Origin of the sequence: Leuconostoc gelidum subsp. gelidum KCTC 3527, assembly GCF_000166715.1 — a bacterium.
Classification (GTDB): Bacteria; Bacillota; Bacilli; order Lactobacillales; family Lactobacillaceae; genus Leuconostoc; species Leuconostoc gelidum.
This window is the reverse complement of record NZ_AEMI01000002.1, coordinates 1-57,671: the sequence shown is the minus strand read 5'-3', so window position 1 is coordinate 57,671 and position 57,671 is coordinate 1. Positions and strand designations below refer to the sequence as shown.

The 57,671-nt window shown below is 36.7% G+C and carries 57 protein-coding genes (1 of these 57 running past the window's edge); 55 read left to right on the top strand and 2 right to left on the bottom strand.

Features of this window, described 5'->3' with window-relative positions; translation table 11 throughout:
- The 23 genes from rlmD to uvrA all read left to right on the top strand — a co-directional run.
- On the top strand, positions 1–286 hold the end of the coding sequence (gene rlmD, locus EUI_RS0100535) for a 23S rRNA (uracil(1939)-C(5))-methyltransferase RlmD (RefSeq protein WP_010015342.1). The gene continues 1,091 nt to the left of window position 1, outside the view; the window shows 286 of its 1,377 coding nt (coding positions 1,092–1,377); the start codon falls outside the window, past its left edge; its stop codon occupies positions 284–286.
- Between the two features lie 112 nt (positions 287–398).
- Positions 399–1,724 carry a UDP-N-acetylmuramoyl-tripeptide--D-alanyl-D-alanine ligase gene (locus tag EUI_RS0100530; RefSeq protein WP_010015340.1) on the top strand — a complete coding sequence of 442 codons (1,326 nt, stop codon included), beginning with the start codon at positions 399–401 and terminating at the stop codon, positions 1,722–1,724.
- A gap of 27 nt (positions 1,725–1,751) precedes the next feature.
- Complete coding sequence (locus tag EUI_RS0100525) at positions 1,752–2,921, top strand: serine hydrolase domain-containing protein (RefSeq protein WP_010015339.1); 1,170 nt, start codon at positions 1,752–1,754, stop codon at positions 2,919–2,921.
- 42 nt (positions 2,922–2,963) lie between these two features.
- Complete coding sequence (locus EUI_RS0100520; protein WP_010015338.1) at positions 2,964–4,592, top strand: DEAD/DEAH box helicase; 1,629 nt, start codon at positions 2,964–2,966, stop codon at positions 4,590–4,592.
- Positions 4,593–4,738: 146 nt separating this feature from the next.
- Positions 4,739–5,929, top strand: coding sequence for a bifunctional folylpolyglutamate synthase/dihydrofolate synthase (locus EUI_RS0100515; RefSeq protein ID WP_010015337.1), 1,191 nt, complete (start codon positions 4,739–4,741; stop codon positions 5,927–5,929).
- Positions 5,917–7,317, top strand: a complete 1,401-nt coding sequence (locus tag EUI_RS0100510) for an MFS transporter (RefSeq protein WP_010015336.1) — start codon at positions 5,917–5,919, stop codon at positions 7,315–7,317. The genes EUI_RS0100515 and EUI_RS0100510 overlap by 13 nt, the downstream gene beginning before the upstream one ends.
- Before the next feature lie 27 nt (positions 7,318–7,344).
- Complete coding sequence (locus EUI_RS0100505; RefSeq protein ID WP_010015334.1) at positions 7,345–7,956, top strand: JAB domain-containing protein; 612 nt, start codon at positions 7,345–7,347, stop codon at positions 7,954–7,956.
- Positions 7,957–8,065: 109 nt separating this feature from the next.
- On the top strand, positions 8,066–9,283 hold the full coding sequence (tgt, locus tag EUI_RS0100500; RefSeq protein WP_010015332.1) for a tRNA guanosine(34) transglycosylase Tgt: 1,218 nt from the start codon (positions 8,066–8,068) through the stop codon (positions 9,281–9,283).
- Between the two features lie 84 nt (positions 9,284–9,367).
- The gene (yajC, locus tag EUI_RS0100495; protein WP_010015331.1) at positions 9,368–9,724 is read left to right on the top strand and encodes a preprotein translocase subunit YajC; all 357 of its coding nucleotides are present in this window, start codon (positions 9,368–9,370) and stop codon (positions 9,722–9,724) included.
- A 53-nt stretch (positions 9,725–9,777) separates the two neighbouring features.
- Positions 9,778–10,515: an alpha/beta fold hydrolase gene (locus tag EUI_RS0100490; RefSeq protein WP_010015330.1), complete on the top strand. Its 738-nt coding sequence runs from the start codon at positions 9,778–9,780 to the stop codon at positions 10,513–10,515.
- Positions 10,502–13,054, top strand: coding sequence for a bifunctional lysylphosphatidylglycerol flippase/synthetase MprF (mprF, locus tag EUI_RS0100485; protein ID WP_010015329.1), 2,553 nt, complete (start codon positions 10,502–10,504; stop codon positions 13,052–13,054). The genes EUI_RS0100490 and mprF overlap by 14 nt, the downstream gene beginning before the upstream one ends.
- A gap of 73 nt (positions 13,055–13,127) precedes the next feature.
- On the top strand, positions 13,128–13,778 hold the full coding sequence (locus tag EUI_RS0100480) for a YfbR-like 5'-deoxynucleotidase (RefSeq protein ID WP_010015326.1): 651 nt from the start codon (positions 13,128–13,130) through the stop codon (positions 13,776–13,778).
- 65 nt (positions 13,779–13,843) lie between these two features.
- On the top strand, positions 13,844–14,344 hold the full coding sequence (locus EUI_RS0100475; protein ID WP_010015324.1) for an NUDIX domain-containing protein: 501 nt from the start codon (positions 13,844–13,846) through the stop codon (positions 14,342–14,344).
- Between the two features lie 33 nt (positions 14,345–14,377).
- Positions 14,378–16,360 carry an ABC transporter ATP-binding protein/permease gene (locus tag EUI_RS0100470; protein ID WP_010015323.1) on the top strand — a complete coding sequence of 661 codons (1,983 nt, stop codon included), beginning with the start codon at positions 14,378–14,380 and terminating at the stop codon, positions 16,358–16,360.
- Positions 16,361–16,547: 187 nt separating this feature from the next.
- A complete protein-coding gene (locus EUI_RS0100465; RefSeq protein ID WP_010015322.1) occupies positions 16,548–18,263 on the top strand; it encodes an ABC transporter ATP-binding protein in 1,716 nt (571 codons plus the stop codon).
- Positions 18,264–18,269: 6 nt separating this feature from the next.
- The gene (locus EUI_RS0100460) at positions 18,270–20,051 is read left to right on the top strand and encodes an ABC transporter ATP-binding protein (RefSeq protein WP_010015321.1); all 1,782 of its coding nucleotides are present in this window, start codon (positions 18,270–18,272) and stop codon (positions 20,049–20,051) included.
- A gap of 147 nt (positions 20,052–20,198) precedes the next feature.
- Positions 20,199–21,428 (top strand): glycosyltransferase family 4 protein, encoded by a 1,230-nt coding sequence (locus EUI_RS0100455; protein ID WP_010015320.1) that lies wholly within the window; start codon positions 20,199–20,201, stop codon positions 21,426–21,428.
- A complete protein-coding gene (locus EUI_RS0100450; RefSeq protein ID WP_010015319.1) occupies positions 21,429–22,436 on the top strand; it encodes an LTA glycolipid anchor biosynthesis glycosyltransferase, IagA/BgsA family in 1,008 nt (335 codons plus the stop codon).
- Positions 22,437–22,461: 25 nt separating this feature from the next.
- On the top strand, positions 22,462–23,493 hold the full coding sequence (locus EUI_RS0100445; protein WP_010015318.1) for a lysylphosphatidylglycerol synthase transmembrane domain-containing protein: 1,032 nt from the start codon (positions 22,462–22,464) through the stop codon (positions 23,491–23,493).
- Position 23,494: 1 nt separating this feature from the next.
- Positions 23,495–23,758: a YkuJ family protein gene (locus tag EUI_RS0100440; protein ID WP_010015317.1), complete on the top strand. Its 264-nt coding sequence runs from the start codon at positions 23,495–23,497 to the stop codon at positions 23,756–23,758.
- Positions 23,759–23,832: 74 nt separating this feature from the next.
- A complete protein-coding gene (locus tag EUI_RS0100435) occupies positions 23,833–25,998 on the top strand; it encodes an LTA synthase family protein (RefSeq protein WP_010015315.1) in 2,166 nt (721 codons plus the stop codon).
- A gap of 69 nt (positions 25,999–26,067) precedes the next feature.
- On the top strand, positions 26,068–28,074 hold the full coding sequence (uvrB, locus tag EUI_RS0100430) for an excinuclease ABC subunit UvrB (protein ID WP_010015313.1): 2,007 nt from the start codon (positions 26,068–26,070) through the stop codon (positions 28,072–28,074).
- Positions 28,075–28,196: 122 nt separating this feature from the next.
- Entirely contained in the window at positions 28,197–31,067 is a 2,871-nt protein-coding gene (gene uvrA / locus EUI_RS0100425) for an excinuclease ABC subunit UvrA (protein WP_010015311.1), read from the top strand.
- Positions 31,068–31,129: 62 nt separating this feature from the next.
- Here uvrA and EUI_RS10530 read toward each other — a convergent pair whose 3' ends face one another.
- A complete protein-coding gene (locus EUI_RS10530) occupies positions 31,130–31,252 on the bottom strand; it encodes a putative metal homeostasis protein (RefSeq protein ID WP_010015310.1) in 123 nt (40 codons plus the stop codon).
- A 267-nt stretch (positions 31,253–31,519) separates the two neighbouring features.
- On the opposite strand from EUI_RS10530, the gene EUI_RS0100415 reads away from it, so the two are divergent.
- The 27 genes from EUI_RS0100415 to EUI_RS0100285 all read left to right on the top strand — a co-directional run bounded on the left by EUI_RS0100415 (position 31,520) and on the right by EUI_RS0100285 (position 54,797).
- Positions 31,520–32,494 carry a gluconeogenesis factor YvcK family protein gene (locus EUI_RS0100415; protein ID WP_014947678.1) on the top strand — a complete coding sequence of 325 codons (975 nt, stop codon included), beginning with the start codon at positions 31,520–31,522 and terminating at the stop codon, positions 32,492–32,494.
- Entirely contained in the window at positions 32,494–33,438 is a 945-nt protein-coding gene (gene whiA / locus EUI_RS0100410) for a DNA-binding protein WhiA (protein ID WP_010015308.1), read from the top strand. Before EUI_RS0100415 ends, whiA begins: the two co-directional genes overlap by 1 nt.
- 117 nt (positions 33,439–33,555) lie before the next feature.
- Complete coding sequence (locus tag EUI_RS0100405; protein WP_010015307.1) at positions 33,556–34,158, top strand: ATP-dependent Clp protease proteolytic subunit; 603 nt, start codon at positions 33,556–33,558, stop codon at positions 34,156–34,158.
- A gap of 199 nt (positions 34,159–34,357) precedes the next feature.
- Positions 34,358–35,353: a D-2-hydroxyacid dehydrogenase gene (locus tag EUI_RS0100400; RefSeq protein WP_010015305.1), complete on the top strand. Its 996-nt coding sequence runs from the start codon at positions 34,358–34,360 to the stop codon at positions 35,351–35,353.
- 85 nt (positions 35,354–35,438) lie between these two features.
- The gene (locus tag EUI_RS0100395; protein ID WP_010015303.1) at positions 35,439–36,677 is read left to right on the top strand and encodes a PTS transporter subunit IIC; all 1,239 of its coding nucleotides are present in this window, start codon (positions 35,439–35,441) and stop codon (positions 36,675–36,677) included.
- A gap of 139 nt (positions 36,678–36,816) precedes the next feature.
- Positions 36,817–37,353, top strand: coding sequence for a YqeG family HAD IIIA-type phosphatase (locus EUI_RS0100390; protein ID WP_010015302.1), 537 nt, complete (start codon positions 36,817–36,819; stop codon positions 37,351–37,353).
- Positions 37,343–38,491 carry a ribosome biogenesis GTPase YqeH gene (yqeH, locus tag EUI_RS0100385; protein WP_010015300.1) on the top strand — a complete coding sequence of 383 codons (1,149 nt, stop codon included), beginning with the start codon at positions 37,343–37,345 and terminating at the stop codon, positions 38,489–38,491. The genes EUI_RS0100390 and yqeH overlap by 11 nt, the downstream gene beginning before the upstream one ends.
- Complete coding sequence (yhbY, locus tag EUI_RS0100380; RefSeq protein WP_010015299.1) at positions 38,491–38,805, top strand: ribosome assembly RNA-binding protein YhbY; 315 nt, start codon at positions 38,491–38,493, stop codon at positions 38,803–38,805. The genes yqeH and yhbY overlap by 1 nt, the downstream gene beginning before the upstream one ends.
- 18 nt (positions 38,806–38,823) lie before the next feature.
- Positions 38,824–39,462: a nicotinate-nucleotide adenylyltransferase gene (locus EUI_RS0100375; RefSeq protein ID WP_010015298.1), complete on the top strand. Its 639-nt coding sequence runs from the start codon at positions 38,824–38,826 to the stop codon at positions 39,460–39,462.
- Positions 39,455–40,036 carry a bis(5'-nucleosyl)-tetraphosphatase (symmetrical) YqeK gene (yqeK, locus tag EUI_RS0100370; protein WP_010015296.1) on the top strand — a complete coding sequence of 194 codons (582 nt, stop codon included), beginning with the start codon at positions 39,455–39,457 and terminating at the stop codon, positions 40,034–40,036. Before EUI_RS0100375 ends, yqeK begins: the two co-directional genes overlap by 8 nt.
- Positions 40,037–40,072: 36 nt before the next feature.
- On the top strand, positions 40,073–40,444 hold the full coding sequence (gene rsfS / locus EUI_RS0100365; protein WP_010015295.1) for a ribosome silencing factor: 372 nt from the start codon (positions 40,073–40,075) through the stop codon (positions 40,442–40,444).
- A gap of 53 nt (positions 40,445–40,497) precedes the next feature.
- Positions 40,498–41,256: a class I SAM-dependent DNA methyltransferase gene (locus tag EUI_RS0100360; RefSeq protein ID WP_029508481.1), complete on the top strand. Its 759-nt coding sequence runs from the start codon at positions 40,498–40,500 to the stop codon at positions 41,254–41,256.
- Positions 41,253–42,431, top strand: a complete 1,179-nt coding sequence (locus tag EUI_RS0100355) for a nucleotidyltransferase (RefSeq protein ID WP_010015292.1) — start codon at positions 41,253–41,255, stop codon at positions 42,429–42,431. The genes EUI_RS0100360 and EUI_RS0100355 overlap by 4 nt, the downstream gene beginning before the upstream one ends.
- 65 nt (positions 42,432–42,496) lie before the next feature.
- Positions 42,497–43,042 (top strand): DUF177 domain-containing protein, encoded by a 546-nt coding sequence (locus tag EUI_RS0100350; RefSeq protein WP_010015290.1) that lies wholly within the window; start codon positions 42,497–42,499, stop codon positions 43,040–43,042.
- A gap of 96 nt (positions 43,043–43,138) precedes the next feature.
- Positions 43,139–43,828: a response regulator transcription factor gene (locus EUI_RS0100345; protein WP_010015289.1), complete on the top strand. Its 690-nt coding sequence runs from the start codon at positions 43,139–43,141 to the stop codon at positions 43,826–43,828.
- Positions 43,829–43,837: 9 nt separating this feature from the next.
- Entirely contained in the window at positions 43,838–44,944 is a 1,107-nt protein-coding gene (locus EUI_RS0100340; RefSeq protein ID WP_010015288.1) for a sensor histidine kinase, read from the top strand.
- Complete coding sequence (locus EUI_RS0100335; RefSeq protein WP_010015287.1) at positions 44,922–45,194, top strand: acylphosphatase; 273 nt, start codon at positions 44,922–44,924, stop codon at positions 45,192–45,194. The genes EUI_RS0100340 and EUI_RS0100335 overlap by 23 nt, the downstream gene beginning before the upstream one ends.
- Positions 45,195–45,245: 51 nt before the next feature.
- Positions 45,246–46,163, top strand: coding sequence for a membrane protein insertase YidC (gene yidC, locus EUI_RS0100330; protein ID WP_010015286.1), 918 nt, complete (start codon positions 45,246–45,248; stop codon positions 46,161–46,163).
- Positions 46,164–46,233: 70 nt separating this feature from the next.
- A complete protein-coding gene (locus EUI_RS0100325) occupies positions 46,234–47,007 on the top strand; it encodes a TrmH family RNA methyltransferase (protein WP_010015284.1) in 774 nt (257 codons plus the stop codon).
- 146 nt (positions 47,008–47,153) lie between these two features.
- Positions 47,154–47,390 (top strand): preprotein translocase subunit SecG, encoded by a 237-nt coding sequence (gene secG / locus EUI_RS0100320; protein ID WP_010015283.1) that lies wholly within the window; start codon positions 47,154–47,156, stop codon positions 47,388–47,390.
- Positions 47,391–47,463: 73 nt separating this feature from the next.
- Positions 47,464–49,788, top strand: a complete 2,325-nt coding sequence (gene rnr / locus EUI_RS0100315; protein ID WP_010015282.1) for a ribonuclease R — start codon at positions 47,464–47,466, stop codon at positions 49,786–49,788.
- Between the two features lie 90 nt (positions 49,789–49,878).
- Positions 49,879–50,343 carry an SsrA-binding protein SmpB gene (gene smpB, locus EUI_RS0100310; RefSeq protein WP_010015280.1) on the top strand — a complete coding sequence of 155 codons (465 nt, stop codon included), beginning with the start codon at positions 49,879–49,881 and terminating at the stop codon, positions 50,341–50,343.
- Positions 50,344–50,442: 99 nt separating this feature from the next.
- On the top strand, positions 50,443–51,999 hold the full coding sequence (gene rny / locus EUI_RS0100305) for a ribonuclease Y (RefSeq protein ID WP_010015279.1): 1,557 nt from the start codon (positions 50,443–50,445) through the stop codon (positions 51,997–51,999).
- A gap of 107 nt (positions 52,000–52,106) precedes the next feature.
- Positions 52,107–52,520 carry a DUF948 domain-containing protein gene (locus tag EUI_RS0100300; protein ID WP_010015278.1) on the top strand — a complete coding sequence of 138 codons (414 nt, stop codon included), beginning with the start codon at positions 52,107–52,109 and terminating at the stop codon, positions 52,518–52,520.
- Positions 52,521–53,111: a hypothetical protein gene (locus EUI_RS0100295; RefSeq protein WP_010015277.1), complete on the top strand. Its 591-nt coding sequence runs from the start codon at positions 52,521–52,523 to the stop codon at positions 53,109–53,111. It abuts the gene before it with no gap.
- 214 nt (positions 53,112–53,325) lie between these two features.
- The gene (locus tag EUI_RS0100290; protein WP_010015276.1) at positions 53,326–53,676 is read left to right on the top strand and encodes a hypothetical protein; all 351 of its coding nucleotides are present in this window, start codon (positions 53,326–53,328) and stop codon (positions 53,674–53,676) included.
- A gap of 47 nt (positions 53,677–53,723) precedes the next feature.
- Complete coding sequence (locus EUI_RS0100285) at positions 53,724–54,797, top strand: hypothetical protein (RefSeq protein WP_010015275.1); 1,074 nt, start codon at positions 53,724–53,726, stop codon at positions 54,795–54,797.
- Positions 54,798–54,884: 87 nt separating this feature from the next.
- Here EUI_RS0100285 and EUI_RS0100280 read toward each other — a convergent pair whose 3' ends face one another.
- Positions 54,885–55,208 carry a hypothetical protein gene (locus EUI_RS0100280; RefSeq protein ID WP_010015273.1) on the bottom strand — a complete coding sequence of 108 codons (324 nt, stop codon included), beginning with the start codon at positions 55,206–55,208 and terminating at the stop codon, positions 54,885–54,887.
- Between the two features lie 254 nt (positions 55,209–55,462).
- Between EUI_RS0100280 and gmk the strand changes: the two genes are divergently transcribed.
- The 5 genes from gmk to EUI_RS09955 all read left to right on the top strand — a co-directional run.
- Positions 55,463–56,059 (top strand): guanylate kinase, encoded by a 597-nt coding sequence (gene gmk, locus EUI_RS0100275; RefSeq protein ID WP_010015271.1) that lies wholly within the window; start codon positions 55,463–55,465, stop codon positions 56,057–56,059.
- Between the two features lie 11 nt (positions 56,060–56,070).
- A complete protein-coding gene (rpoZ, locus tag EUI_RS0100270) occupies positions 56,071–56,283 on the top strand; it encodes a DNA-directed RNA polymerase subunit omega (RefSeq protein WP_010015270.1) in 213 nt (70 codons plus the stop codon).
- A 117-nt stretch (positions 56,284–56,400) separates the two neighbouring features.
- On the top strand, positions 56,401–56,910 hold the full coding sequence (locus tag EUI_RS0100265) for a peptidylprolyl isomerase (RefSeq protein WP_010015269.1): 510 nt from the start codon (positions 56,401–56,403) through the stop codon (positions 56,908–56,910).
- A gap of 42 nt (positions 56,911–56,952) precedes the next feature.
- Complete coding sequence (locus EUI_RS0100260; protein WP_010015267.1) at positions 56,953–57,333, top strand: CvfD/Ygs/GSP13 family RNA-binding post-transcriptional regulator; 381 nt, start codon at positions 56,953–56,955, stop codon at positions 57,331–57,333.
- 10 nt (positions 57,334–57,343) lie between these two features.
- On the top strand, positions 57,344–57,671 hold a 328-nt coding region (locus EUI_RS09955), incomplete at its 3' end, for a hypothetical protein (protein WP_010015265.1).

Genomic DNA, 57,671 nt, shown 5'->3' with positions numbered 1-57,671 from the left:
TGATGCACCAAAACAGTTTGCAAAATGGCAGTCGGAACGTTTGCAACCAAACGTTGTGTTTGTCGATCCACCACGGCGAGGATTAACTCGTGAATTAATTCAAGCAACAACCAAAATGGGACCGGATAAATTTGTCTATATTAGTTGTAATTCGGTAACGTTAGTGCGTGATGCGACTGAGATTATTCAAAATGGGTACCATATTGATGGTCCTATTGTCCCAGTTGATCAATTTCCGCAAACATCTCATATTGAGAGCATTACAATATTCAAGAAAAATTCTTGAGGTAATGACTATAAAGAAAAAAATTATTTGTTAGCAGATACACGACTACTAACGATCAATGAATAATTTATTGTTAACTAGATCCACAAGATACTTTTATTTTGGAGAACAAATGAACTATGAAATTACAGAAGTTGGCAACATATTAAAAGCGCCAACACAGGGAACTGGGCTAATAACCGGTGTAGCGTTTAACTCTCAACAGGTAACGACAGGTGACTTATTTGTCGCATTGGTTATGGATAATGATGGACACAACTATATTCAAAATGCACTAGACAATGGCGCTGTCGCAGTATTAGTTGACAATAAACATGTCATAAATACGGAAATACCGGCAATTATAGTCGATGACACACTAATCGCATTACAACAGTTGGGAGAACATCAGCGCAACCAAATTAACCCGACAGTCATTGCCATCACTGGTTCTAATGGTAAAACCACAACAAAAGATATGCTGTTTTCAATTATGGCGACAACATACCGAACATTTAAGACACCAGAAAACTTCAATAATGAAATAGGCGTACCAATGACACTACTCATGATGTCAGAAGACACGGAAGTTTTAGTGGTTGAGTTAGGGATGGATCGTCCAGGACAGTTAGCCATTTTGTCTCGTTTAGTCAAACCAGATGTCGCTGTGATTACTATGATTGGTGAAGCACATATTGAATTTTTTAAAACACGTGCTAATATTGCACGTGCAAAGTTAGAAATTGTTAGTGGCTTGAAAAGTGATGGGGTATTATTCATTCCATTTGACGAGCCGTTACTGACAGAGGCAATAGTGCAACAAAAAGTCATTCTGTTTGGACAAGGCGTAAACAACATAAAAGCGTTTTCAGATCACACAATGTTTGTTTATCAAAATACTCAGTTTGCAATTCCTTTAATTGGTGGGTATAATATTATGAATGCGCTCGCAGCAATTTCAGCGGGTATCTTATTACATATTGACTTAAAAAAAGTCGCAAAAGCGCTACAAACATTTGATTTGACTAAAAATCGCACAGAAAGGCTCGTTACAGCTCGTGGTGTCGTTTTGATTAGTGATGTGTACAATTCAAATCCAACGGCAGTGGCAGCAGTTTTGGCGACATTGAAAGCAATACCAGCACCACACAAATATGTGGTGCTGGGTGATATGTTAGAATTAGGTGATCAAGCAAATAAATTGCATGCTAATTTAGGACAAAAGGTATTGGATTCAGGTGTTGACGGTATTTATTTAGTTGGTCCATTATTGAATAAAAATATGGCGCCAATTATACAAGCACATATTGATTCAGTAGATTTTCATCAATATGAAACAGATCAACTAGACCGATTATGTTTAGATTTACAAGATCTAGGCGAAAAAGGGGATGTGATTTTGTTAAAGGCAAGTCATGGCATACATCTTGAAATCGTTGTTAACGCATTAATGAAATAAGTTTTTTATTGGATTGGGGATGCAATAATGAAACGTACACAGCATTATCGCATGAAAAATCAACTATGGAGACGTGTTTTTGTAGTCATATTAATTGTCATTATTTTGTGTATCTGCAGCTTATATTTGGTACAACATAAGCCAGCGAATTTGAAACCCGAGCCAAAAGCAGTGAGACACACAGATAAAGCAGCATCTGAGAGTGTCATCAAAAACTTAAACCAAAATGTTCTTTTGAAAAACAACAATTTGGCGGTTAGTTTTAATACACAATTAAGGGATTCAGGTTTTATTGGTACGGCTTTGGTGGTTCAGCATAATCATGTAATTTTACAACAAGGTTTTGGCTATGCTGATAAAAAGAAAAATCGATTGAATGATGCACAATCGCTGTACCAAATTGCGTCAATTCAAAAAGGCTTTACTGCGACCTTAATTATGCAACAGATTCATGCAGGAAAATTGCACCTTAATACGTTATTGAGTCAATATTATCCAAACATACCTGATGCTAATAAAGTGACAATCAAAGAAATGCTTACAATGACCAGCGGGCTAACAGAAAAAATGGATGCTAAGGTATTTACTACGGAGGCTGAAAATGTTGCTTTTGATGCTGAACATACAACAGTTTTAAGTTCGCCCAAGTGGTCATATCAAGCAATTAATTATCGCTTATTGTCTGGTATTCTGATGCAAATTACACATAAAAGTTATTCGGATTTGTTCAATGAAACTTTCAACAAAAAGTATCATTTGGAAGTGTCAGATTATAAAGATTTTATGACAAATCAACATCGTACAATTGGTTATAAAAATGCCGATTATAGCCAATTAGCACCAGAAAATCCATTATCTTACGCTTTTGAAACTGGTACTGGAAATATGGCTATGTCTGCTGGGAATTTGTATACTTTTTATCGTTTGTTAACTGATCATGTGATGCTAAATGAAAATTCATTGAACATGATGTGGCAGCATCCCATAACTAGTCGCTATGCAGCTGGCATGTATCATTATGATGAGTACAATACTGGACATGGTTTTAAAGTAGGGTTTGAGCCAACAATCATACTGACAAAAAATGGTCAAGATGCTGTGATCTTGATGAGTAACGAAAATGCAATAGGGAAAAGCTGGCAACCGTTAGCTAAGCAATTGTTTGCACAAATGACAGCAATCAAAATTATAAAATAGTTTTGACCGCTTACGCGCCAAAGAGCGCAGAGGAGAAAAATTTTGAAGTTTAGTGAATTAGGTTTATCACAAGATATTTTAGATGCGATTACAACGCATGGTTACGTGGAAGCAACACCAATACAAGAAAAGACAATTCCGTTAACACTTGCCGGTAAAGATGTTATCGGGCAAGCACAAACAGGAACTGGTAAAACAGCTGCTTTTGGTTTGCCAATATTGGAACATATTGATTTAGATAATAAAAACATTCAAGCATTGATTGTATCACCAACACGTGAATTGGCTATTCAAACAGCTGAAGAATTAAAAAAATTAGGCCATGATAAGCATGTCGACGTTCAAGTCGTTTTTGGTGGTGCAGATATTCGCCGTCAAATTCAAAATTTAAAGTCACACCCACAAATTTTAGTTGGCACACCCGGTCGTTTGCTTGATCATATCAACCGCAAGACTGTTAAGATTGAACATGTTAAAACATTAGTTTTGGATGAAGCTGACGAAATGTTGAACATGGGATTCTTAGAAGATATTGAATCAATCATTAAAAACACACCTGCTGAACGTCAGACATTATTGTTCTCAGCAACAATGCCACCAGCAATTAAGCGTATTGGTGTCAAGTTTATGACGAATCCAGAACATATTCAAATTGAGGCCAAGGAATTAACAACAGACTTGGTTGACCAGTATTTTGTTCGCATGCGTGAAAATGAAAAGTTTGACACAATGACGCGTATCTTTGATGTGCAAGCACCAAAGTTGGCGATTGTCTTTGGTCGCACAAAGCGTCGCGTTGAAGAATTAGCACGTGGCCTAGAAGCACGTGGTTACCATGCTTCTGGTTTGCACGGTGATTTGACACAACAAATGCGTTCGCGTGTTTTGGCACAATTTAAGTCACATGAAATTAATATCTTAGTTGCGACAGATGTTGCTGCTCGTGGTTTGGATGTTAAAGATGTGTCTCACGTTTATAATTTTGATATTCCACAAGATCCAGAATCTTATGTACACCGTATTGGTCGTACTGGTCGTGCCGGTGCTGAAGGTGTATCTGTAACATTCGTTTCACCCAACGAAATGGACTACTTGCGTGCTGTTGAAGATCTAACAAAGAAACGTATGACAGCCTTGGAACCTGCTTCATTACAAGACGCACGTGTTGGGAAAATTAAAAATGCAGCTGGTGAAGTTAGTAAAATTGTTGATGCAGCTAATGCCAAAGAGATTCAATCAGAAGTTGATAAGTTAACAGCACAGTATTCATCTGAACAATTGGCTGCTGCATTGTTATCATCAGTTGCTGATCTAGAAAAGCAAAATACGCCAGTTGAAATTACTCGTGAACGACCACTACCAAGACGTCGCGGTAATGGTGGCGGTTCACGTAATAGTGGTGGCAGCCGTGGTGGTGATCGTCGACGTGGTAACAACGGTGGTGGTGGTTATCGTGGTAACCGCGATAACAGAAGTGGTAATGGCGATTCACGTTCTAGTAATGGTGCAGGACAACGACGTGAATCATCACGTGACGGTGGTTCAGGATCAAACGGTGAACGTCGTTTCGGCGATTACAAGCGTCGTGATGGCCGCTCAACAGAACGTCGAAATAATGGCGGTGGGGCACCGCGTCAACGTCGTGAATTTACAGTACGCGAAAAAGATTAATCAGTAAAAAACGTATATTCTGGTGCTTATTAGAAAAATGCGATAGTGATAATTTGTTAACAAATTATGATAGTTTAAATACACACGATGAAACCGTCCAAACAACATTTGGATGGTTTTTCATTGTTTAAACATGGAGACTAAAAATGAAAACAATTGCAGAGGCCATTAACTTTATACATAGTCGGCCAAAAGGTGGTCGGAAAGAATCCATGGACCGCATGTATGCGTTACTTAAATCATTAGGAAATCCACAAGATAAGCTGCCACCTGCAATACATGTGACGGGAACAAATGGTAAAGGTTCTGTAGCTACTATGACAAGTAATATTTTACGTGTGGCTGGGTACAAAACCGGTTTGTTTGTTTCTCCTTATATTATTGATTTTCGTGAACGTATTCAAATTAATAATGAATTAATTTCTGAAGCACATTTAGTATCTATCACAAAACAAATCGCTGAAATTTTAAAAAAAGTAGATACGCAATTGGCACCTGATATACCGACAGAGTTTGAAGTATTGACAGCAGTGATGTTTACTTATTTTGCACAGCAAAAATTAGACGCATTAGTTATTGAGGTCGGTATTGGTGGGCAATTAGACTCAACTAATGTCATGCCAAATGCAAGAGTAGCTGTAATTACAAGTATTGGCTTAGATCATCAAGCATTATTGGGTAAGACAATTGAAGAAATTGCATGGCAAAAAGCCGGTATTATTCATAATAATATGTCGGTTGTCATTGGTAATTTACCTGAAAATGCATGTCGAGTGATTGCTGATCGCGCAAAAGTATCTTTGATTCAAGGATCACTTAACGTCTTCGATCAAGGGTTGCCGGGTAAATATCAAATTCAAAATACTGCGACTGCGGTGGCAGCTGTCGAGGCTTTTGATAGAAATATTAAAATCAGTGATATTCAACAGGGATTAAGAGAAAGTCATTTTGCTGCACGTTTTGAATTAATTAAGCCGGACGTGATGATTGATGGTGCTCACAATGCTCAAGGTTTAAAAGAACTTTATCAAGCACTCAATACGCCTTTATATCAAACAATGACTATGACGTTAATTATTGGTAGCTTAATCGATAAAAACGTCGTATCGGCTTTTGATGATATTTTAAAAAACAAGCGTTTCCAGATTGTTTTGGTACCTTTTGCTGGCCCAAATGGCCGCCACAGTTTAGATATCGAAACTGTGGCACAAAAGTATGGCGTTGAAGTAGCTGATAATTGGCATGAAGCATATCATCAGCATCATACAGATATGATCATTTTTACTGGTTCTTTATATTTTGTTAGTGAGGTACGAGGAGAGATATGCCAAAATTAGAGGGGAAATTATCAACACGGTTAATACTTAGTGTCGTGGCGATAGGTTTATTGGGATTTTCTGATATCATGCTGGAAACAGCGTTGAATGTCAGCTTTCCACTGTTAATGACAGAATTTGAGGTGACATCCAGCACAGTACAATGGCTGACATCTGGCGTTATTTTACTGACGAGTATGGTAGTTATTTTATCGCCATGGTTAAAACAGCGTTTTACAAATAGAAGCCAATTTATGGTGGCAACAGTGATTTCGATTGTTGGCGTGCTAATTGATGCTGTGAGTAGTAATTTTGGATTGACATTGTTTGGTAGATTATTGCAAGGTATCGGCGGTGGCGTGGGCATGCCCCTTATGTATAATGTGATTTTTGAACAAGTACCCGAAAACAAACGCGGTACAATGGTTGGCATAGGATCGCTAATTATTTCGTTTGCACCAGCAATTGGGCCAGCTTTTGGTGGTTATTTAACGCAGAATTTTGGTTGGCGTACCGTCTTTTGGGTTGTTTTACCCGTTCAAATAGGGTCGCTGATTATTGGTTGGTTTACTATTAAGCAAGTGTCTCGTTTAACAAAAGAAAAATTAGATTTGGTTGGTTGGCTATTGCTCAGTACATTCTTTGTTGCTGGCATTTTTGTTATTGAACGTATTAGTTCGCACGGTGTGACAAATATGACGAGTGTGGCTTTACTTTTGATGATGTTTGGTGGCATTGGCGGTTATCTGCTTTATGCACCACATGTTGTTAATCCGTTGTTGAATCCAAATATTTTCAAATTCAAAATATTTTCGTTAAGTATCACTGCTTCATTTATAACGCAAATTGTTAATTTAACATTTAATTATGCATTACCAATGACAATACAAATGGTATTATTTCAAAATTCACAAGTTGCAGGTCTGACCCTGTTACCTGGAGCATTAGGTTATGCTTTAATGGCGATTATATCAGGCCGACTTTATGACCGCTATGGTGCAAGATTACCAATAATGATCGGATTAGTCCTGATTCTTATTGGTACAATGATGATGGCAGTGTTGCCAATTAGTTTATATGGCATGCTATTTAGTTTTTTGGTTATTCAACTCGGCGCTGGATTCTGGTTTGGTAATAATATGACCTATGCAATCAGTCATGTACCAACTGATTATCAAAGTGCAGGCAATTCGATTTTTACAGCCACAAATAATTATTCAGCAGCAGTTGGTATTGCTTTAGCTGCAGGTATCATTTCAATTTTCCAAAAGCATGCGAATTCAGCCGACCAACTAATTACAGCCACTCACTTAGGGGCGACTTGGTTATTTAGAATAGATGTTTTTTTAATTGTGTTAGCAGCAATTTTTTCTGTTCGTGTTTTGACAATTGTGAACAAAAAAGGTTAATTACGTATCATCTCTTAGAGGTGAACAATGGCTTTAAATGAACAAATAAAAAATTTTTATACAGTACTTGGTCAGAATGGAAAAGACGCATTAAAAGAATTACGACGTCACTTTCCAAATGATTATAATTTGAATGAAATGACACATGATGCTGCAGAGGATTTTATTGCTCAAAATCCAACACAAAATAAAGCATTACTTATTGGCGTAGATATTGGAAAACATATCGCAATGGCAACACGTCCTAAACTTTTGAGCGCTAAATTTTCAGAGGAGATTGGGTATTACGCACAACGACAAATTGGTCATTTACCTCAAGAACAATTGTGTGTTGCTTTGCTTGATGCACAGTTGAGTGTTATTGGGTGGGAGACCATTTTTGTTGGTAGTTTAACGCATGTTCAGGCTTCACCACGCGAGATTTTTCAACGTGCTTTGCATGCCAATGCGCTTGGATTTATGATTGTTCATAATCATCCTAGTGGTAATCTGAAACCATCCGATGCTGATGTGCAATTTAGTCAAAGATTAAAGTTGCTTGGAGAACAAATGACAGTACCGATGTTAGATTCGTTTATAGTCACGCGTGATAGTTATTGGAGTATGTCGGAAAATGCGCAATTAAAAATTATTGTATAAAAAATCGCGTGTCAAAGGGTTTTGCTATTATTTTTGGTAAAATCTTTTTTTGTGTCGATAAAACTGGTAAAATAGAATGGATTGAAATTGCTTAATAAACGAGGATAAAATGACAAATAAAAAACCGGCAGTATGGTACGAACACCTTCATACTGAAAAACATACAGGCGCACGGCGTGGTCGTATTCATACGCCACATGGTACCTTTGAAACACCAATGTTTATGCCTGTTGGCACACAAGGAGCAGTGAAGGGTGTAGGCACACGTGAACTAAAAGATATTGGATCACAATTCATTTTAAGTAATACTTATCATTTGTGGGTACGTCCAGGAGATGAACTGATAGCTCAAGCTGGTGGATTACATCAGTATATGGGTTGGGATCAAGCTATTTTGACAGACTCGGGTGGTTTTCAAGTTTTTTCATTGTCGGATGCTCGTAAGTTACAAGAAGAAGGTGTGACTTTTCAAAATCATGTGAATGGTGATAAAATGTTTTTGTCACCTGAAGTGGCTATGCGAATACAAAATAATTTAGGTTCGGACGTCATGATGCAACTTGACGAGGCCATTCCTTACTTTGAAAGTTATGACTATATTAAGGAGTCAATGCAGCGTTCACTTCGCTGGGCAGAACGCGCGCAAGTAGCTCATAAAAAAACAGATTCTCAGGGATTATTTGGTATTGTTCAGGGGGCAGGATTTAAGGCATTACGTACAGAATCAGCGAACGGCTTAGTAGGAATGGATTTGCCAGGATATGCAGTTGGTGGCCTTTCAGTTGGCGAATCAAAGCTAGAAATGAACCGAGTATTGGATTTCACCATGCCATTATTACCGGAAGACAAACCACGTTATCTCATGGGTGTTGCTGCACCGGATTCTTTGATAGACGGGGTTATACGAGGCGTGGACATGTTTGACTCAGTGTTGCCAACACGTATTGCCCGTAAAGGAACACTAATGACACGTCGTGGCCGTGTGGTTATTAAAAATTCAAAGTATAAAAATGACTTTACACCTTTAGATCCGGATTTAAGTTATTATTCAGCCAACCCAATTCGAACAAATCAATTTGGTAATCAAAGGCAGTTTGATAATCCAAATTACAATCCATTTCAAAATTTGACACGCTCCTACTTACATCATTTATTTAACGCAAATGAACTTTTAGGCGCACAGTTAGCATCACAACATAATTTACGTTATTTGTTACAATTTATGGAAGACATGCGAACAGCGATTGAAAATGACGAATTATTAGCATTTAGAGCAACCGTTATGGAAGAATATGGTTATAATAAGCCAAATGCGCGTTTATTTTAAAAAAAAGACGCAGAGTTTGATATAATTAATATATAGTGTGATTAGTAAACAGTTCACACAGTTAAGAAAGTAGGAAATACTAATATGAATTTGAGTTTGATTTTCCCGGTTATTCTAATTGTTGGTATGTTTTGGTTTATGAACCGTCAGCAAAAGAAGCAACGTGCAACACAAGAAGCACGTCAAAATAGCTTAGAAAAGGGATCAGAAATTGTAACAATTGGTGGTTTGCATGCAGTTGTTAGTAGCGTAGATACTGCTAACAAAACGGTTGATTTAGATGCTGAGGGTGTGATTCTGACATTTGATATGGCAGCTATTCGAACAATTAAGCCAAAAGTTGAAACGCCTGAAGCAAAGATAGCTGTTGAAGATTTGAAGCCCTCTGAAGATGCTACTGAAAAAATTACGGTTGATTCTGATAAGCCTTCAGAAAAATAAGCAGTATAATGAAGAGAGCAGACTGCTCTCTTTTTTTGGATGGTAATATAAAAATGATAACAAAATCAGTAATCATGGATGATAACACTAAAATTGTGTATGATGAATACGGTCAATTAAATCATCAAACGTTATTTTTATTACACGGTAATGGTAGTTCAGCGCGATATTTTCGTCGTCAAATAACACAATACGAAACATTATTTCATGTGATAGCCATTGATACACGTGGCCATGGTCGATCTTCTAATGCAAAAGACAGCATTAACATAACTGATATTATATTGGACATTAATACTTTACGTTTAAAACTGGGTGTTAGTCACATTTTTTTGTTGGGTTATAGTGATGGCGCAAATATTGCAATTAAATATGCAACACTTTATCCTAAAAATGTCACGAGAATGGTACTTAATGCACCTAATGTATCAAAAGATGGTGTTTATAAGGTGCTTTGGTTTGTTGATGATATGGCACAATTTTTCACTGGCCTTCTTGCGTACGTCAGTACTTACGCAAGAAGGCGTCATGCACAATTGCATGTTATGAGTCAATCATTGGAAATCACATCAACAGATTTGGCTTTTGTAAAAGCACCCACACTGATAGTGATTGGTGAATTTGATTTAGTTAAAAAAAATCACATCGATTATATTGCGCAGGCGATACAAAACTCAGAAATTATGATTATACAACGACATAGCCATTTTGTAACATATACCAATCCAAAAAAATTCAGTCAACTCGTCATGCCATTTTTACTTAAGGGGATAGTCAATGACAAAGATTAAACATATTTTATCACGACTAATTGTGCCAACGACAACAATTATTCTAGTCATGCAGTTAATTTTTATGACACGCGAGATTACCTGGCGAATGATTATGTCAACAATTAATGACGTGGCTTGGTGGCAGGCTGCGTTATTGATAGTATTTGGCTTTTTATCTGTTTTAGTTACCACGTTCAATGATACTATTTTGGCAAAATGGCAAAATTATCGTCTTGGAAAAGTTGAATTATATCAACGTGCATGGTTAATTAATGTTTTTAATATAAATGCTGGTTTTGCAGGTACTGTTAGTGTGCTTTTAAGACGAATACTTTTTTTTGACCAAAGTAAACCAAATCAATTAAAACCTTATTTTCAAATGTATGTATTAAGTTTGACGGGGTTACTATTGACAAGTGTTTGCGCGTTTTTAGCACTATTTTTAAAAATCATTCCGACATTTGATGATATCATGGTATGGTTAGCTACAATTTTAATTATAACTAGTATTATTGTTACGATATCATTTATTCCTAAATTACATTTATGGCTGGGTATGAAGCGCGCGATTGCAAAGAAATTTATAGGAATCTCGTGTTTAGCCTTGCTATTGCAAATGGGCTTGTTTGTCATTACTGGTATTACGATTGGGGTATCGTCAATTCAAGTTAGCACGATGATGTTCTTGTTTGTTATTGCGAGCACGATTGCCTTTGTATCAATGACACCCGGAAGTTGGGGATCATTTGATGTCGCTATGTTACTCTTACTATCAAATGTTGACGTGTCTCAAGATAGGGCAGTAGTCTGGTTGATATTATACCGTGTTTTTTATAATATACTACCATTGTTCAGTGCACTAGGGTTATTTTTTTATAGATTATCACGTAAATTAAATGTAGACTATCGTGGTGTACCTCACTATGTAGCGGGAATAGTAACACATCGCATCATTGCTGTAACATTATATTTATTGGGCTTTCTACTAGTGTTGTCTGGTACAATGCCAGATGTTGCTCAAAAAGTTATGGGCCTAAATCGCTTATTGCTTTTACCAAGTGTTTATGCAATTGCTAATCAATTGCCAAATATTATATTAGGTTTTCTATTGTTAATTAGTGCACGTGGGGTAGCTAATCAAGTGATTCGTGCCTATAAATCGACAATTTTAGTGTTAGTTTTAGTTGTTATTTACACATTAATTAGTTATCAATATATCGCACCAGTGATTTTCGTTACTGTCTTATTAATTGCGTTTATTCTGAGTAAAAAAACATTATATCGTCAGCAGTTTATTCATTCTTGGGAACAACAAGTAGTTGATGGTATGATCTGGGGGACCTTAATTGTAAGCTACCTATTATTAGGTGTTATTCATGCACCGTTTGTCCAAAACCATTTTCATAATTTGAACCATACAGGCATTATGCCATCATTACATTGGTGGATTATGGGGGTGGCAGTTATTCTAGTGGTATCAGTGTTTAGTGTCTTATTACTACGATATCTACATGCACATCAGCAGCAACTTGGTTGTATTTTTGATGAGGAACGGTTAAATAACATTTTAACCGTTGGAGACACGCATTATACAAATCTGGCATTTCTTGGTGACAAACGATTGTACTATTATCAGGTCAATAATCAAGATGTGTTGGCCGTGCAATTTAGAGTTATTAATAATAAAGCTATGGTGATGGGAGATCCATTTGGTGATGCTAGTTACTACGCTGAGGGCATGCAACAATTTGTAGAGGATGCTGATATATTAGGATACATGCCAGTGTTTTATGAAGTGAGTGAACGTATTGCCATGTTGGCACATGAATTTGGATATGATTTTTTTAAACTTGGTGAGGAAGCACACGTGGCACTTGACCAATTTTCAACATCTGGTAAAAAGATGCAAAATATACGTTCAGTCATGCATCAAGCAACGCGTGGTGGTTTTGAGTTTAGAGTATTACAACCGCCTTTTAGTCAAGATATCATGATGCAGTTGCGTACAATTAGTGATGAATGGCTCGCAGGTCGAGAAGAAAAAGGTTATTCGTTAGGCTTTTATGACGATCAATATATCCAACGATATCCAATTGCTATTTTAGAAAAAAATAGTCATATTGAAGCCTACGCGACACTCGTAACATCACATACAGAGCAGCAGATGGCGGTCGACTTGATGCGCTTTACCAAAAAATCACCAAATGGTGTGATGGATGTTTTGTTTGTTAATACAATTGCTTATGCTAAAGCGCAAGGTTTAATGACACTTAATCTTGGCATGTCACCATTGGCAAATGTCGGACAGCACCGTCAAAGTTTTGGGCGAGAACGCCTAGCTAATTTGGTTTATCAATTTGGATCCAAGGTGTATTCATTTGAAGGTTTACATCATTATAAGAGTAAATTTACAAAAAAATGGGTGCCGATGTATATTGCCTACTCTAGAAAATCATGGATTTTGATGGTCATGATTGGCTTGTTGAAAATTGATAACAAGGGAGTTAAACGTGCACCTGAGATAAAAGTCGTGTATGATAAAGATAACAATTTTTAAATACGAGGAGGGAAAGTATATATTAGCCGTTTAATCTCGTGAAGATGCGGTTGGTTATATATGATAATTGACTATGACAATGCATGAATTTTTTATGGGGATGACCCAATTAGAATTAATTAATCGCGCGCCAGGATTTTTTAAGTATCAGCCACATAATGTCGCAGCACATTCCTGGAAAGTAGCCCAAGTAGCCCAGTTTTTAGCAGACGTTGAAGAACAAAATGGCGCGACCATTAATTGGCAACTGGTCTATGAGAAGGCTTTGAATCATGATTACACTGAGCGTTTCATTGGTGATATTAAAACACCAGTCAAATATGCAACGTCTACTTTACGATCTATGCTAGCGGATGTAGAAGATTCAATGACGGAAAATTTTATTAAAACTGAAATACCACGTCAATTTCAATCGGTTTATATGCGACGTCTAGGGGAAGGAAAGGATGACAGTATTGAGGGACGAATTTTGTCTATCTCTGATAAAGTAGATTTGATGTATGAAGCATATGGTGAATTAGAGAAATTTAATCCTGAACCTGTGTTTGTTAATATTTTCCAGAGTAGTTTAGAAGCATTAGCTGAATTTCAAGATATGGCGAGTGTTAAATATATTGCGACAGACATTTTACCAGATATTTTTGAGGAAAATTTTATCAGTAAAAACCAATTATACGATTTGGCTAAAAGCTTGTTGCCAGATTTTGCCGCTTCTCAAAAATAACCGAAATGTTGAGTTGAAAATTAAAACAGTGATTGTATATCAACGTATAAGTTAGTGGGGGAACAATGGTACTAAAAAAGAATTATATTGCACGTATGCGAGAAAAAATTGGGCACGAAGGCATGATCTTTGTGTCAGCGTATGGTATTTTATGGAATGAACAGCATGATAAAATTTTACTTGAAAAACGTTGGGACTCTGACGAGGGCTGGGGCTTTCCGGGAGGGTATCTTGAGTATGGTGATTCGCCAATACAGGCGGTTATTCGAGAATTTAAAGAAGAAACCGGCTTGGATGTTGAGGTAGTACGTATGCTTGGTTTGTCTACAAATATTACAGACGAAAATTCATGGGGTGATGCACAAGAAAACATTGGGATTGGCTTTGAAGTGCGGTATCTTGGTGGTTCCTTATGTAAGGACGGTACAGAAACAGTTGATTTAGAATATGTTTCTGTTGTTCCTGAACCAAAAATGTTTGTGCCACAGGCACAAAAAACCATACATAGTGTTTTGACAGAAAATGAAGTGAGTGACAAACCTTGGATTCGCGAACATGGCGAATGACTTAATTTAACATAATTGAAAGAGAGAAAAAATATGGCATTCTTAGAACTCCAGAATATTAAAAAATCATACTACCTAGGTAAGGAAGAATTTCCTGTTCTAAATGGCATTGATTTGTCATTTGACAAGGGAGAGTTTGTTTCGATTCTTGGAGAATCGGGTGGTGGAAAATCTACTTTAATGAACATTATTGGTGGGTTAGACCGTAATTTTGAAGGAATCGTTGAAGTCAACGGTGACAAACTTGACCATAGGCAAGAAAAGAAGCTTGATGTTTATCGCCGTGAAACAATTGGTTATATTTTTCAAAGCTTTAATTTAATTAATTATCAAACTAATTTAGAAAACGTTGAGACAAGTTTGAATATGACAACGTTATCAGCTGCTGAACGTAAAGATCGGGCAAAAGCCTTGTTAACGAAAGTAGGTTTGGCCGATCATCTTCACAAATACCCATCGCAATTATCAGGCGGTCAAAAACAACGTGTTGCTATTGCCCGTGCACTGGCTTCCGACCCGGATATCATGATTGCCGACGAGCCAACCGGAGCACTTGATTCTGTTAATACGACTGAAGTGCTTGAATTACTAAAACAAATTGCTGAAGAGGGCAAACTTGTTATTGTTGTCACTCATTCACAGTCAGTTGCAGAGTATGGAACACGTATTCTACACATGGCTGATGGTAAGATTGACGAAGAAAAGTATTTGAAGGATAAATTTTTAGTGCCGGAAAATACAAAACGTTTAACCTCACGACCTTTGAAATCATCCTCAATTTGGGATATGGCGTTTGACCATTTAAAGTATAAAAAGCTTCAAAATTTTTTAATTATATTAGGCTCAGCAATCGGCGTATTTTCGGTTATAATTTTTTTGGGATTAGGTAATGGTATTAAAGGATATATTGCCAATCAAGTTGACTCTCTTGTTAATCCAAATTATCAGTCTGTTGTTCGTAATACAACTCGGGATAAAGATGCTAGTGCGGCAGAACGTATGCAAGCAACAGCACAAGCCAGGGCAACAAATTATTCGTCTACAACAATGAATAAAGCTATGCTAAATCGTCTAGGCAATGTGCAAGGCGTTGACGAGGTTTATGCCGGTGGTCAGTTTAGTAATGCGGTGTTTACGTATGGTAATGTGAAATCACAACCAGTGCAAATACAATCATGGTCACCACAATTTTCTAAAAAGACAATTAAAGCTGGACATCAAGCAAAATCTGGTGAAGTACTCATTGATCAGGCATACGCTAAAAAAATTCAAAGTAACTATCGGGCACTGATTGGGAAAACAATCTCATTTAGCTATATAGCGTTTGATTCAACAAATCGACCAGTTGTCATTGCTACTTCAGCAAAAATTGCTGGTATGACTGATGGTGGTCAATCAGGCGCAATGTTTATTCAAAATTGGTCAACGATGCAAAATGATTTGAAAAAAAATAATGCAGTAACAGAAGCGAATTATGTTGCAGTTGAAATAAAAGATACCAAAGCGGTAAGTGCAACAATGAAACGTATTAATAAACTACAAAGTAATGGTATGCAAAGTTTTGCTGGTGTATCATTGACTGATATTTTAAGTACCATTAATACAATTACCAGTTTGGCATCATATGTGTTGGCTGCGATTGCTGGTATCTCATTACTCGTTTCAGCTATTATGATCATCGTGACAACCTACATGTCTGTTTCCGAACGTACACGTGAAATTGGTGTGCTTCGTGCGCTTGGCGCCCGCTCTAAAGATATTCGAGGTTTGTTTACAAATGAAGCATTGTTGATAGGAATCATATCAGCAATCGTGGGCATTACGATTGCTTACGTTGGACAAATAGCAATGAATACTGCATTAAATGGGCTAATACATTTCAGTATTGTACAGGTATCAGTTGGTAATGTTATTTTTGCAGTCGTTATTTCGATATTAATTGCATTAATTGCCAGTTTTGTGCCGTCACGACGAGCAGCAAAACTAAATACGATTGATGCTCTAGCTGCTGATTAAACATTAATAAATTAAATTTATCTGTTAAGTGAATAGTGCTTGAAAAAATTTAGTCGCTTGTTAATTAACCATTCATTAATAAAAAGCGGCTTTTTTGTTACAAAAAACATCTGTCACACGATGATTTGATATAATGATTACATGTTATAATATTTTTAAAAAATTATCATTTAAAGAGGAGTTAACGATGCAAATTTTAAAGGAACACGCGAGGCCTTATTTGCGAGATATAATTTTTTCTATTATTGCTGTTGTGATTATGGCGGGGGCGTCTTTATGGCAACCACGTTTGTTGCAGAGCGTTATGAAAGCGATTATTGCTGATGATCAACACAAAGTTATGGTATATGGGGTGCAGTTGATTATTTTAGCAGTAATTGGTTTGATTGCTGGTGTTATTAATACAATTTTTGCAGCCAAAATATCACAAAGTATTGCGGCTGATATACGAGCACATGAGTATCAAAAAATTCAATCCTTTTCATTTAGTAATATTGAAAATTTTTCAGCAGGCAATTTAGTTGTGCGAATGACAAATGATATTAACCAAGTGCAACAATTGATTATGATGGTTTTACAATCTTTAACTCGTATTCCAATACTGTTTATTGGCGCATTTATTTTGGCATTGATCACTTTACCTAAACTTTGGTGGATTGTGGTCTTAATGGTTATTCTCATTGCGTTAGCATCTCAAATTGTTTTTAAACAGATGGGTAAGTATTTTATTCAAATTCAAAATTTAATTGATAAGACAAATACACTAGCTAAAGAAAATTTGCAAGGTGTGCGTGTTGTTAAATCATTTAATCAAGAAACAAATGAGCAACAACGGTTTACTGAAAATTCAAATAATTTAACGGGCGTGACAACGACCATTGGTTATTTGTTTTCCACGATGATTCCGATGTTCATGTTAATTTCTTATTTAGCTATTGGCGCGGCAGTATTATTTGTCGGTCGAGACATTGTACAAAATCCTGATGATTTAGCAGCAATTACATCGTTTATCTCATATTTGATGCAAATATTTTTTGCCATTATGATTGGAGGCATGATGTCAACGTTTGCCTCACGTGGATTTGTATCGCTTGGTCGTATAAAAGAAGTTTTGGATACCAAGGCTGATCTCACTTATAATTCTGATGCACCAGAAAAAAAGTTGTCCGGTGATGTGTCGTTTAAAAATGTATCATTCACTTATCCGGGGGATGAGCAACCAGCTCTTAAAAATATATCCTTTGATGTTACATCTGGAGAAATGATCGGCATTGTTGGGGCTACTGGGTCGGGCAAATCGACTTTAGCACAACTTATTCCGCGATTATATGACCCGACTGATGGCGAAGTACGTGTTGGTGGCGTCAATTTAAAAGAAGTCAACGAAAAATCATTACGATCTACAGTATCATTTGTTTTACAACGGGCTATGTTGTTTAGTGGTAAAATTTCAGATAACTTACGTCAGGGTAAAAAGGCAGCGAGCGATCAAGATTTAAAAAGAGCGGCAGAAATTGCTCAAGCAGCTGAATTTATCGATCAATATGATGATGGTTTTGAGCATCTTGTAGAAGAACGTTCAGCTAATTTTTCAGGTGGTCAGAAGCAACGATTGTCAATTGCCCGTGGTGTTGTGGGTTCACCAAAAATTTTAATTTTAGACGATTCAACCTCTGCTTTGGATGCACGGTCAGAAAAACTTGTTCAGGAGGCGTTAAACAATGAACTTTCTGAAACAACAACTTTTGTCATCGCTGAAAAAATTAGCTCAGTTATTCATGCAGATCGCATATTAGTATTAGACGGTGGAAAATTGGTTGGTATTGGTACACATAAAGAATTATTAACGTCATCACCAATTTATACTGAAATTTATGAAACGCAAAAAGCGAAAAGGGGGTAACTGAACATGACTGATGTCAAACGTGCCATTAAATATTTTGCTAGTTACTTGAAACAATATTGGATCAGTTTAACATTTGTTGTGGTGATAACGATTATTTCAACTTATTTTCAAGTGAAAGCACCATCGTATATGGGAAAAGCAATTACAGAGTTAGCAAATTATCTTGGTCAATATATGAATCCAACCACACGTGCAATTGCCAGTAAAACGCCCTTTTACCACGCACTTGAATCAATGATGTTGTTCTTCGTCTTAACTGCAATTACAATGTTTATCTCGAGCTTTTTATCTTCTCGTGTGTCAGCACAAGCATCTGGGCGTATGCGTATTGGCTTATTTGCAAAACTGCAAAGAATGACAATTAAATATTTTGATACACATCGGGATGGCGAAATACTATCTTTATTTACATCAGATTTAGATAATATTTTTAATGCAATGAACCAAGCAATTTTTCAACTTTTATCTCAGTTTGCTTTATTTGTTGGGATTGTTTGGGTGATGTTTGATCAGAATGTTAAATTAGCATGGGTTACAATGGCTTCAACACCAGTAGCCGTCATTATTGCTTGGGTGATTATTTCTCGTGCACGCCATTTTATTGATGCACAGCAAGATGCAACAGGAAGCATGAATGGCTACATTAATGAACAAATAAATGGTGAAAAAATTATTATCACTCAAGGCCTACAAGAAGAATCAATTGCTGGATTTATGCCTCACAATGAAAAAGTGAAACAAGCAACTTTTAAAGGACAAGTATATTCAGGGATGTTATTTCCTTTGATGCAAGGATTATCTTTGTTGAATTTGGCGATTGTGATTTTTTTTGGATCATGGTTAATCGTTTCTGAAGGTATGGATAAGGCAGTTGGTTTAGGATTAATTGTTGTATTTGTAAACTATTCACAGCAATATTACCAACCAATCACACAAATTACATCAATTTATAACATGCTGCAGCTGGCTGTCACTGGTGCACGCCGGTTGTCAGATGTACATGATCAAGATGAAGAAATTAATCCAGCCGGTGGTCAAAAATTAAGTGCAATAAAATCTGGTGTGACACTAGAAAATATTCATTTTGGCTATACAGCCGATAAAGAAATTTTACATGGTGTGTCAATTCAGGTTGACAAAGGTGAAATGGTAGCCTTAGTGGGACCAACTGGATCAGGTAAAACGACTGTCATGAATTTATTGAATAGATTCTATGATGTTTACGATGGTGCGGTTAAATTTGATGGGGTTGACATACGTCATTTGGATTTGAAGTCGTTACGTGATCATGTCGGTATTGTACTACAGGATTCAGTATTGTTTAGTGGGACTGTTGCTGATAATATCAAATTTGGGGCACCAAAGGCAACGGAAGAAGATATGATAAATGCTGCAAAACAGGCAAATATTCATGAATTTATTGTCTCATTACCGTCAGGTTATCAGACAACAGTAGATGATGAAAATTCGGTATTTTCGACTGGTCAAAAGCAGTTACTTGCGATAGCGCGAACGATTTTAACAAATCCTGCTTTCTTAATTTTGGATGAAGCGACTTCAAACGTTGATACGGTAACTGAGGCACGCATCCAAGCTGCCATGGATAATGTGATTGCTGGCAGGACAAGTTTTGTGATTGCCCATCGTTTGAAAACTATTTTAGGTGCTGATAAAATTGTTGTGCTGAAAGATGGTAAGGTTATAGAACAAGGTTCTCACGAAACATTACTTAGCAAAGGTGGCTTTTATTCTGAATTGTATCATAATCAGATGGTATTTGATTAAACAGAAAATTAAAAGCATGGTGCAACGAAATCGATTAGGGTTGCACCATGCTTTTTGCGTCTACGGGACAATTTTAAATTTATGGTATAATAGCAGTATTGTCATTATGGATTTTCTTTAATGTTCATATAAACTTTGGAGGACACAATGAATATTGGTCTCTTTACGGATACGTATTTCCCACAAGTTAGTGGGGTTGCTACTTCGATTAAAACGTTAAAAGAAGCGCTAGAGGCGCAAGGGCATCAAGTATATATATTTACATCAACTGACCCTAAAATTTCGAAAAATAAATTTGAATCGCACATTTATCGTTTTTCTAGTGTGCCTTATGCTGGATTTAAAGACAGACGGTTGGCTTTTCGAGGATTAATTCAAGCTGTTGAAATTGCAAAATCTCTTCAACTGGATATTATACATACACAAACGGAATTTTCTTTGGGCTTACTAGGAAAATTTGTGGCACGTCAACTTAAAATTCCAGTGGTTCATACATATCATACGATGTATGAAGATTACACCCACTATGTTGCTAGAGGTTTTTTAATTGGACCTAAAGGTGTTGGCACATTGATGAAAGCTTATATGTCGGGAATGGTTGGTGTCATTGCACCATCGCAGCTCGTTCAAGAAACGTTAATACGATATGGCGTTAAAGCACCAATACGTGTTATCCCAACAGGTGTGTCTTTACCAAGCACAGGTGTCGCTCGCCAAGATCTACGTCAAAAATATGGTTTTTCATCAGAAGAACCTATTATTTTGTCGCTTGGTCGCTTAGCTTTTGAAAAAAATGTTGCGTTAACAATATCTGTTTTTTCTGAACTATTACAAACTTGGCCGGAGGCAAGGTTAGTCATTGCTGGAGATGGGCCTGCTAGAAAATCACTTGAGGAACAAGTGAGTGAACTTGCTTTAGAAAAACAAGTCATATTTGCGGGCATGGTGAATCATGATGATATTATTAATTATTATCAAATGAGTAATGTATTTGTTAGTTCTTCAGATACAGAGACACAAGGGTTAACATTCATTGAAGCAATGGCTGCAAATAGACCATTTGTTGCCATACACTCGCCGTATTTAGATAACCTTGTAGATCATGAAGCTATTGGTACGTTAGTGTCTGATTATGATGAATTACTGGCTGGAATTGAAAAATATTTACGTCGTCAGGTTTCAGAATCAGATACAATCATGCGGACTAAAAAAATGAAAGATGTTGATGCAACTACCTTTGCACATCGTGTACTGGATTTTTATAAAACAGTATTAGCTGATTATCATGACACAGATACACCCGATGATGAAAATCCAACAGCTGATGAAGTGGGTTATATGAAGCGTATTTTACGGAATCCATTTAGGAGAAATTAATTGAAAGTTTTACTTTATTTCGAAAATCAAAAATTAATTGCTAAATCAGGTATTGGCCGTGCTTTGAAATTACAGCAACAAGCGTTAGCATGTACTGATATTGAGGTAACAATTAATCCCAAGTGTGTTGATTATGATATATTGCATATTAATACTTATGGTATTAATAGCAAACATATGGTGAGTAAAGCGCATAAAATGGGCAAAAAAGTTATCTATCACGGCCATTCAACGTATGAAGATTTCAGAAATTCATTTACTGGATCCAATATGATCGCACCGCTGTTCAAACATTATCTGGTATCGCTATATCAAACAGCGGATGCCTTGATTACACCGACACCATATTCAAAACAATTATTACGAGGGTATCGACTGAGTCAACCAATAACACCAATATCAAATGGTATTCCATTAGCAAAGTATGCCAAAAGCAACGATAAAGTGAAAACTTTTCGCGAATATTTTAATCTATCTGATGATCAAAAAGTTATTATGAGTGTTGGCCTTTTTTTTGAGCGAAAGGGTATTTTGGATTTTGTTGCATTAGCCAAAAGACATCCAGAGTATTTGTTCATTTGGTTTGGCTATACAGATTTAAGATTGGTACCGAAAAAAATCAGACAGCTAGTGAAGGGAAACCACGTACGAAACCTCATTTTTCCAGGCTATATTACAGGTGATGTCATTCAAGGCGCCTATCAGGGCGCTGATTTATTCCTCTATCCTTCTTATGAAGAAACGGAAGGCATCGTGGTATTAGAGGCACTCGCATCAAGGCAAAAAGTGTTAGTGAGAAATATTCCAGTTTATCATCAATGGCTAGAAGATGGCGTTAACAGCTATCAAGCTAATGATTTAGATGATTTTGACACCAAGATGGTGCAAATTGTAAATAATGAATTACCTGATTTAACTGAGTCGGGATATCAACTGGCAGTGGCCAGAGATTTGCCAGAAATCGGCAAGCAATTACAACAGGTTTATGAAACAGTATTAAAGAGATAGTGCCAGCCAACAAGTGGGGGGAATGATGTCAAAAATCGATAAAATATCAACGATAATCGTAGTTGTATTAACTGCAGTTGTCGTCTATTTTTTAACAAATGAGTTGCACGGTAAAAGTAAACAACTGGCAGCTGCACTTAAGCATTTAGATTGGCGCTGGTTATTTTTTGGTTTGTTAATGATGATTTTATCAATTTTGTTAGAAGCAGCAGCAACTTATGTCATGTTAAATAAGGTTGACCGCAAACAAACTTCAGTATTCTCCTTATTACGTGTCCCCCTACTGAATCTTTTAGGCACGGGTGTCACACCTTTTGCTACTGGCGGACAACCTGCACAATTATTTGGCATGACAAGAGCTGGCATTGAATCTGGTAGAGCACTATCTGTTATTCTTATGAAATTTTTAGTATATCAGGTGGTTGTTGTTTTGTTTTTTATTGTTGCTTATTTTTCAGCAGAGCATTTTATTTATGCGCAAGTAGATCCAACCTTTGCACAATTTATTCCATTTGCAATTGCAATTCATGCTTTTGTTATTCTTGGTATCGCACTAGTGATGTTTTGGCCAGCAATGACGTTACGATTAGTTGACATCATCTCACCATTGACTAAAAAAATGATGTCATCTGAACGTCATGATCGGTTAATTACAAGGATAAAACAAAAAATCCATACTTTTCATGAGGAATCACGTCGTGTTATTAGCAGCTGGGAGTCTCTAGTTGGTGCGAGCATTTTTACTATTTTGCAATTGATTGTTTTTTATATGATTCCGTATTTTGTCATTCGAGCTTTTGGGTACGAAAATGTGAATCCGTGGCTAATTGTCACAATGAACATTATGATTGTAATGGTGATTTCATTATTCCCAATCCCTGGCGGTGTCGGTGGGGCTGAGTTGAGTTTTCAACTGCTTTTTTCGCCCTTTGTCAACAATCCAGCTACAATGATTTTGGTGATTCTATTGTGGCGTTTAATTACATATTACTTTGGTTTATTTGCAGGAATTATTACTTATATGCTGCCAGCCAAAAAAATAAAGGAAGGTCGTTAAAATGGTACTTGAAGAACCACACAGCAGTGATTTAAACCAAATTTTAAATCGTTTGCGTGCTATGATTGATTCAAATGATAGTCAGTATCAATCACGACGATTTGAAGCATTTGGCATTGAAGCATTGCGAGTTGAATATGATCAATTGACTGGAATTTGGACAATTCATGAACATCGTGAAGTCAGACAATTTCAATTTGATAATATTGATTTGGTAGCCATTGAAATATATGATGTCTTACATGATTTTAAATTAATATTCTGAATGTACAATATAAAATAGCAATTGGCATCTCCTTTATTGTTTTTGAATGTCAGTATGTTATGAAGGAAAATAAAATGAAGAACCTCGTAAAAAAAATCCCGAGTCCCAAATTTTTTTGGCGACAAATTAAGCAAACAATGGACACGTCAGCACCACTGGTGTGGTTTTTTGTCCTAAACGTTGTCCTGGTATGGTTTAAAACGTTTGTTAATTATCATATGAATTTTAACCTTGGGGCTGATGGCGCAACGCAGCAGTTTTTACTGTTCTTAAATCCACTGCCTACAGCTATTATATTTTTAAGTATTGCATTATATTTTCGAGGTGCATTAAGTTATTGGATTGCAATTTTGTTTAATTTTATTCAATCATTATGGTTATTTGCTAATGTATTGTATTATCGTGAATTTTCTGATTTTTTGTCCATGGGTATATTAAGTTCTGGTAGTTCAACTGGCAATAATTTAAGTAAATCAATTGCTGCTATTATTCACTGGTCTGACTATATGATTTTTATTGATCTTATTATTCTTGTTGCGCTTGTCGTGTTTAAACAATTAACCATAGACAGGAAGGGTGTGCAGAAACGATTTGCGATTTTAACAACGTTGTTAGGTGTGATTCTAATGTTAGTGGATTATGGTATTGCCTCAACTGATCGTACAGGATTGTTGACACGATCATTTGATAATAATTACATTGTTAAGTATTTAGGACTTAACGAGTACGCTGTTTTCAATGCGGTGCAAACATATAATCAGACTGAAAGTAGAAAACGTGCTAAGCCGGCCGATCTAGCTAAAATTAAGCAATTTGTCTCGACACAGAAAATGCCAGACAATATTCAGTATTATGGCACGCAAAAAGGTAAGAATGTTTTCATGATTCATTTGGAATCCTTTCAACAATTTTTGATAGATTACAAGGTTGAAGGGCGTGAAGTAACGCCAAACCTTAACAAATTTTACCATGATCAAAATACATTGAGCTTTGATAATTTTTATCATCAGGTTGGGCAGGGAAAAACATCTGATGCAGAGATGATGCAAGAAAATTCATTGTATGGTCTTTCAACTGGTTCTGCAATGGTTAAGTATGGTACAAATAATACATTTGAATCATTGCCCGCAATTTTAAATCAGCGTGGCTACACAACTGCTGCTTTTCATGGAGATGTTGCTAGCTTTTGGAATCGCGATAATACTTATAAATCTTTTGGCTATGATTATTTCTTTTCGAAATCATATTATCCGAATGCTAATAAACCGAGTTTTAATGTCGGTTATGGTTTAAAGGACAAAATATTTTTGCAGGACAGTGCGCGTTATTTAGAGCAATTACCACAACCATTTTACGCCAAATTGTTGACTGTAACAAACCACTATCCATATGAATTAGATAAGGAAAATATTGATTTTCCAGCGACTACGACTGGTGATAAAACTGTTGATGGGTATGTACAAACGGCCCATTATTTGGACCAATCATTTGGTGAATTAACTGATTATTTGAAAAAAGCTGGGTTGTATGATAATTCAGTCTTTGTCTTATATGGTGATCATTATGGTATTTCGGAAAATCATCAACCTGCCATTGCACAATTGCTTGGTAAAGAAAAAGTAACAAATTATGATTTAGCACAATTTCAGAAGGTGCCATTTATGATTCATGCAAACGGTTTAAAGGGCGGTATCGATCATACTTACGGTGGTGAGATAGACATGCTACCAACATTATTAGATCTCCTTGGTGTACCAGATGATAATATGACTATGTTTGGGCAAGATATGTTATCTTCGAAATATGAAGGGGTGGTACCATTCCGTGATGGCGATTGGGTAACGCCAACTTATATGAAATATAATAATCAATATTTTAATACGAAGACAGGTGAACAAGTGACTTTGTCATCAGATGCAGCTCTTAAAAAAATGGCCGCACAGACGCAAGATTATGTGGATAAAGTCTTGGCGTATTCAGATTCAGTTATTACGGGTGACTTATTGCGATTTGATGAATCACGCTCTGATTTCCATACAGTCAATAAAAAAGATTTTGATTACAAAAGAAGTTCTGGTTTGGCTAAACTAAAGGCTGCACAACAAACAAATCCGTCAAGTGTATTAGCTAAAAATAAAAATAAATCAACAACAAATTTGTATAAAACAGATGCACCGGAAGTGAATACCTCGTCAACTTCTGACAATCAAAGCAGTGACGCAGACACATCATCAAAATAAAACGAACAAACGATAGAACGTTTGTTCGTTTTATTGTATAATGAAATAAAGTAGACTGAGGAAAAAATTATGCCTGAAAATGTTACAAATCGTGAATTTGAAGTTGTCTCTAAATATCAACCAACTGGAGATCAGCCACAAGCAATCAGTCAATTAGTAAAAGGTATTAATGCCGGTGTCAAAGAACAAATATTACTTGGCGCTACAGGAACGGGGAAAACATTCACGATTTCTAATGTTGTTAAAACTGTTAGAAAACCAACATTAGTTCTCAGTCATAACAAGACTTTGGCTGGACAACTATATAGTGAATTAAAGGAATTTTTCCCAAATAATGCGGTTGAATATTTTGTGTCCTACTATGATTATTATCAACCAGAAGCATATGTGCCTAGCTCCGATACATTTATTGAAAAGGATTCAGCAGTCAATGATGAAATTGATCAATTGCGTAATTCTGCGACTAGTTCGCTCCTATCTCGAAGGGACGTTATAGTTGTAGCCTCGGTTAGCTCAATTTTTGGGCTTGGTGATCCACATCAGTACCAAGAACATGTTATTAATTTACGTGTGGGAAATGAATATGGTCGTGATCAATTGATGCGTGACCTAATTGATGTTCAATTTACACGCAATGATATTGATTTTCATCGTGGCACTTTTCGTGTACGAGGCGATGTCATGGAAATTTTCCCAGCCTCAGAAGATGAATTGGCCTTGCGTGTTGAATTTTTTGGCGATGAAATCGATCGTATTCGTGATATTAACTCATTAACAGGTGAAACGTTAGCAGAGCGTGAGTTTGTCTCAATTTATCCAGCCAAACATTTTATGACTGATGACGATCAGATGAGTGCTGCACTTGCTGGTATTCAACAAGAAATGACTGAACAAGTGAGCCAGTTTGAAACAGAAGGTAAGCTGATTGAAGCACAACGTATTAAGCAAAGGACTGAGTATGATTTGGCCATGCTTGAAGAAATGGGTTTTGTCGGTGGTATTGAAAACTATTCACGTTGGATGGACGGTAGAAATCCAGGCGAACCACCATTTACCCTACTAGATTTTTTTCCGGATGATTTTTTGATTGTAGCTGATGAAAGTCATGTTACAATGCCACAAATTCGTGGGATGTATAATGGCGATCGTGCACGAAAAGAGACTTTAGTGAATTACGGTTTTCGATTACCTTCAGCATTGGATAATCGACCGTTGAAATTGCCAGAGTTCGAAAAACATGTTAATCAAATTATTTATATGTCTGCTACGCCAGGTGATTATGAATTGGAGCGCGTGACTGATAATCATGTTGCTCAGCAAATTATACGACCAACAGGGTTACTTGATCCAGAAATTGAAGTGCGTCCGGTTATGGGACAAATTGATGATTTAGTTGGGGAAATTAATGCGCGTTCAGAAAAGAATGAACGTGTATTCATAACAACGTTGACAAAACGTATGGCAGAAGATCTGACAGATTATCTTAAAAATGTAGGGATCAAAGTTGCATATTTGCATTCTGATATTAAAACGCTTGAGCGTACCGAAATTTTAAGAGATTTACGTTTAGGTAAATACGATGTATTAATTGGTATTAATTTGTTACGTGAAGGTATTGATGTGCCTGAAGTATCTCTAGTTGCTATTTTAGATGCTGATAAAGAGGGATTTTTACGTAATCCCAGATCACTGATACAAACTATAGGGCGTGCTGCACGTAATGCCAATGGACATGTTATTATGTATGCTGATAAAATAACTAGATCAATGCAAGAAGCAATCGATGAAACTGCGAGACGTCGTGAAGTTCAGACGCAGTATAATGCCAAAAATGGGATAATACCAACAACAATCAAAAAAGAAATACGTGATTTAATATCTGTTCGTTCAGTGTCAACAGATGGTAAAACAACAATTGATCTGACTCAAGTTGCTTTTAAAGACCTACCTCAAGATGAACAACAAAATATTATTGCTAATATGGAAGGACAAATGAAAGCTGCAGCTAAGGCTTTGGATTTTGAAGAAGCAGCGCAATTGCGCGACAGTGTGATGACGTTAAAAGCATTATTATAAGTCGGATTAATTTGTCGGTTACTCGTGTCGTTATAATGACGATAGTATCAAAAAAATTTAGATAAGGAAATGCAATTGTAGTATATTTAAAATAATATATTGATTACAATTGCCTTAAATACATGGCAAAAACTAATATTGAAATACGTGGCGCGCGCGCGCAAAATTTAAAAAATATTGACGTTGACATTCCAAAAGACAAACTAACAGTAGTGACTGGTTTGTCTGGGTCGGGGAAATCTTCTTTAGCATTTGACACGCTTTATGCGGAGGGACAACGTCGCTATGTTGAGAGTTTATCATCTTATGCACGTCAGTTTCTAGGGCAAATGGATAAACCTGATGTTGATTCAATAGATGGTTTATCACCTGCTATCTCAATTGATCAAAAAACAACATCTAATAATCCGCGATCAACAGTTGGGACGGTCACTGAAATTAATGATTATTTCCGATTGCTATATGCACGTGTTGGTCGACCAGAAGATCCACAAGACGGCACCAAAATTATGACAACAATTGATCAAATGGTTGCGTCTGTTTTCCAACAGCTAACGATTGGTGTGCGGTTATTAATATTTGCACCAATTATTAGCGGCAAACGTGGGTCACATGAAACAGCTTTCGAAAATATGCGAAAGCAAGGTTATATTCGCGCGCGTGTTGATGGTGAAATAGTAGAAATTGATACGCAAGATACGCATTTGAATAAAAATAAGTCACATGATATTGATGTGATGATTGATCGGATTGTATTACGTGCCGACTCGCGTTCACGTTTATTTGATTCGATAGAATCAGCTATTCGATTGACAGGTGGCTTAGTTCAATTGGATGTTATCACGCGTGATGGCGAACAGAAGATAGCACCTTTGAAATTTTCTGATCATTATCTTGGTAAATTGCAAGATTTTAGAGTTGGCCGGTTGGAACCAAGATTATTTAGTTTTAATGCGCCACTTGGTGCGTGTCAAGTATGCCAAGGGCTGGGTGTCACACGTGAAGTCGATATTGATCTAGTTGTTCCTGATGTCACCAAAACACTACGTGAAGGGACAATAGCACCGTGGAACCCCATTTCATCAAATTACTATCCAGAAATGTTGCGACAGTTTGCCGAACAGTATAACATTGATTTGGATACGCCGTTCGAATCACTGCCAAAATCACATCAGGAGTTGCTTCTAAATGGCTCAGGGACTAATGATTTTCATTTTCATTATCAAAATGATTTTGGTGGTGTGCGCGATGTAGACATCCCATTTGAAGGCGTAATTAATAATGTTTCGCGACGTTTCAATGAAACAAATTCAGATTATACACGTGATCAAATGTCTAAGTATATGACGGCATTAACTTGTCAAGCATGTGACGGTTATCGTTTAAACGAAGCTGCGCTCTCAGTTAAGATTAATGGGCATCATATAGGCGAAGTCTCTGAAATGTCTGTTGATAAAGAATTGATTTTTTTTGATGGCATTATTTTAGGACAACAAGATACAATAATTGCTAAGCCAATACTTAAAGAGATAAAAGACCGATTAGGATTTTTGGAAAGTGTTGGGTTAAAATATTTGACGCTGTCACGTTCAGCGCGCACGCTTTCTGGTGGTGAGTCCCAACGTATTCGTTTAGCAACACAAATTGGTTCTAATTTATCTGGTGTTTTATATGTGCTGGATGAACCTTCGATTGGTTTACATCAACGCGACAATGATATGTTACTTCAATCTATGCGGCATATGCGTGATTTAGGCAATACATTAGTGGTTGTTGAGCATGATGAAGATACAATGCTTGCTGCAGATTACTTAATTGATGTTGGACCTGGTGCAGGAACACTCGGGGGTGAAATAGTCGCTACAGGGACACCATTGGAGGTTGCTAGTAATGAAAGTTCATTAACTGGTCAGTACCTTTCTGGAAAGCAATTCATACCAGTACCTACTGAGAGGCGTAAGGGCCATGGTACCTATATTACAATCAAAGGGGCTAAGGAAAACAATCTTAAAAATGTGACCGCTAAATTCCCGTTAGGTAAATTCGTGGCAGTGACCGGGGTCTCTGGTTCAGGAAAGTCAACACTCGTCAATCAAATCTTAAAACGTGCTTTGAAACAGAAGTTGAATAATAATTCAGAGAAGCCTGGTAAGTACAAGAGTATTGATGGTGTTGAAAATATTGAGCAGGTTGTTGACATTGATCAATCCCCAATTGGACGTACACCACGTTCTAATCCAGCGACGTATACAGGCGTGTTTGATGATATTCGTGATTTATTTGCGCAAACAAATGAAGCTAAAATGAGAGGATATAATAAAGGGCGTTTTTCATTTAATACGAAGGGTGGCCGTTGTGAGAATTGCCGTGGTGATGGTGTCATCAAAATTGAAATGAATTTTTTGCCAGATGTATATGTAACTTGTGAAGTTTGTGACGGGACACGTTATAATTCTGAGACACTTGAAGTCATGTATAAAGGATTCAATATTTCTCAAATTCTAGATATGTCAGCTTCTCGAGCATTAGAATTTTTTGCGCCTATTCCTAAAATTGCTCGTAAACTTCAAACAATTAATGATGTTGGCCTAGGATACATTAGATTAGGACAATCGGCTACGACATTGTCGGGTGGCGAAGCACAGCGTATGAAGTTAGCATCTGAATTGCATCGTCGCACAAATGGTAAAACGATGTATATATTGGATGAACCAACGACCGGTTTGCATGTTGACGATATTTCTCGTCTACTTGTGGTTTTACAGCGGTTAGTTGATTTAGGAAATACAGTTATAGTGATAGAACATAACTTAGATGTCATTAAGTCTGCTGATTGGGTAATTGATATGGGTCCCGAAGGCGGCGAAGGCGGGGGTAAGATTTTGGTGACCGGCACACCAGAAAAAATTATTAAAAACGATGTGTCATATACAGGAAAATATTTACAAACTATTATGGCACGTGATTTGTCACGTGCAGCGGCATTAAAATAACATAAAAAGCATCTATGAGTCAATAAAACTGATCATAGATGCTTTTAAACTAAATGTATAGATTATTTAGAAATTTTAACCTGTTTGGCTAAATCATGAATAGCCTTCAATGCGCGTTTGCGCGTCTTGATGTTTGGACTCTTTAGTTTACGAGCTGCTGAAGCAATGTCTAACTTTTCTGTCATGATAGGAGATCTCCAATTTGATTTTTTCGCAAATAGGGACGGTGTTAAATGTGATGATACAATTGACATTTACACTAGCAATCTTACTTACAATATATAAGTATACCTATTTTTTAAAAAATGTAAACATCCTTCTAAAATATGCGTTAAAATAATAATAAGAAATTTTAAGAAAGTAAATGTGTTTTTATTTCTAATTACAATGATGACGGTAGAAAAATTATGTTCATACCGTTTTGGTTGAAAAAATTAAACACTTCAATAAATATGCCAAATAGACCAAAAATTGTTATTATTGGCGGCGGTTCAGGTTTGCCAGTTATTATTAAGCCACTAGTTAAAAAGAACATCGATCTCACGGCAATTGTTACAGTTGCAGATGATGGTGGATCTAGTGGGTTGTTACGAAATTATATTAATATTGTGCCACCAGGTGACATTCGAAATATTCTTGTTGCAATGTCCCATGTTGACCCCGAAATTACACAAGTCATGCAGTATCGTTTTGATGCCAAAGATGATTTTTTTGCTAAGCATGCAGTTGGGAATTTAATCATTGCAGCTATGACAGAAATGCATGGTAATATTTTTGATGCTGTGCAACATTTGGCTCGTTTTATGAATGTACGCGGTCGAATTTATCCAGTCTCTAATGAACCCTTAGTACTACATGCTGAATTTAAAAATGGGGATATTATTGCAGGAGAAGCAGAAATTACGCATGCTCACAAAACAATTGATCATGTCTGGGTAACTGGTGATGAACCAGGCGAAGAACCAAAAGCAGCACCAGAAGTAGTTGAGGCAATTATAAGTGCGGATATGATTGTGTATGGGCCGGGAAGTCTATTCACCTCTATTTTACCTAACGTTGTGGTCCCAGAAGTTAGTGCAGCCCTGCGTATTACAAAGGCAAAACAGGTATATATTTCTAATATAATGACACAAAAAGGTGAAACAGATGCCTATACTGATGCACAACATTTATTAGCTTTGAATTCGCATATTGGCGCACCTGTAATAGATTATGTTGTTGCCAATAATGCGGTTGTGCCAAATGATTTTGTTGATTTCCAAAAATGGGATGAAATTTCTAATCAGGTTAAACTGGATGAGGCTGCTGTTAGTGTGCAGGGGGCCGTACAAATAGCTGGTGATTTCTTGCAATTACGTGATGCAGGCGCATTTCATGATGGTGAAAAAATAATGAAAGAATTATTACAAATTTTGGAGCGGAAATAATGTCATACGCAGCAGATGTTAAAAAAGAATTAACGGGGTTACTGGTTCATAACGGCAATGCCAAAGCAGAACTGTCTGCATTAATGCGAATGAATGGCGTAAGCACATTAGGAATAGATCAAACAGTGTCTGTTCAAACAGAAAATGCAGCCATTGCGCGTCGTATATATACATTACTGACACAAAATTATGCGGACATTATTGTTGAAGTTAGAGTAGCCGATCATAATCACATGTCGCAACATAAATCATATGGTGTGCTACTCAAAAATAAAGTGACTGAAGTAATGACTGATTTGGGCGTTGATCCATTTGGTTTGCACCCGGAAATTCCAGCACGTATTCTGAATCAAGTAGATAAGCGACGGTCGTTTTTACGTGGCGCTTTTTTAGCAGCTGGATCCGTTAATTCGCCAGAAAAAGCAAACTATCATTTGGAAATTTTCACGACACATGAAGAATTGGCGGAACAATTGCTAAATATCATGAAAGAGTTTGATTTACCGGCTAAAATAACTGATCATTCAGGTGGTTTTATTGTCTATATTAAACGTGCAGAAAAAATAGTTGATTTTCTTTCAACTATTGGGGCCATGCAAACAATGTTGCGTTTTGAAGATATTCGTATGATGCGTGATATGCGTAATTCAGTCAATCGTATGACCAATGCAGAAATGGCGAATATTCAAAAAACCGCAGATGCAGCGAGTAAACAAGTGCAGCAAATATTATTTATTGCAAATGAAATTGGCGATTTAGATTTGTTGCCCAAAAAAATACGCGATATTGCCAAATTGCGATTAGAATATCCTGATGATTCCTTAGCAGAGTTAGGTGAGCGTTTAGAAATTAGTAAATCTGGTGCTAATCATCGTATGCGTAAAATAAAAGAACTTGCCCAAATGATTCAGAATGATATTCAATATGATTTAACAAAATTATAAAATAAATTTTAGCACTCTACACCTGTTTGTGCTAAAATAGTAATAAGCACATATGCTTATTTTAGGTAAGCGTATGTGGCAACACAATAATTTGAAAATTAAAGGAGCCTAACAACTATGTGGCCAGGAGTTATAGAACAAACAGCTAACGGACGTGAAAGTTATGATTTACCTTCACGGTTGCTAAAAGATCGTATTATTTTGGTTCAAGGTGAAGTTGAAGACAGTATGGCAACTTCAATTGTTGCACAATTACTCTTTTTAGAAGCCCAAGATCCTACAAAAGAAATTTCAATGTATATTAATTCACCAGGTGGTTCTGTTACGGCTGGCCTTTCAATTACAGACACGATGAATTTTATTAAAGCACCAGTGACAACAATTGTTATGGGCTTAGCCGCTTCAATGGGTACAATCATTGCGAGTTCTGGTGAAAAAGGGCATCGGTTTATGTTACCAAATGCTGAGTACTTGATTCATCAGCCTATGGGTGGTGCAGTTGGTGGTACACAACAAACTGATATGGCCATTATTGCTGATCAGTTGACTAAAACACGTGCTAAGTTAAATAAAATTTTAGCTGATGCATCTGATAAGGATTTAGAAACAATTGCTCATGATACAGAGCGTGATAATTGGATGAGTGCTGAGGAAACCTTGGCGTATGGCTTTATTGATGGTATTCTATCAAAAGCAGGCGAAAAGCCAATAACAAAGTAAGTTGCAGTAAAAAAATTATTGTGATGTTTAATTTAATTGGTTCATTTTGATTATTTAGCTCTGAATACTGTTCTCGTATTCAGAGCTTTTTTACTATAAAATATATCTATGTCAAAAGTTTAATAATTTCATTTATTTACGTGCAAAACTGCACAAAATAAGGTAAAATTAAGTGGCAGTATAAAATATGGAGGATATTATGAAAATTTTTGCTTACGGCATACGCGATGACGAAAAGCCATCACTTGAAGATTGGAAGTCAGCTCATCCAAATATTGAGGTTGGTTATACACAAGAATTGTTAACAGCTGAAACAGCGACATTAGCTAAGGGTTCAGTTTCGGCTGTGGTCTATCAACAACTTGATTATACACGTGATGCTTTGACAGCTTTGGCTGAGGTAGGTGTTACTAACCTGTCATTAAGAAATGTTGGTACTGATAATATTGATTTCGAAGCAGCAAAAGAATTCAATTTTAATATCTCAAACGTGCCAGTATATTCACCAAACGCTATTGCGGAACACTCGATGATTCAATTATCACGTTTATTACGTCGTACAAAAGCACTTGATGCAAAAATTGCTAAGCACGACCTACGTTGGGCACCAACAATTGGTCGCGAAATGCGTATGCAAACAGTTGGTGTTATTGGTACTGGCAACATTGGTCGTGTTGCAATTAAAATTCTGCAAGGCTTTGGTGCAAAAGTAGTTGCATACGACAAATTTCCAAACGCTGAAATTGCGGAACAGGGCTTGTATGTTGACTCATTAGATGAACTATATGCACAAGCTGATGCGGTTTCACTATACGTACCAGGTGTACCTGAAAACCACCACATGATTGATGCAGCAGCCATTTCAAAGATGAAAGATGGTGTTGTTATTATGAACGCATCACGTGGTAACCTAATGGATATCGATGCTATTATCGATGGCCTAAATTCTGGTAAAATTTCTGATTTTGGTATGGATGTTTATGAAGAAGAGGTCGGTTTGTTCAACGAGGATTGGTCAGGTAAAGATTTTCCTGATGCCAAGATCGCTGATTTAATTTCACGTGAGAATGTTTTGGTTACACCTCACACGGCTTTTTATACAACGAAAGCTGTTCTCGAGATGGTTCATCAATCAATGGATGCTGCTGTTGCTTTTGCTAACGGTGAAACACCTGCAATCGCTGTTAAATACTAATAGTAAGATATATTCGACCTTTATTATGGCTGATTATTGTTGAACAATTAGGTAATTATGTAGGCAGGATCAATAAGGAAAAATTATGAGTATTAAAGCAGATGGTCAAAAATGGGCCACAAAAGAGTCACAAGCTGTGCGCAATGAAGAATATGCACGCAAAGCGTTAGAAAACATGCCAGTAACATTTAATGGCACAACAGAACTGAAGCTAAAAGATTTTTTCTTTAAAGTATTGTCAGGATCAGCGCAAGGAATACTAATTGGTGTATTACCTGCTGCAGTCATGAAGTACATTATTCAGTACTCTGGTTTGGGAACCACAGTATTTGGTTCAAATTTAAGTGCTATTCTAACTTTGTTTACATCACTTATCCCATTTTTGATTGGTATGGCAGTTGCATTACAATTTAAAATGAAAAGCTTAGATGTTGGTGTTGTGGCAATTGCAACGGAAGTTGCTTCTGGTTCAATTCGTTGGGCACAGGCACCAACTGGATTTTTGAACCCAGTGACCGGAATACGCTCATTAGCACCGGCTAATATCTATATTGCCAGTGGTGCTGGAGATGTCATTAATGCAATGATTGTTTCTGCTATAGCAGTCTTGGTAACATGGTTGGTATCTCGTTATCTCCGAGGATTTGGTTCTGTTGCGATTATATTGAGCCCAATTATCGTGGGTGGTGGCGTAGGTTTAGTTGGGAAAACAATTGCACCATATGTTGGGGATGTCACTACTTGGATAGGTAATCTTGTAGAAACATTTACTAAATTTGCACCAATACCAATGGCAATCTTAATTGCTATGGCTTTTTCAATTATTATTATTACGCCAGTTTCAACTGTGGGAATTGCTTTAGCAATTTCCTTATCTGGCATTGGTTCTGGTGCTGCAGCTATGGGTGTTATTGCTACGACAATTGTGTTGTTAATTAATTCATGGCGAGTTAATAAGCCTGGTGTCACGGTCGCGATTGCATTAGGTGCCATGAAGGGCATGATGCCTTCTGTCTTTGCTAAACCAGTGACGATGTTGCCATTTTTATTGACTTCAGCAATTTCTGCTATACCAGTTGCCTTGTTTAACATTCAAGGGACACCAACAACAGCTGGATTTGGTTATATTGGTTTAGTTTCACCTATTCAATCAATGGTAAAAGACCCCAATGTACCTGCAACTGTTATGAATCATTTTATTAATCCTATGATTGCTATACTGGCTTGGTTGATTGTGCCAATTGTGGCAGGATTTATTGCACAATATGTCTTTAGCAAACTGTTGAAATTATATGTACCATCCGACTTTCAACAAGAATTATAAATGTGATATGTTAACAAATAATATGAAGACCAGTAGTTGGTCTTTTTTTTATTTTTTCGGATAAATGAAGAGTCACTTTAAATTTTGTGTGATTGTAGTGTATAATAAAATAGAATAAATAAATTGGATGATGGTCTTAATGCGCTTAGAGCACTTTACGCCAACCTATATGGTTGAACGAATATATGATTTAACAGTTGAAGATTTGAAAAAGCATGGGATAAAAACGGTGCTAGCAGATTTAGATAACACCTTACTTGCGTGGAACAACCCAGAGGGGACACCTGAGTTACGACAATGGTTAACTGATTTGTGTGATGGTAACATCGAGGTAATTGTTGTGTCTAATAATACGACAAAACGCGTGGCAAAGGCTGTCGAACCGCTTGGGGTTAAGTTTGTGTCATGGTCATTAAAGCCTCTACCACGAGGTATTTTATATGTACTGAGAACGCATCACTTGAAGCAAGAAGAAGTTATCATGGTTGGCGATCAAATGTTAACTGATATTTGGGCTGCACATGGTGCGGGTGTCAGAAGCGTATTAGTACAACGCTTAATTGAATCAGATATGTGGCAAACGTGGATAAATCGTAGTATTGAAAAGCAAGTGAAAAAAATTGTTTTTAAAGCACATCCACAGTTAAAATGGGAGAAAACACTTCGTGACGACTGAATTAATAACGGACGAATACGTTCAAGAACAATTAAATGAGGGATTACGCTGCATCGGTTGTGGGGCAGTTATGCAAGTAATAGACTCATCAAAAGCAGGTTATTTACCGATGAGTGCACTAAAAAAATCAATTAATAGCGAAGAATTATTGTGCCAACGTTGTTTTAGATTACGTCACTATAATGAAATTCAACCTGTGGAACTAACAGACGATGATTTTTCACGTTTACTACATCAAATTTCAGATGCAAAAGCCTTGATAGTTTATGTCATAGATGTTTTTGATGTCACAGGTTCTGAGATAGCTGGTTTGCCACGTTTTGTTGGGCAAGATAATCCCATTTTGGTGGTCGCTAACAAAGTCGACTTATTGCCAAAATTACTTAATAAAAATCGTTTAAAAAATTGGTTGCAAGCTGAATTGAAGGCACAAGGAATTAAACCAGTTGATATTTTCTTAACGTCAGCAACGCATCCACAAAACCTTGATGACTTATTAGACACAATTGATAACCATCGTGAAGGCCGTGATGTTTATGTCGTAGGCGTGACTAATGTTGGTAAATCAACGTTGATTAATCAAATAATTAAGTCTGGGACAGGTGTTCAGGATTTGATTACAACATCACGTTTTCCAGGGACTACGCTAGATCGAATTGAAATACCATTAGCGGATGGCAAGCAACTTATTGACACACCTGGAATCGTTAAACGTGATCAAATTACACATGTGTTGGCTGATAAAGATTTAAAGTATGCGTTACCAAAAAATGAAATTAAGCCACGTACTTATCAATTGAATGCTGAGCAAACAATTTTTATTGGTGGTTTAGCTCGTTTTGATTTTGAGTTAGGTGAGCGTTCACCTATAACGGCTTACTTTGAAAATAATTTATCTTTGCATCGTACTAAATTAATTGGTGCAGATGATTTTTATGATAAACATGCAGGAGAATTATTAACACCATCTCCACAGGAAGCAACAATGACAAATCTGATTAGGCACGAATTCAATATTACTGAAAAAAGTGACATTGTTTTTGCAGGCTTGGGTTGGATTTCTATCCCTGCCGGTATTAAAATTGCCGGTTGGGCACCACAGGGCGTTTCAGTCCTTATTCGAAAGGCAATGATTTAATGTTACAACTAACAGGTAAGCAAAAGCGCTTTTTGCGTTCAAAAGCAAATACGCTATCACCCATTTTTTCGGTAGGGAAAAATGGTTTAACGCAATTGTGGGTTAATGAACTCGTTCTAGCCATCTCAAAACGAGAACTAGTTAAAATTAGTTTACAACAGAGTGCTGATAATTCGGCTAAAGATGTGGCAGAATTCATACAATCACATTCTGATATTACAGTGGCACAAACAATTGGACGGACGTTGGTTTTATTTTTACCAGCACAAGAAGATAAGTATAAGAGAATTTCGGTCGAATTAGCTAAAATTTAATTTAAGGCGGTCATTGTAATGAATGGTGTGTATACGGTCTCAACTCAAACACAATCAGAAGTACGGCCCAACCAAGAAAAAAGAAAAATCGGGATTTTTGGTGGTACTTTTAATCCACCACATATTGGTCAGTTAGTATTGGCCGAAACGGTTGGTAGACAGCTTGGTTTGGAAAAGGTATTTTGGATGCCCAATGCACAGCCAATTGACGGGACACATGCGAGCGCAATATCACCATCAAATCGTGTGCAACTAGTTAAAACAGCAATTATGGGAAATCCTTTTTTTGATATTGAACTCATTGAGGTACGTAATGGTGGTAAGTCATATACTTATCAAACAATGCGTGAGTTAGTTGAGATGCATCCTGAGAATGATTATTATTTTATTATTGGTGGTGAAAAAATTGAAAAATTACCAACATGGGACCATATTGAAGAGTTGTCACATTTAGTCAAATTTGTAGTGGGTGTTCATGGTGACCAAAAAAAGCAAGCCAGATATCCAATGTTGTGGTATGATGTGCCAGATATTCGAATTACTTCTTCAGAAATCAGAACAAAGATACGAATGAAGCAAAGCGTTAATTACCTTGTACCGGAGCGTGAAGCCTTGTTTATAGCAGAATATAATTTGTATCGAGGTTTATATGACTAAATATTTTAACGGCAGTATTGCTGAATTAGAGATAAAAATTGCAGCTGGGCTATCGGACTACCGTTTTCAACATATTCTACGGGTTCGAGATTACGCAGTCAAGTTAGCGCGTAAAAACGGTGTTGATACTGATAAGGCCGAAGTTGCGGCTTTGGTTCATGATTATGCTAAAGAACGGTCAGACGATGATTTTTTAACTGTTATTGCGCGTAAAAATATGGATCCTGATTTAATTAATTGGGGCAATTACATTTGGCATGGTGTTGTTGGCGCTGAAATGGTCCGTGATGAACTCGGAGTGACGGATTTAGATATCTTAAATGCGGTACGTGAACACACGACTGGTGGTGCAGCAGAAATGACAGTATTATCACAAGTCTTGTTTATGGCTGATTATCTTGAAGTGGGTCGTGATTTTTCGGGTGTTGATATTGCACGCCAAATTACAGATCAATCTTTAGCAGCAGGTGTCAGGTATCAAATTATACACACAGTGCAGCGACTTGTTCAAAAGGAAATGGCTATCTATCCTAAAAGTATTACAACGTACAATTATTGGTTAACTAGAGCATAATTAAAAAATTGAATTAAGAAAGCATGGGAAAAAATTTTGACAACAGCATTAGATGTAAGAACACTTCTTGAAACAGCTGTAATAGCAGTTGATAATAAAAAAGCGAATCATATTGTAGCACTTGATATGCGAAAAGTGAGCTTAATGGCTGATTATTTCGTTATCGCAGATGCTGCATCTAATCGTCAAGTACAGGCGATAGTAACAGAGGTAAAAGACCAAGTGCAGGCTGCTGGTGGTGAAATTAAATTAATTGAAGGATTTCAAGCTGCGGACTGGGTTTTAATCGACTTAGGGGATGTCATTGTCCATATTTTCTCCACAGAACAACGTGGATTTTATAATTTAGAGCGTTTGTGGGATGATGCACCTTATGTGGATTTAACAAAATTTCTTGTGACTGAATGATGAAAATTAGAGATGAGCAACAGCTCATCTCTTTTTCTGTTAAAATAAATAGTATGACTAATGAAAATATACAAGACAATTATTCAACATTTGCAGAAAAATATGATACGCTATTTAACGATGAGATGTATTATGCATGGGCAGGTTATGTTGTCAATAACACACAACCAGGTCGTATACTAGACTTAGGTGGTGGTGCAGGAAGATTGGCCGTTTTACTGTCCCAACAAAACTATAGTGTTGATGTTTTAGATATATCTACTGAGATGTTATCACTTGCACAGAAACATGCAGCTGATTCTGATGTGGATGTGAAATTACTACAAGCAGATATGCGTGAATGGTCAGATTGGGAGTTGCGTTATCCAACAATAGTCAGCTTTGCTGATGCATTGAACTACCTACCCAATTTAGTTGATTTTAAAGCAACTATCAGGCAGGTATATGATCATCTTGAAGCAGGGGGACAATTTTTATTTGATGTTATCACGCCTTACCAAATCAATGTATTATATAATAATTATTACTATAACAACGATGATGACGAAGAAAATATTTTTATGTGGACAAGCTATCCAGGAGAAACACCCGACAGCGTTGATCATGATTTAAAATTTTTTGTTTATGATGAAAACATTGACGGCTTTAGAATTTTACGTGAAATTCATCATGAGCAAACTTACACTTTGTCTGTTTTTCAACGTGAATTAGAATTAGCTGGATTCGAAGATATAACCGTGTCAGCTGATTTTGGGAATCAGACTATTAATGACACGACAGAACGCTGGTTTTTTAGAGCGGTGAAGGCATGAAGGCAGTTGGTATAGTAACAGAATATAATCCTTTTCATAATGGACATATTTACCATATACAACAAGCAAAAAAAGAAACAGGGGCAGATGTTGTTGTGGCAGTTATGTCGGGTAACTTTGTACAGCGTGGTGAACCAGCGTTGTTTGACAAGTGGACACGCACACAAGCAGCATTAGAAAACGGTGTTGATTTGGTTATTGAGTTACCTATATTTTATGCAGTGCAACCAAGTCATTTATTTGCCGAAGGGGCAGTTAAATTATTAGCAGCGCTGGGAGTGAAAGATATGGTATTTGGTAGCGAGCATGCTGATGTTGATTTTTTATCTTTGGCAAAACAAGCACCTAGTGTGGCACAAGGAAAAGATTTGCAAGATAAAAATCAAACTTTTGCAAGTGCATATGCCAATCTGTTAGAAACGGAAACAGGTTTTAAACTAGAAGATCCTAACGATATTTTAGCACTTGGATATGCTAAGGCTGTTGTGGGTTTATCAGCAGATATTAAATTACATGCCATTCAAAGAGTTGCAGCTGGCTATCATGACACGCTGCTTTCAGATACGCAAACAATTGCCTCAGCATCGGCAATTCGTTTAGCGTTACATAAAAATAAGTTAGAAAAAATACAAAGTGTTGTGCCAGCTATCACTTTACAAAATGTACAATCAATGAACAATACAATTAATTTCGAACAAAAATTTTTGCCATTGTTGAAGTACCGTTTAATAACAGATACAGTAGGACAATTAAACCAGATTTACCAAATGGGGGAAGGCTTAGAACATCGTTTAGCAGCTGTAGCATTAAGTGAACCAGGACCACAAAACTACCAAAATTTTATCAAATCAGTGAAATCAAAGCGGTACACATTTGCACGGATGCAACGCACGTTACTATATACGCTGTTAAATGTTAAAGTAGATCAAATGCATTCTGTTATGCAAGATCCTTACTTACGTGTTTTGGGATTTACCGATGTTGGTCAGCAATATTTAAATAGAATCAAAAAAACAGCTACATTACCATTGATTAGCAAAGTAGATCAAAATTTGACCAAAACTAATCTGCGTTTAGATTTTAAGGCGGGTAAATTATGGCAAATGTTAGCAAATAATGCTGGTCAGCAACAAGATGTGACTCGTAAACCAATTTACGTCGCCACTAAGAAATAAACTTAGCTGCAATGTCATTGCAGATTATAAATGAATCTTTAGAATGGCGATATTTAGGAGAAAAAATGAAATATAATAAAAATCAGTTGCAAAAATATCGTCAAAATGCCTTGACTTTTGATGAAGAACTTAATCTAGAAGATAACGCAAAAAAACGCTTTCCAACTACAGTTTTGGCCTTGTCGTTAGTGCAAGTAAAAGGGGATATTCGTTATTATGATAATGAGGACCTCAGCCTTCACGCCGAAATCACTGGAAAAATTACTGTACCGTCTTCACGATCATTGTTACCTGTTATTCGTGATATTAATCTTATAATTGACGAACGGTATATTGAAGATGAACAACGATTAAAAGATTTTGATGAAACAGAGGCAGTTTTTGTATTAGAAAACGATACACTAGATGTTGACGAGGCCATCCTTGATAATATTATTGCAGAATTGCCATTGCAAATTTTGACAACGGCAGAAATAGCAGATGATAAATTACCTTCTGGGAAAGATTGGCATGTTGTTAGTGAAGAAACATTTGAAAATGAGAAAAAAGATGATAATAATTCAAATTTTGATCCGAGATTCGCTAAATTAGATGATTTTTTCAAAGAATGAGAAAATACTTGCAAAAATTCAAAAATTACTCTAAACTATAGAGAAGTAATAAGAAATTTATTCGGTAGTCGCCGATCTAAATGTTGAGGATAAATAATGAGTAAAGTATTGATTGTTGAAGATGAAGAAAACTTGGCAAAGTTTGTAGGCCTTGAATTAAAGCATGAAGGCTATGAGGTTGAAACAGTTTTAGATGGTCGTTCAGGTTTAGATGCAGCGTTAGAGAATAACTATGATGTTATTCTGCTTGATTTAATGTTGCCAGAATTAAATGGGTTAGAAGTTGCTCGTCGTTTGCGCGAATCTAAGAAAACGCCAATCATCATGATGACTGCACGTGATTCAGTTATTGATCGCGTTTCAGGATTAGATTATGGGGCGGATGACTATTTGGTTAAGCCCTTTGCTATTGAAGAACTGTTAGCACGAATACGGTCACTACTCCGTCGTATTGCAATTGAGACGGAGTCTAACGATAAGCATCGCTCAATTATTAATTTCAAAGATTTGCGTATTGAAAAAGAGAATCGTATTGCTCGTCGTGATGATCAAATTATTAATCTAACAAAACGTGAGTATGATTTGTTATTGACATTGGTAGAAAATATTAACATTGTTCAATCACGTGAACAATTGCTAAAAGAGGTTTGGGGTTTTGATTCAGAAGTCGAAACGAACGTTGTTGATGTCTATATTCGATACTTACGTAATAAGATTGATGATCCAGAAAGTAAAGCATCTTATATCCAGACAGTTCGTGGTACTGGCTATGTCATGCGTAGCTAATAGGATATTATGGCTAAAGAAATAAAAACAATTAAAAAAGCCTCACGTCGTTTCTCATTGAGTTGGCAACTTTCATTGGGGATGGCGTCTGGTTTTTTTGTTATATTTGGTGTCTTTGCTGTTGTTGTAACTGAATTGGTTAAAAACTATTATAGTGATCTGCCAGATAAACTATATCTGTACTTATGGCTGATTGTTATTTTAGGTGGTATTGCCGTTTTTATGTTTACTTTCATTGTAACACGTTATATTTTACGCCCAGTGAAGTCAATTGAAACGACGATAGAGGCTTTTGAAGATGATCCAATGACAACAATTCGTGCGGAAAAAGCACGTTCAAATGATGAATTTTCTGATCTGATTAATGTGTTAAATCGTATGATTGATCGATTGCAAAGTCTTATTGCTGCCCAACAACAGTTCGTGTCAGATGTCTCTCATGAATTACGTACACCAGTGACAATCGTTAAAGGACACATGGATTTGCTGAATCGTTGGGGGAAAGATGAACCAGATGTTTTGAATGATTCGATTGCATCATCTTTATCTGAAATGCAACGTATGGAAAATTTAATTAATGAGATGCTTAACTTAACTCGCGCTGAACAAATTCCAATTGAAAATGTTAAAGACATTACAGAAGTTGGTGGCTTAGTCCACAGAGTCTTTGATAATTTCAAGATGATACACCCGGATTTCATTTTTACGCTTGATGATGATTTGATGCAAGAAGCAAATGTTAAAGTACGTCAAGACCATATGGAACAAATATTAATCATTTTAGCTGATAATGCGGTGAAATATTCGTTAGATCGAAAAGAAATTCACTTTGCACTGTCACAGACGACTAATCGGGTCGAAATTGGGATTCAAGATTTCGGTGAAGGGTTGTCTAGTGAAGAGGCTATGCGTGTGTTTGATCGTTTCTATCGTGTTGATAAGGCACGTTCGCGTGCAAAGGGTGGTAATGGTCTAGGCTTGAGTATTGCTCAACGTCTTGTTGAAGCCTATGGTGGTGAAATTACCATAGAAAGTGCGTTGGGATCGGGATCCGCTTTTACAATACGTTTGCCACTTTATAAAGGGAAATCAAATGATACAAAGTTATCGAATTGATGTCTATGGGATTGTTCAAGGCGTTGGTTTCCGTTGGTTTACACAACAAACGGCTAATAAATATCACCTTGTCGGGTGGGTTTGTAATAATTCTAATGGCTCTGTTGAAATGAGGGTACAGGGACAAGAAATCAATGTCAATGCTTTTATTGATGTCATTAATCAAGGACCGGGCTATTATAGTCGTGTCGATAAAGTAATAAAACAATCAGTTGCGCCGTTTGAATCGAATAATTTTGCTATTAAGTAAGAAATCTTGGTATAATGGACTTCTGTAATAATCAGGAGAAAAAACAAACTTATGAAACAATTAAAGCGGGTTCTAACAGCAGCTTTTGTAATATTAGACATTATCTTAATTACTGGTGGCTATGACGAGCATAGTAAAATGTATCGTTGGATTGGACATCCTTTAGCTAATGTTATGACTGATATCGCACATATCATTGGTGGGGTAAATGGCATTGGCTGGGCAATCATTATCATCACGGCTATCTTGCGTCTGATACTGTTACCTTTCTTTTTGAATCAACAAGTTAACACCACAATTAACCAAATTAAAATGCAAACGCTAAAACCTGAAATTGACAAATTACAGGCATTGACACGTAAAGCAGGAACAACGCAAGAACAGCAGCAAGCTAGTATGGCAATGATGTCACTATACCGTGAAAATGATGTCAGCGTTATTGGTGGTATTTCGTTTTTAACCATGGCTATGCAGTTACCTATTTTCTCTGGTCTTTACTCGGCCATTTTACATGCCCCAGCACTGAAAGGTGCTGAATTTCTAGGGTTTAACTTAGGTAAGCCACAAATTGTTTTTGCTATTGCGGCTGGTATTATTTACCTTATTCAAGCATGGTTAGCTATGCAACATATGCCAGAAGAACAAAAGAAAACATCGGCAATGATGATGTTTATTAGTCCAATAATGATTTTTGTTTTTGCTATGATTGCCAGTGGCGCAATTGGTTTGTATTTTGTAGTCGGTGGTTTGTTTGCGCTTATTCAAACGTTGATACAACATTACCAGCGACCAGGTCTTGAAAAACGTGTTGGACGTGAATTCAAAATCAAAAAAACGGCTGATGATTTAATGCAAGAGAGTTCGAAGGCGAAGAATACAGTGACATCTACTGATGGTGATCAGAAAACATTGCAATCAAGTGAGACTAAAAATAAGAAACAGCGTAATGTTGGAAAACAAAAACGTTAATGGTTAAGTACGTTAAGATATTTGACGTACTTTTGTCAGTTCTAATAACAGGACAGGAAGAATTAAAAAAATGGATCGTATTTTATCAAATCAAAATAATCGTGTAAAAGCTTGGGCTAAATTGGCAACTAAAAAAGGACGTCAAGAAAATCGTACGTATTTATTAGATGGTTGGCATTTAGTTGAGGAAGCAGTTAAGGCAAATGCTAAGTTTCATGCTGTCATGGCCACAGAAGAACAGATGCAAACACATTTACCTGATGTACCACATGGTGTCCCAGCTTTTGAAATTAGTGAAGAAGTCGCTAAACATATTGCAGGAACGAATACACCGCAAGGCATTTTTGCAGAAATCTCATTGCCAGATAAAACATTTGACCCGAGTTATGTACATGATGGCGCTTGGTTATTACTTGATAAAATTCAAGACCCTGGTAATGTTGGCACTTTAGTACGTACAGCAGATGCTGCTGGTTTCAAAGGGGTTGTATTTGGTGAAGGAACAGCAGATGCTTATTCCCCAAAAGTTGTCCGTGCGATGCAAGGATCACAATTTCACTTAGAAGTTTTGACTGGTGATTTGGTTGAATGGACAGACGCTTTAACTGCTAATAATTTGTCAGTTTATGGTTCGCAACTAAACGAGGCGGCACGCTCATACCGTGAAATTGAATCTAGTACACAATTTGCTCTAATTGTTGGTAATGAAGGGCAAGGTATGTCAGATGAATTAGCCGTCAAGACAACAGCTAATTTATATATCCCAATCCAAGGTCAAGCTGAGAGTCTGAATGTGGCTATTGCTGGTGGCATTTTAATGTTCAGTTTAGCATCTGGAAATTAGTAGAAAAATAAGACATGACGTCACAGCAAATAAGACATTCAACAGGTATGTGTTATGAGTTGTCTTTAGAATAAAAATCCTATTGTGCAAAAGATATGGTTTTTTGCTATAATAGTACTTAACGATTTAGAGTAGAGGATATAACTGTGGAACAAACACTCACCGTTGCTTTGATTGTCGTGGGCTTTTTGCTCATCGTGACAGTTATGATGCAACCAAGTAAACAACAAGATGCATTATCAGCACTGTCAGGTGGTGCTGGTGATCTGTTCGCGGAACGTAAGTCACGTGGATTTGAAGCTGTGATGCGCCGTTCAACTGCTATTTTAGGTGGACTGTGGTTTGTTATTGGTTTTGCGTTGATGTATTTATCAGCACATTAAAAAATATAATGGTCAGTTTGCTCTTTTTGTAGACTGACTTTTTATTTTGAAAAAATTTAGAAAGAATAAATAAATGGAAATTGAACAATTAAAATCTCAAATTAATGGCTTTTTGAAAGCCAATCAGTTGCAGCATTTCACTGCACAAAATATGGCTGACGGGTTAAGAATGAACTCAGCAAGTCACTATCAACAAGTTGTAAATGCATTGAATGCATTGGTGCATGATGGTGATGCTCTTGATGATAACGGACAATATAAACATAGTGATCATGCAGGTTACACGATGGGAGACTATCGGGCTAATGATAAGGGCTTTGGCTTTGTGAAATATGATGCTGAACTACCCGACTTCTTTATTAATCCCGAGAATACTTTACAAGCTATGCAAGGGGATAAAGTATCTGTTTCAACCATCAAACCATCTCCATCACCTGATCGTGGGCCTGAAGGTAAAGTTGAAGAAATTATTGAACATGCCTACGAGCGTGTTGTCGGCACATTTTCAATAGGTTCTGAAGCCAAAGGTATGATAGGTGAGCTTAGAATTAATGATAAAAAAGCCATGAATTTTAAAGTACTGATTAATTCGAATGGCTTGATGCCAAATGATGGGCAAGTTGTGGTTGCTGAAGTCACACGATTCCCTGACAAAATTCATCCACGCGAACTCATTGCACATGTGACAGAGACACTTGGGTATAAAGATGAGCCAGGAATGGATATTTTACAGATTGTCTATGCAAAAAAAGTGCCAAGTGAATTTCCCCAAGAAGTTTTGGATGATGCTGCAAAAATTCCTGTAGAAGTGCCAGAAACTGAGTGGGCGGGACGTGAAGACATCACTGAACAAACACTTGTGACTATTGATGGGGCCGATACAAAGGATATTGATGATGCAGTTGTTGCTTGGAAGTTAGATAATGGTAATTATCATTTAGGCGTTCACATTGCAGATGTATCACATTATGTGACCGAAGGTTCGACTATAGATAATGAGGCATATACACGTGGTACCTCAGTTTACTTAACAGATAGGGTCATACCAATGCTGCCACGTAATATTTCTAATGGTATTGCATCGTTAAATCCAAACGTTGTCCGTTTGGCTATGTCTGCTGAGATGGAAATTGATCCACAAGGCCGTATAGTGAATCATCGCTTACACACATCAGTAATGAAATCGCATGCACGAATGACATATGATGCAGTTAATAAAATTTTAGAAGGTGATATATTTGTGCAAGAAGAATATGCACAGTTAACACCAATGTTTAAAGTAATGGGTGAACTTCATGAAATTCTGTACAAAATGCGCAAAGAACGGGGTGCGATAGAATTTGATGCACCTGAAGCTCAAATTATTGTCGATGAGGATGGCAAAGCGATTGATATTAAGTTGCGTGAACGTGGGACTGCAGAGCGCATGATTGAATCCTTTATGTTGGCTGCTAATGAAACGGTCGCTGAGCATTTTGATAAATTAGAAGTGCCATTTTTGTACCGTATTCACGAAACACCAGATGAAGAACGTGCCAAGTCTTTCTTTGAGTTTTCAAAAGCGTTAGGCCATCCAGTTTATGGTGATCCAAGTAAAGTGACCCCAAGTATGTTGCAAAAATTGATGGCTGATGTTGCTGGTGATCCTGCCGAGCAAATGATTTCGACAATGATGCTACGTGCTATGAAACAGGCTAAATACTCTTCGGATCCTGTTGGACATTTTGGACTAGGCGCACAATATTATACACACTTCACGTCACCCATTCGTCGCTATCCTGATCTAACTGTTCATCGTTTAATTAAGTGGTACGAAAAACATGGTTATGGTGCTGAATCACAAGCAAAATATGCTGATAAATTAGTAAAAATTGGTGAGGATACCAGTACAAGAGAACGTCGTGCAGTTGATACTGAACGTGATGTTGATGCTTTGAAAAAGGCTGAATACATGTTGGATAAAGTTGGCTTGGAGTTTAATGGGGTTGTTAATTCTGCCTTGAAATTTGGGCTATTCATTAGTTTAGAAAATACGGTTGAAGGGTTAGTCCATATTTCTAATCTAACTGATGATCATTATGAATACGATGAGTCGCATGCTGCTTTGATTGGGCGATCAAAGCATCGCATTTTCCAAATTGGTCAAAAAGTACGAGTTAAGGTACTACGTGTTAACAAGGAAGAGAGAACAGTTGATTTTATCTTAATTGACACAGATAGTGCACCAACAACGGAAATCCGTGTTGCCTCAAAATCAAACGGTAAATTTGGCGTTGGGCGTAATCGCGATGAACGGCGAAAAAATGAGCGTCGTGGCAAATCAGAAGGACCAAAACAAAGACGTGGGCCATTAGATGCTAAACAAGGTCAAAAACGTGATTCGAAGCGTAATTTTTAAGACAAGGTGTTAGTTGATATTTAGCGAAGTATTGATGACATCATGCGAGTAATAATGTCACGCTGAATTCAGTCATGGAGGTTGAAAATCATGGCCAAAACAAACAAAAATGCGGGTAATTATCTGGCTCAAAATCGAAAAGCACGTTTTAATTATGCGATTGAAGAAACATTTGAAGCTGGCATATCTCTTACAGGAACAGAAATAAAATCTGTACGTGCTGGTCAAATAACGATTGGTGATGGCTTTATTACAATTCATAATGGCAATGCGGTACTGACAAATGTTAATATAGCAGCTTATACACAAGGCAACCAGTTCAATGTTGATCCGCTACGTCCACGGCAGCTATTATTGCATAAACGTGAAATTGTCTCGCTTAACAAGGCTGCGATCGAACCAGGAGTAACAATTGTGCCATTAAAAGTTTATTTGAAACATGGTTTTGCTAAAATATTAATTGGTGTAGGACGTGGAAAAAAGAAATACGATAAACGTGAAGACATCAAAAAACGTGATCAAGAGCGTGAGTTGGGAAGACGTTTAAAACATTAAGAGCCAAACGGCTTTTTTTGTTTGACCTTAACTCATTTTATAGATATACTTAATATATGTGAAGTATTAAAATTTCACAAGCTGAAAGGAAAGAAGCTCATGGTAGTGACACTCATTTCGGCGCTCTTCGCAATTGTAATTGGTATCGGTGTTGGTTATTATTTACGTTTGTCACAGGACAAAAAGCAAATCACCTCAACGAAACAAATTGCAGGTAACATTCTTGAACAAGCAAACAATGAAGCTAAAAGTTTAACACGTGCAGCAAAAACTGACGCGAAAGAATTGGCCCAAGATTACCGTAATCAGGTGGACATTGATTTCAAGGATCGTCAGAAGCAGTTGCAGCAACAGGAACAACGGCTTGAAGACCGCGTCTTGAACCTCGACAAAAAAGATGCGGCCTTGAATCAACGTGATGTACAATTGATTCAAAAAGAAAACCAAGTGCAACTTCGGTTGGATGATGCTAATCAAAAACAAAAATTAGCAGATGACTTGGTAACGGATCAGAAGGATAAATTGGAAGAAATTGCCCAACTAACGCCTACTGATGCGAAAGAACAAATTTTAAGCAAAACGAAACAAAGTTTGGTACGTCAACGTGCTGCGCTAGTTAAAGAAGCTGAAGAAGACGCAACTAGTGAAGCTGAAAAACGAGCACGAAACATTATTGTGCAAGCAATTCAACGGTCGGCAGCGGATGCAGTAGCAGATATTACTGTTTCTGTTGTTCATTTACCAAGCGAAGACATGAAAGGCCGTATTATTGGCCGCGAAGGTCGAAATATTCGTACATTAGAATCATTGACAGGTATAGATTTGATTATTGATGATACACCTGAATCAGTTGTTTTGAGTGGATTTGATCCTATTCGACGCGAAATCGCTAAAATGGCATTAGATGCTCTAGTAGCGGATGGTCGTATTAACCCTTCTCGTATAGAGGAAATGGTTGAAAAAGCACGTCGACAGATTGATGAAACAATACGTGAAAAGGGTGAGGCAGCAGTCTTTGAATTGGGATTGCGTGGTCTTCATCCAGATTTGATTAAAATGATCGGCCGAATGAATTATAGAACATCATATGGTCAAAATGTGCTACAACATTCAATCGAGGTCGCAAAACTTGCGGGAATGATGGCAGCAGAGCTTAAAATGGATGTCGCGCTTGCGAAGCGCGCTGGATTAATACACGATATCGGTAAAGCAGTTGACGCTGAAGTAGAAGGTTCTCATGTGGAGCTAGGTGTTCGCTTAGCCGAGAAGTTTAACGAAAAACCGGTAGTTATCAATGCTATTGCATCGCATCATGGGGATGTTGAAGCAACCTCACCAATTTCAGAATTGGTAGCCGCTGCTGATGCAATTAGTGCAGCAAGACCAGGTGCACGTAGCGAATCGCTTGAAAATTATGTGCAACGCTTGAAAGATTTGGAAGCAATTGCAAATCACTACGAAGGCGTTGAGGCATCGTTTGCTATTCAAGCTGGTCGTGAAGTGCGTGTTATTGTTGAACCAACAAAATTAACAGATTTACAAGCAACAGTTTTGGCACATGATATTAAAACGGATGTTGAAGAGAAACTTGAATATCCAGGTCATGTGAAAATTACAGTTGTTCGTGAAACACGCGCAACTGATTATGCGCATTAATCAAAAAGTTACTCGTTGAGTAACTTTTTTGTTATAATTAAATTATATGAAACTCGTTTCTTTTTCATATAATTTAATAATTTCTGTTTAGATATTAGGAGGATTTTATGGAACTAGGACAATTAGCACTCATTATTTTTGCGGTTGCCTTTCTATTGTTAGTATTGTTCATTGGTTTTTTCTTGTGGAGACTAACAAGATCTTTAGATATTATTACTTTAGATGTGGATAGTATTGCCCGATCAAGTAATGAAATTCTTGGTAATGCGAATACACTATTAAATGATGTCAATGGTAAAGTCAAGACGTTGGATCCAACCGTGCAAGCAATTGCTGACATGTCAGTGACCGTGTCACAATTAAATGCGACTATTCAAAACGTTACAAATAAATTTGCAACTGCAAAGGCAGCAACAAGTTTTGGCGTTAGTGGTGTTGCTGCGGCGGTTGCCAAACAGGCAACAAAAACTGCCATGGGTAGGTATAAAAATAAAAAATCAACTAAAAAGGAGAATAAGTAAATGTCAAAAGTAAAAGGAATTTTAGCAGGAATTTTAGCAGGAGCCGCTGCTATTGCAGCTTTTAAATCTTTACCAAAAGATAAGCAAAATGAATTGAAGTTAAAAGCAAATCAAACAGGTGAAGCCTTGCGTGATAAAGCTTATGACGTAGCCTATGCAACAGCTGATTTAGCGGGGGATGTCACTGATAAGGCAAAAGAAAAAGCCTATGAATTGAAAGCAAAAGGTCAAAGTAAATATGGGGATCAAATTGATATAGCGGCTGATCATGTTAAAAATTTAACTGATCAAGCATTACCCTATGTCGATAAAGCCAAAGATTTTGCGACAACCTATGTTGATAAAGCTCATAACTCGTTAGATGATTTACGTGAGAAGTTTAGTAATGAAGATATCGAATTGACACAAGATGATTTAACTTTGGAAGAAGCGTTACAGGATTTGTCCGAAGAGGCAAAAGAAGAAACTCAAGTAGCAACGGATATAGTTACGACCACTTCTAAAGACGCGAAAAATGTTGTCGAATCAAAAGTTGACAAAGTAACAAATGATGTAAAAAATAAGATTGACGACACAAAAAATCTACTTTAAAACAAAAGATTTAAATTCATTAGTTTTTTGCTAACGAATTTAAATCTTTTTCCTGTAATAGCATAACAATACTTTTTTGGATTACTCATTTTTAAGATTGATTAACACAATTTTTAATAAAGCGGTAGTAACAAGTCTTTTTTATAGGTACAATGGGGTATAGAATAAATTTAAATTAAAAGGAAATACGTTCCACAGAGAACGCACGGTAAACATGGCAAAAGAAAAGTTTGACGCAACAGATTTTTTATCTTCACTCTTTCATTATGCGCACGATTTTAATTTTAATCATATTATATTTGAAGCAAATCGGTATAAAGTATCAGTAAATCTAGTTCGTAAATCAGCAACTTATGGTAATGCAGAAGTTTTTTATGTATCAGCCGATACTAAAGAATTTGCTCCTGTGATGTCATCAGTTAATGGCGCAATTGAAATCGCGGAATTAGAGGGAAACCAACAGGCAACTGTTAAAACAGCTAATTTAGAGCGTGGTGATCAAGTATTTCAATTTCGATTGCACGAGTTTGGCAATGGGAAGTATAGTTTAGATTTGAGTATTTAATAAATAGTTTGAAAGGAGAAGTACATTTTTTTGTACACTTATAACGGATGAAGCAAGGTAAAACAGCGCAAATCAAGAAAATGAAGCAAGTACAACGCAAGCAAAAGCTAACCTCTAAAAATAAATTACCAGAATTTAATTATAATGAATTTGCTGGTTTTTTACGCGCACGTTACTATTTAACGCACAATGATAAGTACAGTCAGGAGACTTTTGAAGTCGCATCATTTTTTTTGGATGATGTTATTGCTATGATGGTAAATCAAAATTTCACAAAATTTACAAGTAATGAACGTGCTGTAGTGAAATTAAATGAGGTGATGCAAGCATCGTTGGTTAATAGTGATGATAAGGATTGGCGTTATTTTGTCTTATTAGTACCAGTATTGTATGATATACAGCAATTTATTGTAAAAGAAGGTAGTGTGAACGCACGTTATGTTGCACAAACACCTAAATTCGATATTAATTTTTGGCGAATGATTATGAGAACCGTAATGGCAATTAATTTCTTCAAATGGCAGGGTAAGGATGTTGCTGAAATGATGAAAACGTCACAAGCGGTAGATGAACTACAATTTAAATTTTTATCAGAAAATGAAAAAGATGATGATTTTAATTTAGTAATTATTGCTGAAACCTTTAAAGCGTTAGCAGTAAAAATTAAGCCATTGAAAACTGAAAATAAAGTACTTGAATTAAATGAATTATCAACATCAGAGATAGCGGATGAAATGTTATATGCTAATAAAAGTTTAAAGCAGTTTAAAGAAGCCTCTGTAAAAGGAGTTGTTAGTGAAAATGTGATGAATCTGTTGTATGCTTTCCATGAAGGGATAGCAAAAGAATATAATGTGACGCATGCATTATGGGATGCAGATACATTAAATTCTTTTGCTATGTTGCACTTAATGTCATATTGGGTCCCAGTTTGGGATAGTTTAGATGGCATTGGTGGCGAAATCAGATCTTATTTAAATTTTTTGAGTCAAAAAAAAGCAATTCAAGGTCTAGGGAAAATAGTGACAGATACATCTGACATTGATCGTTATATAGATGTCACAGCGTTAAACAAATTGTTAGCACAAATGTCACCTGAAAGACTTGAAAAATTGGCATAAATGAACAATTACAAAAAATTAAAAAGGATACACGAAGGTTTTAACAGCCTAAGTGTATCCTTTGTTTAATCGTTATTTTAAAATTTATCAAATTGAGAGATGACGTATTGTTCCAGGTAATACGCTTATCATTTTATGTGTTTTGGGTGATTGCACTAAAATCTGTCCTTGGTTATTTTGGTAAATATAACCAAATAGATTGGACACATCTTCACTTAATAATGAATTATTAAGTTGAACAGTTACTGGTGAGTTGGTATTTAATGCCAACTCTAACCGAGCAATAATTTCATCAGCTGAGAGTTGATGTTTTACAGGGAGTCGTTTTTTAGGTGCTGAAAAACTTTTAATTAAGTTTACAAGTTGCTGTATGTGAGATTCAATTGGGTGTTGTGTCAGAAAATTTTGCATTGGATACTCCTTGAGTGATTCGTTATCTATATCATACGAACAAATGTTCAAAAAAGCAAATTTTTAAAAGCCTCTTTACCATTTCTTGAAGAGTTGTTCGATCTTATTGTTGATAAAACAGTGGATATTGTGGATAACCACAATATATGTCCATGGGAACAAATATTCTCAGTTATTTGAAATCGTATGTTACCATTGTATCTGTTGTGAAAAGTAGGTATAATGTTCTCATTAGTACATAAAGAGGATAAATGATGACACAGCGGGGTTTATTAATTGTGCTATCTGGCCCATCCGGCGTTGGTAAGGGTACAGTGCGCAAAGCTATCTTTGAAGAAGATGGCATTGATTTTCAATACTCTATTTCAGCCACAACTCGTCAACCAAGAATTGGCGAAGTGAATGGCGAAGATTATTTTTTTGTATCGCGTGAGGATTTTGAAGAGAAAATTTCGAACGGTGACATGCTGGAATACGCACAGTATGTTAATAATTATTACGGTACCCCAAAAAGTTTCATTGATGAAACGTTAGCAAGTGGGCGTGACGTTTTTCTTGAAATTGATGTCCAAGGTGCATTGCAGGTGAAGTCAAAAATGCCTGAGGGGGTTTATATTTTCTTAACGCCGCCTGATTTGACCAATTTACGTGAAAGGCTTGTCGGTCGTGGTACTGATTCACAAGACGTCATTGAAAAACGCGTGACAGCCGCACGCGATGAATTGAAACAAATGATTAATTACGATTATGCTGTAGAAAATGATCAAGTTGTGTTTGCCGTTGAGCGAGTTAAATCAATTATTACAGCTGAACGGTTACGTGTTGCACGTGTTTTTGAAAAAACACTATAAGGAGAATAGCTATGTTACTTTATCCATCAGTTGATAAATTACTAGAAAAAGTTGATTCACGTTACAAATTAATTGCATTAGGTGCCAAACGAGCGCGAGAATTAGATGCTGGTTTACCTGCCACACAGGAAACATTTAACTCTAATAAATCAGTTGGCCAAGCATTAGAAGAAATTGAAAATGGTGATGTGATTATTGATCCTGATATGGAAGACCAAGTATAAACTGAATTTGTCGATTTTAAAGTGCCGACATGACAGTTTTAATTAGCTAAAAAGCAATTATTTTGTCTTTACTTTAACAAGTAAAGTTTATGAAGCCCAACAAATAGGAGTGTAGAAATGATAGATCATCCACAACAAGACGCGGAAAATTACGTGGGTCCGGTAGCAACATTTAAAACAAGTCAAGGTGAAATTCAAGTTAAACTGTTTGCTGATATTGCACCAAAAACAGTAGAGAACTTTACGACTCATGCTAAAAATGGTTATTACGACAATGGTATCTTCCATCGTGTTATTCGTGATTTTATGATTCAAGGTGGCGATCCAGATGGTACAGGCATGGGTGGTCAAAGTATTTGGGGTGGTAACTTTGCGGATGAATTTTCAGATAAGTTATTAAACATTCGTGGTGCTTTGTCGATGGCTAATGCGGGACCTAATACTAATGGCTCACAATTTTTCATTGTGCAAACCAAAGAAACGCCATGGTTAAATGGCAAACATACAGTGTTTGGGCAGGTTATTAAGGGTCTTGATGTTGTTGATAAGATTGGTAAGGTAAGTGTTAATATGTCTGATAAGCCTCGAGAAGATGTTAAAATTGAAACAATTGAGATTGCAGACTAATTGTCTGCTTTTTTGTTATAATAGTATTGAGGAACTTAAATTATGGATTACCATATTGGACAAAAAATAAGCGGGCATATTACGGGAATTAAGCCATATGGCGCGTTTGTTGTGCTAGATGATCATGTACAAGGTTTGATACATATTTCAGAGTGTAAGACAGGTGTTGTGCGAGCATTGAAAAACGAATTAAAAATTGGCCAAAAAGTGGTAGTGACTGTTTTAGACATTGAACAGTATAATAATAAAATTAGTTTATCGTTGCGTCAAGATGATATAATGGTAAAGCAGGGTTTACATAAAAAAAATACAAGTTTACGAAAACATTTTTGGACTAACAATGTTCTTAATTATGGTTTTGATCCTATTGCAAGTCTCCGTGATGAATGGGTAACAGAGGCGTTAAATCGTATTGGTAGGTAAAGGAGAAATTATGTCACTTATTGCGGCAACTGCAATTGCAGTAAAAGATGATTTGCCATATTTTTTGGTCGAAAAAAATAGCGAGACTTACCATTTTTTTACAGCAAAAATGCATCGTCATAATCACGATACATCATTGGGTGCAGTCTTACGTGCATTTAAAGCATTGGGACCAATAGATTTTGATCAATGGCGCTTAGGAGAGCTTACAAGTGTCAAGAACAACAATACGCTTATGTCTTTATATGCTTTTGAAGTGTCTGACATGAATGTTATAGAAAAAAAACTTGATCATAAACTTATGTTTGTGCCAGCTAATAAGTTACATGAGTTATTGG

Bases quoted from the DNA above. Each gene is read 5' to 3' on its own strand.
- EUI_RS0100355 (WP_010015292.1), top strand. From the start codon at position 41,253: ATGAAGGCAGTTGGTATAGTAACAGAATATAATCCTTTTCATAATGGA.
- EUI_RS0100360 (WP_029508481.1), top strand. From the start codon at position 40,498: ATGACTAATGAAAATATACAAGACAATTATTCAACATTTGCAGAAAAA.
- EUI_RS0100265 (WP_010015269.1), top strand. From the start codon at position 56,401: ATGATAGATCATCCACAACAAGACGCGGAAAATTACGTGGGTCCGGTA.
- EUI_RS0100400 (WP_010015305.1), top strand. From the start codon at position 34,358: ATGAAAATTTTTGCTTACGGCATACGCGATGACGAAAAGCCATCACTT.
- EUI_RS0100340 (WP_010015288.1), top strand. From the start codon at position 43,838: ATGGCTAAAGAAATAAAAACAATTAAAAAAGCCTCACGTCGTTTCTCA.
- EUI_RS0100395 (WP_010015303.1), top strand. From the start codon at position 35,439: ATGAGTATTAAAGCAGATGGTCAAAAATGGGCCACAAAAGAGTCACAA.
- EUI_RS0100435 (WP_010015315.1), top strand. From the start codon at position 23,833: ATGAAGAACCTCGTAAAAAAAATCCCGAGTCCCAAATTTTTTTGGCGA.
- EUI_RS0100475 (WP_010015324.1), top strand. From the start codon at position 13,844: ATGGTACTAAAAAAGAATTATATTGCACGTATGCGAGAAAAAATTGGG.
- uvrB (WP_010015313.1), top strand. From the start codon at position 26,068: ATGCCTGAAAATGTTACAAATCGTGAATTTGAAGTTGTCTCTAAATAT.
- EUI_RS0100350 (WP_010015290.1), top strand. From the start codon at position 42,497: ATGAAATATAATAAAAATCAGTTGCAAAAATATCGTCAAAATGCCTTG.
- EUI_RS0100465 (WP_010015322.1), top strand. From the start codon at position 16,548: ATGCAAATTTTAAAGGAACACGCGAGGCCTTATTTGCGAGATATAATT.
- gmk (WP_010015271.1), top strand. From the start codon at position 55,463: ATGACACAGCGGGGTTTATTAATTGTGCTATCTGGCCCATCCGGCGTT.
- EUI_RS0100510 (WP_010015336.1), top strand. From the start codon at position 5,917: ATGCCAAAATTAGAGGGGAAATTATCAACACGGTTAATACTTAGTGTC.
- rny (WP_010015279.1), top strand. From the start codon at position 50,443: ATGGTAGTGACACTCATTTCGGCGCTCTTCGCAATTGTAATTGGTATC.
- uvrA (WP_010015311.1), top strand. From the start codon at position 28,197: ATGGCAAAAACTAATATTGAAATACGTGGCGCGCGCGCGCAAAATTTA.
- tgt (WP_010015332.1), top strand. From the start codon at position 8,066: ATGACAAATAAAAAACCGGCAGTATGGTACGAACACCTTCATACTGAA.
- EUI_RS0100460 (WP_010015321.1), top strand. From the start codon at position 18,270: ATGACTGATGTCAAACGTGCCATTAAATATTTTGCTAGTTACTTGAAA.
- smpB (WP_010015280.1), top strand. From the start codon at position 49,879: ATGGCCAAAACAAACAAAAATGCGGGTAATTATCTGGCTCAAAATCGA.
- EUI_RS0100440 (WP_010015317.1), top strand. From the start codon at position 23,495: ATGGTACTTGAAGAACCACACAGCAGTGATTTAAACCAAATTTTAAAT.
- EUI_RS0100345 (WP_010015289.1), top strand. From the start codon at position 43,139: ATGAGTAAAGTATTGATTGTTGAAGATGAAGAAAACTTGGCAAAGTTT.
- EUI_RS0100300 (WP_010015278.1), top strand. From the start codon at position 52,107: ATGGAACTAGGACAATTAGCACTCATTATTTTTGCGGTTGCCTTTCTA.
- EUI_RS0100405 (WP_010015307.1), top strand. From the start codon at position 33,556: ATGTGGCCAGGAGTTATAGAACAAACAGCTAACGGACGTGAAAGTTAT.
- EUI_RS0100455 (WP_010015320.1), top strand. From the start codon at position 20,199: ATGAATATTGGTCTCTTTACGGATACGTATTTCCCACAAGTTAGTGGG.
- EUI_RS0100415 (WP_014947678.1), top strand. From the start codon at position 31,520: ATGCCAAATAGACCAAAAATTGTTATTATTGGCGGCGGTTCAGGTTTG.
- EUI_RS0100490 (WP_010015330.1), top strand. From the start codon at position 9,778: ATGATAACAAAATCAGTAATCATGGATGATAACACTAAAATTGTGTAT.
- EUI_RS0100280 (WP_010015273.1), bottom strand. From the start codon at position 55,208: ATGCAAAATTTTCTGACACAACACCCAATTGAATCTCACATACAGCAA.
- EUI_RS0100390 (WP_010015302.1), top strand. From the start codon at position 36,817: ATGCGCTTAGAGCACTTTACGCCAACCTATATGGTTGAACGAATATAT.
- EUI_RS0100445 (WP_010015318.1), top strand. From the start codon at position 22,462: ATGTCAAAAATCGATAAAATATCAACGATAATCGTAGTTGTATTAACT.
- EUI_RS0100285 (WP_010015275.1), top strand. From the start codon at position 53,724: ATGAAGCAAGGTAAAACAGCGCAAATCAAGAAAATGAAGCAAGTACAA.
- yqeK (WP_010015296.1), top strand. From the start codon at position 39,455: ATGACTAAATATTTTAACGGCAGTATTGCTGAATTAGAGATAAAAATT.
- EUI_RS0100470 (WP_010015323.1), top strand. From the start codon at position 14,378: ATGGCATTCTTAGAACTCCAGAATATTAAAAAATCATACTACCTAGGT.
- mprF (WP_010015329.1), top strand. From the start codon at position 10,502: ATGACAAAGATTAAACATATTTTATCACGACTAATTGTGCCAACGACA.
- yhbY (WP_010015299.1), top strand. From the start codon at position 38,491: ATGTTACAACTAACAGGTAAGCAAAAGCGCTTTTTGCGTTCAAAAGCA.
- yajC (WP_010015331.1), top strand. From the start codon at position 9,368: ATGAATTTGAGTTTGATTTTCCCGGTTATTCTAATTGTTGGTATGTTT.
- EUI_RS0100335 (WP_010015287.1), top strand. From the start codon at position 44,922: ATGATACAAAGTTATCGAATTGATGTCTATGGGATTGTTCAAGGCGTT.
- EUI_RS0100260 (WP_010015267.1), top strand. From the start codon at position 56,953: ATGGATTACCATATTGGACAAAAAATAAGCGGGCATATTACGGGAATT.
- EUI_RS10530 (WP_010015310.1), bottom strand. From the start codon at position 31,252: ATGACAGAAAAGTTAGACATTGCTTCAGCAGCTCGTAAACTAAAGAGT.
- yidC (WP_010015286.1), top strand. From the start codon at position 45,246: ATGAAACAATTAAAGCGGGTTCTAACAGCAGCTTTTGTAATATTAGAC.
- EUI_RS0100525 (WP_010015339.1), top strand. From the start codon at position 1,752: ATGAAACGTACACAGCATTATCGCATGAAAAATCAACTATGGAGACGT.
- EUI_RS0100325 (WP_010015284.1), top strand. From the start codon at position 46,234: ATGGATCGTATTTTATCAAATCAAAATAATCGTGTAAAAGCTTGGGCT.
- EUI_RS0100505 (WP_010015334.1), top strand. From the start codon at position 7,345: ATGGCTTTAAATGAACAAATAAAAAATTTTTATACAGTACTTGGTCAG.
- rpoZ (WP_010015270.1), top strand. From the start codon at position 56,071: ATGTTACTTTATCCATCAGTTGATAAATTACTAGAAAAAGTTGATTCA.
- rnr (WP_010015282.1), top strand. From the start codon at position 47,464: ATGGAAATTGAACAATTAAAATCTCAAATTAATGGCTTTTTGAAAGCC.
- EUI_RS0100480 (WP_010015326.1), top strand. From the start codon at position 13,128: ATGACAATGCATGAATTTTTTATGGGGATGACCCAATTAGAATTAATT.
- EUI_RS0100375 (WP_010015298.1), top strand. From the start codon at position 38,824: ATGAATGGTGTGTATACGGTCTCAACTCAAACACAATCAGAAGTACGG.
- EUI_RS0100295 (WP_010015277.1), top strand. From the start codon at position 52,521: ATGTCAAAAGTAAAAGGAATTTTAGCAGGAATTTTAGCAGGAGCCGCT.
- whiA (WP_010015308.1), top strand. From the start codon at position 32,494: ATGTCATACGCAGCAGATGTTAAAAAAGAATTAACGGGGTTACTGGTT.
- EUI_RS0100530 (WP_010015340.1), top strand. From the start codon at position 399: ATGAACTATGAAATTACAGAAGTTGGCAACATATTAAAAGCGCCAACA.
- EUI_RS0100515 (WP_010015337.1), top strand. From the start codon at position 4,739: ATGAAAACAATTGCAGAGGCCATTAACTTTATACATAGTCGGCCAAAA.
- EUI_RS0100290 (WP_010015276.1), top strand. From the start codon at position 53,326: ATGGCAAAAGAAAAGTTTGACGCAACAGATTTTTTATCTTCACTCTTT.